Here is a 56248-nt window from a genome sequence, read left to right on the forward strand (position 1 = left end):
GTAGCTCCATATGTCCGTGCAGACGTTGTGTAGGATCCGGTTGAACCGGGCGACGTCGGCGTACAGCTCGGCCTGCCAGTCGTGGCTTTCGATCTGGGTGGTCAGCGGGTTCCAGGCCAGGCCCAGGCTCTCGACGAAGGACTTGGCGACGTGCTGCCAGTCGGCGCCCGGGACGGAGGCGACGTGGGCGGCGTACGTGCCGGTGGCGCCGTTGATCTTGCCCAGGTATTCGGTCTTGGCGATCCGGTCCAGCTGGCGGGTCAGGCGGTGCGCGATGACGGCCAGTTCCTTGCCCAGCGTGGTGGGGGTGGCGGGCTGGCCGTGGGTGCGGGACAGCATGGGAACCGCGCGGTTGTCCTCGGCCATCTTGCTGATCTGGGCCACCAGGGCGCGGGCGGCGGGCAGCCACACGTCCTCCACAGCACCCTTGACACCGAGGGCATAGGAGAGGTTGTTGATGTCCTCGGACGTGCAGCCGAAGTGGACCATGGCGGTCAGGTGTCCGATGCCGATGGCGGGGAGGCGGCGGCCGATGTAGTACTCCACGGCCTTGACGTCGTGGACCGTGACGGCTTCGATTTCGGCCAGTTCAGAGACGGACGCGGCGTTGAATTCCGTGACGATGGCGCGGAGCTGGTCCTGCTGCTCCTGGGTCAGCGGGCCGGCGCCCGGGAGGACGTTGTTGCTGGTCAGGTGGATGAGCCATTCGACTTCCACCGCCACGCGGTCACGGTTGAGCGCCGCCTCGGAGAGGTAGTCAACGAGGGGTCCGACGGCGGACTGGTAGCGGCCGTCCAGCGGGCCCAGGGCGATCGGCTCCGGTGACGCGGCGAGGGCCAGGCGTCCGGAGGGCGTGCGGGTATCAGCTGGGGCGGCAGTTTCAGGCATGTGCTGATTCTTTCACGAACTCCAGCCGCGGCTTAAGCGGCAGGTTCCGTGTGACTTATCCACATGGCCGACGGCGGCGCTTCCTTCGGGAGGACGGCTTTCCGTAGCGTCGGGGTCCAGTGGTGCTGCATCACGTGATGCAGCAGGCAGGACAAATGCACCGGGCAAGGGGGATGCATGAGCATTGATTCGATGGCGGCTGATCTGGCGGCGCAGATGCAGCGCGGCTATGAGCTTCAGAACCTGGCAGCGCGGGCTGCCGTGTGCTGTGGACGGGTGGAAAGGGTGATGGCCAGTTTTCGGGAGATTCAGCTGCTGGATTGGCAGTCGCCCGCCGGACGGGCGTACCGGAATTCAGTTGCCCTCCAAGAGGTAGCGCTAGGCAGGGCGCGCGCCGTTCTTGAGGATGCGGTGGCAGTGCTGAACCGCCACGCACAGGACGTTGCCTCCGCCCCGGCCACTGCGGCCACTCCGGCGGGACCGTTCCCATGGCTGAGGTGACGCCCTCTGGCAGCGGCGGACCCATAGAGCTGAGGGGCCCTGCTATGGATGGGGGCCTGGAAATACGGGGCGGCATCGGCGGCATCACGTGCCAGCTAGAGGAACTGGTGGGCGGCGCGGAGAAGCTGGATGCCCTGGCCGAGGAGCTGGTGGACGTGGAAGCTGAGCTGCAGCGTATCCAGAATGGCCTGGGGCCCTACCAGTTCAGTCAAACGCCCGCGTGGACAGAGGCCGTGTCCACCATGACTCGTTCCCGTACGGGCGTCCAGGTTGTCCGCACAGAACTGCAGGCAATCGGCAGTCAGGTTCTCGCGAGCAAACGGTATTACGAGAATGCGGAGGCTTGGGCGGGCATCGCGCGCGGTCTGGGCGGCGGCCTGACCAGCACCGAAACCATGATGCGGCAGGCTGGAGACTTGGGGCTGGGCTTCGTTCCCAACAGGGAAGTCACCGAGCTCGTCGCTGGCCCACTGGCGATGGCCGCCCTGTTGGCCGTCTCGCGGGAGCGCTTCTTCATCGCGCTTGGCGTGGACTTGGCGGCCGGGAGGCACATTGCAGCGGCCGTTCCCCTGCTCACCGGTGTGCTGGGCCGTTCCACCCGCAACCTCCAGCCGCGCCCTGTCACCGTCGATCAAAAGGAGTCACTGCCCATTGAATTCGATGGCTCGCCGGCCGCCCTCCTGGAACGGGCCCGCATCATCGGTCAGCGAGGCGAGGGCTACGTTGAGGTGATCGAAGTGGATAACGCGGGACAGAAGGCCTACGTGGTGGTCATTCCCGGCACGCAGGCCGGCGGTGACCTGGGCGGGGCCAACCCCTTCGATGAAGCGGGCATCACGGAAGGGTTGGGTCACCGTTCCGTTGAAGTAAACGCGGCCGTACTGGAGGCTCTGCGGGCCGCCGGCGCTGAGAAAGGGGCGCCCGTCGTGGCCGTCGGCTACAGCCAAGGTGGAATCCATGCCATGAACCTCGCCGCCGACGAACTGTTCCTCAACGATTACGACGTGAAGTATGTTCTGACGGCTGGCTCGCCGGTCGGCGGGATCGTTCCAGCCGCAGGCGTCTCGTCCCTACATCTGGAGCACAGGCAGGATTGGGTTCCCGGAACTGACGGAACACCGAACCCGGACGCCAGGCAACGGGTCACAGTGACGCTCACCGGCCCGGTCACCACACCCGGTGGCGGCGAATTCGGTATTGGCCCGGGGCATCGGCTCAGCAACTACACCGGCGGCGCCCGGCTCGTCGCAGAGAGCGATGATCCCTCCCTTGTGGCGTCAACTGCCGTCCTTGCCGGCGTGCTGGGAGCAGGCGGCACGGCAACGGCAACACGCTTCGCCCTGGCGCGGACCCCGGCCGAGACGGCGAGTGCGCCCGGGCCAAGGCTGCAGCCCACGCAGCGGCCTTTACCGCAAAAGCCTGAGGCGGACCGGCAGGTGACATCCGGGAAAATGCAGGGTTGAGCGGCTGCGCTGAGCAGCGGGCCGGGCTGGCCGGGGGGAGGGTGCGCTAAGCAGCGGGCCAGGTTGGCCGGGCTGGCGAGTTTGCCCAGCCGTTAACGCCTGCGGCCGCCCGGCACCCTGCCCGCCACGAGCGAGATGAGCGTGATGATGATCGCCGCGAGGACCGCTGTCCAGAAGAACGAATCGATGGTGAAATGCACCGGCGTGTAGCTGCTGAGCCAGGACGTCAGGTAAAGCATGGCGGCGTTGATGACGATCGTGAACAGGCCCAGCGTCAGGATGGTGATGGGCAAGGACAGGAAGCTGACCAGGGGGCGGACAAACGCGTTCACCACGCCGAAAATCACGCCGATGAACAGATAAGCCAGGATGATGCCGATGGTCTCCGTGCCCTGCGTTACGCCCGTGTTGGCCACAGCCTCGGTAGTGGCAGTTGTGGAGATATCGAGGCCCGGCAAAATCCAGCTGGCAATCCAGAGAGCCAGCCCGTTGATCAGGACCCGAACAATAAATGAGCGCATAGGTCCATGCTTTCACACCGCCCTGTGAGCTCCCCGGGCACGTCGTGGGGACGCAAGGCGCTTCGAGGAGGGCCCCAGCGCCGTCGTGAGTGCGCCAAGGCGGCCGGGGGTATCAGCCCGCTCCCGCCCTGCCCGGGAGAAAGTAGGCTAGTTTGCATGACGTCATCAGAAATCCTGTCTGGGGAAATCCGGCCACGCCCCGTGGTTGGCAGGCTTCCCCGCTATGCCGCAGGAAAGCCCCCGGCTACCGTGGACGGGCTGGCGAGCTACAAACTTTCCTCCAACGAGAACCCCCTGCCACCGCTCCCGGCCGTGCTGGACGCCATCGCCGGCCAGACGGACTTCAACCGTTACCCGGACCCGCTCAGCAGCAAGCTGCGTGTGGCGCTCGCCGAATTCCTGGACGTCCCGGCGGAGGACATTGTCACCGGCGCAGGAAGCCTCGGCGCCCTCAACCAGCTCCTGTCCACTTTTGCCGGCCAGAACGACGACGGCAAAGCCGACGAAGTGATCTATGCGTGGCGTTCGTTCGAGGCATACCCCATCAGCGTGGGCCTGGTTGGCGCGGAAAGCGTCCGGATCCCGCTCACGCCAGAAGGCCGCCACGACCTGGAGGCGATGGCTGCAGCCGTCACGGTCCGCACAAAGGTCGTCCTGCTCTGCACGCCGAACAACCCCACCGGCCCCGTCCTCACCACCGCGGAGACGGAGCGGTTCATCCAGGCCGTCCCGTCGGACGTGGTAGTGGTCATCGACGAGGCCTATCAGGAGTTCGTTCGCGCTGAGGACGCTGTGGACGGCATTGCCATGTACCGCAAATACCCCAACGTGGTGGTGCTCCGGACGTTCTCCAAGGCCCACGGACTCGCAGGCCTGCGGGTGGGCTACAGCGTCTCAAACCCCGGGCTGACCCAGTACCTGCGGGTGGCAGCCACACCTTTCGCCGTGTCACAGATCGCCGAACAGGCCGCGATTGTTTCGCTGCAGCATTACCCGCAGGTTGTAGAAAGGGTACAAAGCATCGTGGACGAACGTACCCGGGTAGCCTCCGGGCTGCGCGAGCTCGGCTGGTTTGTACCCGAGGCCCAGGGCAACTTTGTCTGGCTGGATCTTGGCGAAAACAGCGCGGAATTCGCCGAAATGGCAGGGGAGCAGGCGCTTTCGGTGCGGGCATTTGGCGGCGAGGGAGTCCGCGTCAGCATCGGTGAACCGGAAGCCAACAGCCGGTTCCTCCAGCTCTGTGCGAACTATACAAAGCCGCCGCGGCGTTCCTAGCGCTTAACATGCGCCAGAGGCGGCACCTACTGAAGATAAAGTAAGGACCAGTAAGCCAATATATATGCCAGCAGCGGAATGCATTCCTCAAGCGGCATATATCCCAGCGACATTGCAACGCATCCGCGTGCAGCAAGCAAGGAGACGGTATGGGCGCCACACATCTGCCCTCCACCGAGTTCGACGGAACAGCGGTAGACGACCAGCTCGAGGCCGAGGCTGAGGCCAGGCTGGGCGGCCCGGCCGAACCCATGGTGCAGTTGCTTGCACCCGACGGGACACTGGGCACAGACCCGGTCTTCTCGGCGTACGCGGATCGGCTGGACGCCGAGAAGCTCCGCGGCTTCTACGCCGACATGGCGAAGATCCGCCGGTTCGACGTGGAGGCAACCGCACTCCAGCGCCAGGGCCAGCTCGCGCTGTGGGTCCCGCTCACGGGCCAGGAAGGCGCGCAGATCGGCTCCGGCCGGGCCAGCCAGCCGCAGGACTACATCTTCCCCACCTACCGTGAACACGGTGTGGCGCTGACCCGCAACGTGGACCTCGCCGAACTCCTGCGCCAGTTCCGCGGCGTCTCCAACGGCGGCTGGAACCCCAAGGACACAAATTTCCACCTCTATACCCTGGTCCTTGCCGCGCAGACCCCGCACGCCGTCGGCTATGCGATGGGCATCCAGCGGGACCAGAAGCTCGCTGCCGCGGCCACTGCCGGAGCAGCTGACCGCCCGGCCGAGCCGAAGGCCGCAGTCATGGTTTACTTCGGTGACGGCGCCAGCTCCGAAGGCGACGTCCACGAATCCATGGTGTTCGCCTCCTCCTACAACGCGCCGGTGGTGTTCTTCTGCCAGAACAACCACTGGGCCATCTCCGTGCCCAGTTCCGTGCAGACGCGCATACCGCTGTCCAACCGTGCCAAAGGCTATGGCTTCCCAGGTATCCGTGTGGACGGCAACGATGTAATCGCCGTCCACGCCGTGACCGAGTGGGCCCTGGAACACGCCCGCGAGGGCAACGGGCCCGTGCTGATCGAGGCCTTCACCTACCGGGTCGGCGCACACACCACGGCCGATGACCCCACAAAGTACCGGGAATCATCCGAAGAAACACTCTGGCGGGCCAAAGATCCGCTCGACCGCCTGGAAAAGTACCTCCGTGCCCAGGGCCTGGCGGACGAGGCCTTCTTCGAGAAGGTCAAGGCCGACGGCGACGAACTGGCCGCCTACGTCCGCAAGACCACCCACGACCTCGAAACCCCGGACATCCGGACTGCCTTCGCCAATACGTATGTCGAGGCCCACCCCCTGGTGGCCGAGGAACTGGCCTGGTTCGAGGAGTACAGCGCGGGGTTCGTTGAGGAAGCGGAACCTGACAGCGCGGATAATGATGACGCAGCGACAGGAGCGGCCCGCTGATGACCACCATGACCATAGCCAAGGCCATTAACGAGGGCCTGCGTTCAACCCTGGGTAACAACCCCCGTTCCCTGCTGATGGGCGAGGACATTGGCGCCCTGGGCGGCGTCTACCGCGTCACCGACGGCCTCCTCGCGGAGTTCGGCGAAGACCGGGTGGTGGACACCCCCCTCGCAGAGTCCGGCATCATCGGCACGGCCATCGGCCTGGCCCTGCGCGGCTACCTGCCCATCTGCGAGATCCAGTTCGACGGCTTTGTCTTCCCCGGCTTCAACCAGATCACCACGCAACTCGCCAAGATGCACGCCCGCAGCAACGGCAACCTGACCGTTCCCGTAGTCATCCGCATCCCGTATGGCGGCGGAATCGGCTCGATCGAACACCACTCGGAATCACCGGAGGCACTGTTCGCCCACACCCCCGGCCTGCGAATCATCACGCCGTCGAACGCCCATGACGCCTACTGGATGATCCGCCAGGCGGTTGAGTGCCAGGATCCCGTGATCTTCTTCGAACCGAAGCGCCGCTACTGGCTCAAGGGCGAGGTCGACACCGAATCTCCCGGAGCATCGGCCGATCCGTTCAAGGCACACGTGTTGCGCGAAGGGACGGATGCCACGGTGGTGGCCTACGGACCGCTCGTGCCGGTGGCCCTTGCCGCGGCCGACGCCGCTGCCGAGGACGGCCGCAGCATCGAAGTCATCGACCTGCGCTCCATCTCCCCGATCGACTTCGACACGGTCACCGCTTCGGCCAAGAAAACCGGCCGCCTTGTGGTGGCCCATGAGGCGCCGACGTTCGGCGGTATCGGCGGCGAGATCGCAGCCCGGATCAGCGAACGCGCGTTCCTCTCACTGGAAGCTCCCGTGATCCGTGTTGGCGGCTTCCACATGCCGTACCCCGTGGCCAAGGTCGAGGAAGACTACCTTCCCGGCATCGACCGCATCCTTGAGGCGCTGGACCGCGCCTTGGCCTATTAGGCGCCCCGCCCCGCTGCGCCCGCCGCAAAACTCGTCGCAAAAGAGGACACCATGGCTCTGAACAAGTTCAACCTGCCCGACGTGGGCGAAGGCCTCACCGAGGCGGAAATCGTCGCCTGGAAGGTCAAGCCGGGCGATTCAGTCGCCGTCAACGACGTCCTGTGCGAAATCGAGACCGCAAAATCGCTCGTTGAGCTGCCGTCCCCTTTCGCCGGCACCGTCACCGAACTGCTGGTCCCTGAAGGTGTGACCATCGACGTCGGCACTGCCATTATCAGCGTCTCGGATGCCGTCTCCGGCGATCCGACTCCCGCCGATGTCCCGGCACCCGCCACTCCGGTCCAGCCTTTGTACGGCAAGCTTCCCGCGGACGACGGCGACACTTCAGGCGGTGCCCCGGCCGGCGGTCCGCTGGTGGGATCGGGTCCGAAGGCAGATGCCGTCAAGCGCCGTCCCCGGAAGGCGGCGCCAGCCACTCGTCCGGCGCCCTCCGCTTCCGTGTCGCGCAACGCCCCGGAAGTCGAGCCTGTGCAGCCGCACACCCTGGCTGAAGTCTCCGCAAAGCGGCAGGAGACTGCGGCAGGAACCGCCATGCCAAAGATTTCGACAGGCTCAGTCACCGAAGCCGTCGACAACCGGCCAACCCTCGGTGGAACCATCACGGGACTGGTGAACCGCGTCCTGGCCAAGCCGCCCGTCCGCAAAATCGCCCGGGACCTGGGCATCGACCTCGCCGACGTGGTGGCCACCGGCTTCCGCGGTGAAGTCACGCGTGAGGATCTGGTCAGCTACCAGGCCCAGCGTGACGCCGAACATGACAAAGCCGACGGTTTCTGGGGCACCGCCGGCAAGCCGCAGGACCAGCGGATCGAGCGGATTCCTGTCAAGGGTGTCCGCAAGGCGACTGCCAAAGCCATGGTGGAATCGGCTTTCTCGGCGCCGCACGTGAGCATCTTTGTCGACGTTGACGCCAGCCGCACCATGGAATTCGTCAAGCGGCTGAAGGCGTCACGCGATTTTGAGGGGGTCAGGGTTTCGCCGCTGCTGATCCTGGCCAAGGCCGTCATCTGGGCCGCAGCCCGGAACCCCAGTGTCAACGCCACGTGGGTGGACAACGTGGGCGGGACCGATGCCGCCGAAATCCAGGTCAAGCACTACATGAACCTGGGCATTGCCGCAGCCACCCCGCGCGGGCTGATGGTTCCGAACATCAAGGACGCGCAGGATCTCTCCCTCAAAGAGCTGGCGCTGGCGCTGAACAACCTGGCAACCACCGCCCGCGCGGGTAAAACCCAGCCGGCGGAGATGCAGGGCGGAACACTGACCATCACCAACATCGGTGCACTGGGGATCGATACTGGAACACCCATCATCAACCCGGGCGAAGTGGCCATCGTGGCCTTCGGAACCATCAAGCAGAAGCCCTGGGTCCTGGACGGCGAAGTCATCCCCCGCTGGATCACCACGCTCGGCGGTTCCTTCGACCACAGGGTGGTTGACGGTGACCTGTCCGCCCGGTTTATGGCCGACGTCGCGGCGATCCTGGAGGAGCCGGCGCTTCTTCTTGACTAGGACCACCACGGCGGCGAGCCCCGACGGGCTCCGCGCCAGGAACCGGACCGCCAAATGGCTGACCGAGGTTTTCCAGCCTCCTGTGGTGGTGACGCTGCAGTTGCTCATCAGCCCCGTGATAGAGGCGGGCTTCCCGGGGACCATTGTGTATGGGGCGCTGGCTGCCCTTTTTGTCTGTGTGCTGCCACTGTTCGTGCTGCTCGGCCTCGTGAGGCTGGGCAAGGTGACGGATCACCATGTCAGCAACCGCCATCAGCGTGCGCCGGTGCTGCTTATGGCGCTGGCGTCTGTCATCGCAGGGCTGGTGGTGCTGGAGGCGCTAGGGGCGCCGCGGAGTGTTGTGCTCATGGTGCTGGCCATCGTCGCCGGCATCGTGGTGCTGGCCGTTGTCAGCCCGTTCTGGAAGATCAGCGGGCACGCGGCCGCCGTGTCGTCGGCGGCCACGATTACCGTCCTGATGCTAGGACCGGCCTGGCTGCCCCTTCTCATGCTGATCCCCGCCGTCGGCTGGTCCCGCGTGGTGCTTCGCGCACACACACGGGCCCAGGTAGTCGCCGGCTCGCTGTTCGGCACGCTGGTGATGGCCGGCCTGTGGTGGCTCCTGCGCGGCTGGCTCCTCTAGCCGCCAGACAGCGAGCAGCGCAGAACTGCGTCGGAGCATGAGACCTTCAAACCGGTCACTGCCAGCACCAGGCTGTTATCAGTAGGCGTAGGCCGAGTAGGCCGTCAGCATCTCGACCATTTCTGGACTTCCGGCCTGCGTTCCGGCCAGGGCCGCGCATGTTCCGAACAGCAGGCCGCCGAAGATGATGGCGGCGGAGGAGATGGCGGAGAAGAACTTCCAGTCCTCGCGCAGGACGCTCTGGATGGTGTCCGGCAGGCGGAGACCCGGAGCAATGAGGTTGGGGGCGCTGTCCACGGAGCCGTCATCCAGGAGCGCGATGACCCGGCCGTTGCTGTGATCCACCCGCATGGAGCAGATGTGGTTGCCATGGCGGGCAAGGAGGATGTCGTGGCCGACAAGTTGGCGGCGCTGGAGAGTAAGCAAGGGGGCCCCTTTGGCTGAAGTGGAGAGTGATTGACCGCTCCGTTGGGGGCACCTCCATTTTATCGCCTGGGCACTGCAGAATCTGGCCTTATTGGGGGTGAGAACGGACACCATGCACCCGGCGCCGGGTGCATGGTGTCCGGTGATCAGTCAGTCGGCGTCGTAGGTGTTGGCGATGTAGACGTCGCAGTTAGCGTTGTGGGCCACGCTGTTGGCTACGCTGCCCAGCACCCGGCCAATGCCGCGCATCCGCCGGTTGCCCACCACGATCATCTGGGCGCCAAGGCGCTCGGCTTCGCTGATTAGTGCGTCGGCCGGCTTGCCGCGGGCCGCCGAGTAGGTGACCTTGATGGAACCGGCGAGGGAATCGGCAACGGTCTTGGCAACGTGCTCGGCGCCGTCGGCGTCGGAAACGATCCACTGGTCGCTGCCGGAGCCGAAGATCTCGGTGCGGTCGCTGTCGAAGGCAGAGACCACGTGCAGCGACGCGCCAACGGCTGCGGCGAGATCCCGGGCCGATTCGGCGGCCTTCTTGGCCGTCCCGCTGCCGTCAACGCCCACAACAATAATTCCGCTCATGCTTGGCACTCCTTGTTCGATATGAAATTGGCCATTCTCAGTCCCGCCAACGTTACAACGCAGCGAGGGATTCCCGCAGTACTCCGGCCAACCGGCGAACGCCTTCCTCAATGGCGGCAGGCGGAACGGCGCTGAACGCCAGCCGCAGCCTGTTGGAGGGCTCATCCGACGGCGTGAATGCAGCGCCCGGGATAAAGACGACGCCGGCGTCGATGGCCTTTTGGAGCAGGGGGTATGTATCCACGCCCTCCGGCAGCGTGACCCACACGAAAAAGCCGCCCTCGGGGCTGGTCCAGCTGGTACCAGCCGGCATGTGTTCGTCCAGTGCGGTGAGCATCGCCGCGCACCGTTCGGTGTACAGGCCGCGGTAGGTTTCGACCTGGCCCTTCCAGTCGTAGTCGCGGAGGTAGGCGGACACCAGCATCTGGTTCAACGTGGGCGGGCACAGCGTGACGGACTCCGACGCCAGGTAATAGCGCCGCTGGAGATGCTCCGGGACCAGTGCCCAGCCGATGCGCAGGCCAGGGGCGAAAATCTTGGAGAAGGAACCCAGATAGATGACATCGGCGGGGTTGGCCGCACGCAGCGGCTCCAAGGGCTCGCCGGTGTAGCGCAGCAGGCCGTAGGGGTTATCCTCCAGAACCAGAATATTCGCATTGCGGCATATATCGACGATCTTCTGCCGGCGCTCACTGGCCAGGGTGATCCCTGATGGGTTGTTGAAGTTGGGGATGGTGTAGAGGAACTTGATGCTTTTCCCGGCGGTCTGGAGTGCTGCGATCCTGGCCTCCAACAGCTCGGGCACCAGGCCGTCCTGGTCCATCTCCACGGTGGCTACCTCCACCTGGTAGGACTCGAATGTGTTGAGGGCCCCCACGTACGTGGGATTTTCAACCAGCACCACGTCTCCCGGGTTGCAGAAGACCTTGGTGGCCACGTCCTGGGCCGACTGGGAGCCGGCTGTGATCACCACGTTTTGCGGCAGGGCGTCCAGAATTCCTTCGGCCGCCATGACCTCGCAGATCTGGGTGCGGAGTTCCTCCGTGCCTTGGCCGCCGCCGTACTGCAGCGCGGTCAGCCCGTCGGTGGCAATAATGCCGGCTGCCGTCGCTGCCAGCCGCTCCAGTGGAAGTGACTGCAGGTAGGGGCTGCCGCCGGCGAGGGACACCAGCCCCGGACGAAGGGAGATGTCGAATACGTCCCGGACAGCGGATTGTTTGATGTTGGCTGCGCGCTCCGAAAACAGCGCCTCGTGCGGATGGGCCGAGCGGTGGGCGGACGTGGCCGCGCGCTCGATGGCGTCAATGGCTTCGGCTGGGAGCGGCGGCGCTGCTGCAGCGTCAAGTGTTTCGTGGGTCACATCCTCAGGATACAGCCGTCAGTTGCTAATAAGGCAACACCTGTTGTTCAAATGAGCAGAATGGGAAACTCCCTTTACGGGCGGGCCATGAGGGGCTGGAATGGACCAATGACAAATTCCGCCGCAGGCGCAGCCGGGTTCCACGCCCTCCATCAGCCCGGCCGTGCACCGCTCCTCCTGGTCAATGCGTGGGATGCGGCGTCGGCGAAGCTTGTTGAGGAAGCTGGAGCCACTGCGATCGCCACATCCAGTTCCGCGATTTCCTGGAGCCTGGGCTATCCGGACGGTAACCGCCTGCCCCGTGGACTGGCCTTGGACGCGCTCACGAGGATTGTTGCAGCCACCAGCCTTCCCGTGACGGCTGACATCGAGACCGGTTATGCCGGCGGGGGTGAAAACTACCATCACTCCCTCCTCGGGGACACCATCCGTGCGGTGCTGGACGCCGGCGCGGTAGGGGTCAACTTTGAGGACGCCGACGGCGGGGAGCTCACCAATGTCGAGGAACAATGCCGCCGCTTGGCGGTGATCCGGGAGACCGCCGCAACGGCCGGCGTCGACCTTTTTATCAACGCGCGCACGGACACCTACCTGTCCGGCACGTATGGGGAGGATGCCTTTGAGGAGACGGTCCGCCGTGCCGAGGCGTACTTGGCGGCAGGGGCCAGCGGCATCTTTGTGCCGGGCGTGACAGATCTCCATGTCCTGCATGAGCTCGCCCGCCGCCTGCCCGCACCACTGAACGCGCTCGCGGGGGTGGGAGCGCCGTCGGTGGGGGAACTGCACGACGCCGGTGTGCGGCGGATCAGCATTGGCGGCAACGCTGCCAAGGCGGCTTATGCGACGGTCTTCAGGGTGGCCGAAGAGATCCTCGGCGACGGCAACTGGTCCGAACTGGCCGGCGCGCGGAGCCATGCTGAAATGGACGCGCTTTTCGAGAACTGAGGCGGGGACTGAACTGCCTAGGGCGTTACTTGAGGCTCAGCGCTTCGGTCAGGCCCGCACCATTGACATAGATCTCGGCGCGGATGGCGCCGACGGACGCGACGGCGGTCTGCGTGAGTTGGGCCTCGATCCGGGGGATATCGCACACTCCGCCCGGGCGGAGTGTCCCGGACAGATAGACGGTGACGGTGGTGCCGTCGAAGCTACCGGACAGGAACGTCAGCGTTGAGGCCGCCAGGGCGTTGTACAGCCCGGGAGCAGGCTTTGCGGATCCGTCCAGCAGGGCGTTCATGGCGGCGGGCAACGGTTCGGCGGATCCGGCCACGGAGCGGCGGACGCTGGCCAGGCTGTCATTGCAGCCAAAGCGCACACCTCCGGCTCCGCCGTCGTCAAGCAGCACATAGTATGCCGTGACCAGCCTGGCCCCGGGATCCTGGCTGGGGGATCCGGTGGATGGCCGGGCCGGCGGCGGCGCCGAGGCCTCGGGTGTAGGGGACGGGCGGGGCGCCGCAGAGGGGATCGTGCCGGGCACGGACCCCGCACCGGGCACTGGGGCAGTGCCGCCGGTCTCCGGTGTTCCCGCGGAGACCGGAGGGGTGGGCGACTGTTGGGCGGGTGGCGCGGCAGCTTCAACCGGCGCGGTCAGGGGCGGGGGAGGAGCCTGCGGCCGGGGAGCCGGGGCCGGAACGGTGCCGGGTTCCGTGGGTTCAACGGCAGTGGCCCCCGCGGGGGTGCCGCTGCCGGCGGAAGGAACGGACCCGGGAGAGCAGGAACCGAGCCACAGCGGAAGCGTCAGCGCCGCCGCCGTCGCCGTCGCCAAGAGTCCCCCGGACCTCCAGATGCCTGCCATGCCCGCACCGCGTTCCAATCTCCGTGTGCTTCTCGTGCATTAACGGTACGGCGATGCCGGGGCCCTGAAAATGCCCGCGCGGTACCGGTTGGGGCAAGAGTTGGTCACGCCCGCTCCCGGTGACGCCCCGCGCGCTCACGGTGCGGTAACAAAATGCCCGGACAGACTGATGCCCCGGGCACCTCTCTGGTGGCCGGGGCATTCAGCTGGCGTGATCGCGGGATTCTGCCCGCGGCGGCCTTAAGCCGCGGGCTGTGCTGCAGTGAGGGCGTCGAAGACGCCCTTGATCTGCTCCACGACCTCGGCGTCGTCCTTCGGGTGCAGCTCGGCGAAGCGGACCATTGAACCCGGAACGGCCAGCTTGACGTCCTCCAGGACTTGGGCGCCGGCGATGCCGACGGCCTTGCGGGCCTCGTCTTGTGCCCATACGCCGCCGAACTGGCCAAAGGCGGTACCGACGACGGCGGTGGGCTTGCCTGCGAGGGCGCCGGCGCCGAAGGGGCGGGACAGCCAGTCGATGGCGTTCTTCAGCGAAGCCGGGACCGTACCGTTGTGCTCCGGGGTGACCAGGAGGAGGGTGTCGGCTTCGTTGGCGGCGGCGCGGAGGGCGGCGGCCGCAGCGGGGATCTGCCCCTCAACGTCAATGTCTTCGTTGTAGAACGGGATGTTGCCCAGGCTTTCGTGGATGACCACGTCAACCTGCTCGGGAGCGTTCAGCTGGATGGCCTCGGCGAGCTGCTGATTGGTGGATCCAGCGCGGAGGCTGCCAACAAGGGTAAGGACGGTGTTCTTTGACATACTGACTCCTGTGGTCGGGCTGCGGCGGGGACCGCTGGCCGGTGGAAGGGGGCATTGCTGCCTCTGAGGGATAAACGGACCATGGTCCGGTTAATATTCCCAGCAGCTAGAATATGGAGTGTGAGCTACATCCCACTGCTGCCCGGGCCGCACCCAGGCCCCGCTGCCGAGCGCAGGGACGCGGCGCGGAACCGGGAACGGCTTCTGACCGCGGCTCGGGAACTGATTGCTGAATGTGGCGTGGAAGCCCTCACCATGGACGGGCTGGCCGAGCGGGCCGGGGTAGGCAAGGGAACCGTCTTCCGCCGGTTCGGGAGCCGGACCGGGCTCATGATGACGCTGCTGAGCGACTCAGAGGCCGCCTTCCAGGCCGGCTTTATGTTCGGTGCGCCGCCCTTGGGGCCGGGGGCTACGGCTTTGGAGCGGCTAGTCGCTTTTGGTGCGGCGCGGATCGCCTATGTCCTCGAACACGGGGACCTGGTGCGCGCCGCGGAGAGCACAGACCAGGACCGCCACGAGGTACCCGCGGCCTTGCTGTCGCAACGCCATGTCGAGCTCCTGCTGCGGGCCGGGGGCATGGATGCGGACCCCGGCCTGATGGCCATGGCGCTGACGGCAACCCTTGACCCGGAGCGGCTGCTGCACGCTGTGCGTATTCGGGGTGTGGCACCCGAGCGGCTGACGGCCACGTGGCGCGAACTTGTCACACGGGTTATTGGCAGGCCGTAGGCTACGCGAAAATCCGGTCAATCGTCCAGTCAAATCAATTTTACTGAATTATTCATAACGATCTGATACGGTACGGGCGTTTCCGCTCGCTGGCGGGCTTTCCGGCCCGTTCTATGTGGTAGTTTCCTCTGGAATGTGACCCGCAACATAGTCCACTATCCGGGCATGCTGTGACGGTCGCGGGAGACCGGCGACGCGCTGGTAGACGCCTGGCAGCCGCGAGACCCGTAGGTTGCCGGAAATCGGAAGGATCTGGAACATGGATGTAATCACTGCAAGCAGTCCATTGACAGCCCAAGGCGATCCCTTGGGGCTTTCTTCCGCAGTCCAGGCGGCCCCGATCCTGGAATAGACGCCACATGCTCCGGTACCTCGCCAAACGCGGCATCACCTATGTTTTTATGATCTTCCTGACCACTTCGGCCGGGTACTTCCTGGCGGTCAGTTCGCTCAAACCCGCGCTCCTGGAACAGGAGCGGATTCCGCGCCCGACGCCCGAGCAGGTTGCCAGTTCCATGCGCCTGAAGGGACTGGACCCGGACCTCAGTCCGTGGGAGCGCTACGTCCAGTGGCTGACCGGGATCGTGACCCGCTGGGATTGGGGCCGCAGCCCCAACGGCGCTTTCATCAACGCTGAGTTCGGCGACCGCGTCTGGATCTCCACCCGGCTCTTCCTCGGCGCCATCATCCTCACGCTGGTGATCGGCGTTGCCCTCGGCGTGTACTCGGCGGCCCGCCAGTACAAGTTCCAGGACCGGGTCATCACCTCCTACAGCTACCTCGCGTACATCGTGCCCGCACCCATTGCGTACTTCCTGGTGCAGCTGGGTGCCATCAACATCAACGAGACTGTCGGGGAACGCATCTTCTTCGTGACGGGTATTTCCACACCCGGTATGGCGCCGGGATGGGCCCAGTTCGTGGACATGCTGGCGCACTACGCGGTGCCCACCATCGCCATCACCCTGGTGGGCTGGGGCTCGTACCAGATCGCCCAGCGGCAGTATTTGTTGGACAACGTCAACGCTGACTTTGTCCGCACGGCCCGCGCCAAGGGCCTGACCCGAAACCAGGCCATCTCCCGGCACGCTCTCCGGGTGTCCTTCATCCCCGTTGCCCAGAGCATCGCCTTCACCATCCCGGCCATTTTCGCGGGCGGCTTCTTCGCGGAGAAGATCTTCGCCTGGCCTGGCGTCGGTTCCTGGAGCATCGACGCGATCGCGCTGCAGGACGTGAATGCCGCAACGGCAACCCTGGCGTACGGCTCGGTCATCTTCGCCATCGGCGCCATCCTCGCCGACTTCGCAACCACGCTTGTTGACCCGAGAGTGCGGGTGCAGTAGCCATGACCAACCTCAATGCCGTCGATCCGGCAGCTGTCGCCCAGGACGCGCACCTGGAGGGCGCAGATGTGGTGCTGGCCAAATCCGCCATCATTTTCCGACGCTTCATGCGCAACAGAACTGCCGTCGCGGGGATGGCGATCTTCCTGGCGTTGACCCTCTTCTCGTTCGTCGGCGGCTTTTTCACCTCCTGGGACAAAGAAACCATCGACCCCTTCAACATCGGGATGCCTCCCTCCGGCGACCACTATCTCGGCACGTCGCAGGCGGGCATCGATCTCTACGCCTTGACCGTTGAAGGTACGCGCATTTCGATTCTGATCGGCCTGATTGTGGGCCTGGTGTCTGTCCTGATTGCCGCCGTGTACGGCTGCGCCATGGCCTATTTCGGCGGGAAAGTGGACAAGGTAATGCTCTTTGTCCTCGAGGCGCTCATCATGATGCCTGCCCTGCTGGTGGTGGCGGTAGCCACGAGCGGCGGCGGGGACGCCCTGAAGAAGAACCTCCCCAGCTGGCTCCTGCTGATTATCGTGCTCCTGGTGTTCAGCTGGATGGGCACCGCCAGGCTGATCCGCTCCCTGTCCATGTCGCTGATGCAGCGGGACTTCGTCAAGGCAGCCCAATACATGGGCGTTCCGCCAAGCAGGATCGTGTGGCGGCACCTGGTGCCCAACATCGGGTCGCTGCTTGTCCTGGACATTACGCGCGGCGTCACCGGCGCCATCCTGGCGGAGGTGGCCTTCTCCTTCATCGGCATCGGCATCAAGCTTCCCGATGTGAGCCTGGGTGTGCTGATCGGCGGAGCCACCTCGCAGGTCCAGACTTTCCCCTGGATGTTCTGGGTTCCCCTGACCGTGATGTTCCTGCTGACAGGGTCCCTGGCCATGATGAATGACGGCCTGCGGGACGCCTTCGACCCCAGCTCCAGTTCGGTTGGCCGGGCTAAAAAGGACAGCGGACTGAGGAAGGGCAAATGAGCAACGGAACGTTTATCGAGCCGGCTGACCAGGCCCCTGCAACAGCGGAACGGCTCCACGTGGCGGGCCTGCACTCGCCGTCGGACGCAGTGCTGTCTGTCCGGGACCTGAATGTCAGCTTCAATTCCGAGAACGGGTCAGTGCACGCCGTGCGTGGAGTCGACTTTGACCTCCTGCCCGGCAAGACACTGGGCATCGTGGGGGAGTCGGGGTCCGGCAAGTCGGTAACGTCGCTGGCCATCATGGGGCTGCTGCCGGCCACGGCGGAGGTCTCCGGCTCGGTGCGGCTCAAAGGCAAGGAACTGCTGGGCCTCAGCGACAAGGCCATGTGCGCCTATCGGGGCAACGACATCGCCATGGTGTTCCAGGACCCGCTGTCATCGCTCACCCCGGTGTACACGGTGGGGACCCAGATTACCGAAGCCCTTACCATCCACAACCCCGGCATGAGCAAACTGGCGAAGGAAGCCCGCGCCGTCGAACTTCTGGCGATGGTGGGCATCCCCAGCCCGAAGAACAGGCTCAAGGCCTTCCCGCACGAGTTCTCCGGCGGCATGCGCCAACGCGTCATGATCGCCATCGCCATCGCCAACAACCCGCGCGTGCTGATTGCGGATGAGCCGACGACGGCCCTGGACGTCACCATCCAGGCCCAGGTGCTTGAGGTGCTGCATACCGCACAGGAGGAGACGGGTGCCGCCGTCGTCATGATCACGCACGATCTGGGCGTGGTGGCGGGCATCGCTGACGACATCATGGTGATGTACGCCGGAAAACCGGTGGAAACCGGCACCGTGGACGACATCTACTACAACCCCCGCATGCCCTACACAATGGGCCTGCTGGGCGCGGTGCCCCGTGTGGACGTTGCGGAGAAGTCCTCGCTGGTCCCGATCGACGGTATCCCGCCGAATCTGTTGCATACTCCCACCGGCTGCTCCTTCGCCCCGCGGTGCCCGCTGGCGATCGAGGCCTGCCTCGACGGCGAGCCGCCGCTGCTGGCGGCCGAGGGAAGCGCCGGGCACCACGCCGCCTGCATCAGATCCGGTGAGCTCGGTGCGGATGTGGACGTCCTCGAGATCTTCTCGGCGCCGCCGGTGTCCGTGTCCCGGTTTGACGCTATCCCGCGCGGGGAACGCTCAACGGTGCTGGAACTCAAGGACGTCCGCAAGCATTTCCCGCTGACCAAGGGCGCCCTGCTCAAGCGGCGCATCGGCACTGTTAAAGCGGTGGATGGCCTGAGCTTCGACATCCGCGAAGGCGAGTGCTTCTCCATCGTGGGGGAGTCCGGTTCCGGTAAAACCACCACCCTCCTGGAAATCATGGAGTTCCATAAGGACCAGGACGGCGAGGTGATCATCGGCGGGATCAGCAACAAGCAGGCCGCCGATGCCAAGACGAAGGGGGCCATGCGCAGGGAAATGCAGATGGTTTTCCAGGATCCCACCGGAGCCCTGGACCCGCGTTTCACGGTGTATGAGGTGCTGGCCGAACCGCTCCAGAACGCCGGCATGGACAAGCGGGCCATCAAGAAGCGCATCATGGAGCTGATGAAGCTCGTGGGTCTGCAGCCCGACCACGTCAACCGTTTCCCCAACCAGTTCTCCGGCGGCCAGCGGCAGCGCGTCGGCATTGCCAGGGCGCTGGCCGTGAACCCGAAGCTTGTAGTCCTGGACGAACCGGTGTCCGCGCTGGACGTGTCCGTCCAGGCCGGCGTCATCAACCTCCTGGACAAGCTCCGCGCCGAACTGGGCCTCAGCTACCTGATGGTGGCACATGATCTTTCCGTGGTCCGGCACATCTCCAACAGGGTGGCCGTGATGTACCTCGGCAAGATCGTGGAAATCGGTGAGGTGGACCGGGTCTTTGACAACCCGCGCCACCCGTACACGCGCGCCCTGCTGTCCGCCATCCCCGTTCCGGATCCGCAGTTCGAGCGGACCCGGGAGCGGATCATCCTGAAAGGCGACCTGCCTTCGCCGCTGGATGCGCCCAAGGGCTGCAACTTTGCTACCCGCTGCCCCGTGTTCGCTGCCCTTCCTGCAGTCAAGCAGGAGCGCTGCCTCACCCTGGAGCCGCCACTCGAAGCTGTCCGGCAATCCCCGGCGGTGCAGGCCCTCGAAGCCGGCCCCCCGGCGTCCCTGGACCAGCAGTTCGCCTGCTTCTTCCCGGACGGTGAACTGGACGAGGACATGCTGGTGGTCCATGAAACGGCGGACCCCCATGCACCCTAGGTTTTACATACCCATCACAAGCACCACCCGCACCTATGAAGGGAAAACAATGACGAATCTGACCAAGATCGGCGGAGCCGCGGCCATTGCCGCAGCTTTGACGCTGACAGCCTGCGGCGGTGGGGGCACCCCCACCGGACCGGAAACGGCCCAGGGGCAGGGAGCGGGCAGCGATCTGTCCAAGCTCATCAGCATCCATGAGAAGCCGGCCGCGGATCTTGAGCAGGGCGGCAAGGTTACCTTGCCGCTGGGCAGCATCGGGCCGGACTTCAACGGATTCTCCAACAACGGCAACAGCTCGGATAACTCCGCGCTGATGGCGCCGATTAACCCGGTTGCGGTCACAGGCGGCGGCATCGGCGGCTGCTGGAAGGTTGACTTCGAGGGCAAGGCAACCCCCAACACGGACTTCTGCGAGTCCGTGAAGAGCGAAGTGGTTGACGGCAAGCAGACCGTCACCATCAAGGTTAACGACAAGGCGACATACAACGACGGCACGCCCATCGATATCAAAGCCTTCCAGAACACCTGGAACATCCTGAAAAGCCCGGACGCCGGCTACGACATTGTCACTTCCGGGTCCTATGCCTTTGTCGAGTCCGTCGAAGCCGGCAGCAGCGACAAGGAAGTCATCGTCAAGATGACCCAGCCCGTGTACCCGCTGGAGGACCTCTTCTTTGGCCTGATTCACCCGGCCGTGAACACCCCCAAAATCTTCAATGAGGGCTTCGTCGGCGAGATGCACCCCGAGTGGATGGCCGGACCGTTCAAGCTGGACCAGTACGACACCGCTGCCAAGACCGTAACCCTGGTTCCCAACGACAAATGGTGGGGCGCCAAGCCGGTCCTGGCAAGCGTGGTCTTCCGCCAGCTGGAAACCAGCGCGCAGATCGCAGCGTTCAAGAATGGTGAGATCGATGCCATGTCCGCGAACACCATCGCTCTGTACAAGCAGCTCGAGGGCACCAATAACTCCGAGGTCCGCCGCGGCCAGCGCCTCTTCGCCGGCGGCTTGAACATCAACGCCCAGCGGATCGCCGACGTCGCCGTCCGCGAAGCCATCTTCGCCGCAGTGGACCGCGAAGCGCTCCGCAAGGTCCGCTTCAACGGCCTGAACTGGGAAGAGCCCAGCTCCGGCTCCATGATGCTCCTGCCGTTCTCGGACTACTACCAGGACAACTACCCGGTTAAGGAAACCGGCCCGGACGCCGCCAAGAAGATTCTGACCGACGCCGGTTACACGGCAAACGCCGCCGGCGTCATGGAGAAGGACGGCAAGCCGGCAGCCTTCAAGATCAGCAACTTCGGTGACGATCCCACCACACTGGCCTTTACGCAGACTCTGCAGAAGCAGCTCCAGGCCGGCGGTATGGATGTTGGCATCGACCAGCGTGCATCCGCCGACTTCGGCAAGGTCATCGGTGGCCGCGAGTTCGACTTGAGCGTCTCGGGCTACACTGTGGGCCCGGACGCCACGTCCGCCGTCAAGCAGTACTACGACTCCAAGATCAATGAGAACGGTCTGGGCGACGCCGAGCTGGACAAGAAGATCGCCGAACTGACCTCCATTGAGGACAACGCGGAGCGCAACAAGGCAGCCATGGAAATTGAAAAGGAGCACATGGCGAAGTACTTCTCCATGGGTGTTGTGATGAACGGCCCGCAGATCTCCTTCGTCCGCACCGGCCTTGCCAACTATGGCCCGTCGCTGTTCCAGAGCCTGTCCCAGGTTCCGGACTGGACCACCCTCGGCTGGGAAAAGAAGTAGCGGCCCCCGCCTGAACGGCACCAGCTGAACTGACTCACCACGGCGAAGGCCGGCCCCTCCAGGAGTCCGGGAGGTGCCGGCCGTCGCCGTCTGCCGCCGCCCCGGGACGCTCTGTCCCATAATGCGGGTTTTTCCAGAATGCTCTCGTTACTCGTGAAAGAGCATTCTGCTGAAACATACGTTAAGTGAGAGAACGTCCGGGTACGGTTTTCCTTATGACCTCGACTGTACGCACCATCCGGACCGCCGTCGTCGGCTACGGCCTCTCCGGCAGCGTTTTCCACGCGCCGCTCATTGCCGCTGATAGCCGCTACTCGCTCGACGTCATCGCAACGTCCGACGCCGGCCGGCAGGCTGCGGCGACACAGCGGTACCCGGGCGTCAAAACGGTCCGCGACGGCGGTGCCGTCCTGGAGCTCGCCGGTGACCTTGACCTCGTGGTGCTGGGGACCCCGCCGGCCACCCATTACCCGCTGGCGAAGGCTGCCCTGGAGGCCGGACTGGATGTTGTGGTGGACAAGCCGTTCGCCGTCAGCAGCGCCGAGGGGCAGGAACTGATCACGCTGGCCGAGCAGTTGGGCCGAGTCCTCTCCGTCTTTCAGAACCGTCGCTGGGACGGGGATTTCCTGACCGTCCGAAAGCTGTTGGCGGGCGAAGTGTTGGGCAACGTGACACGCTTCGAGTCCAGTTTCGAGCGCTGGTCGCCGGAGATTTCCAAAGCGTGGAAGGCGAGTGCCACGGCGTCAGACGGCGGCGGTGTGCTGTACGACCTGGGCACGCACCTGATCGACCAGGCCCTGCAGCTGTTCGGACCGGCCACAGTGATCCATTCTGAACTGCGGATCCGGCGCCCCGAGGAGAAAGCCGACGACGACGCGTTTGTGGTCCTCCAGCACGAGTCGGGCGTCATCAGCCACCTGACCATGAACATGCTCTGCGCCCAGCAGGGCCCTCGTTTCCGTGTCCTGGGAACCAGTGGCGCCTTCACCAAGCACGGGATCGACCCGCAGGAACCCTACATCATTGCCGGCGGCAGCCCGCTGGACGCTGAATACGGCGTTGAGGCATCGGAATGGGCCGGAACGCTGGGCCGCGACGGACACCTGGATGCGCTGCCCACCGAACGAGGCGCCTACCCCGAGTTCTACCGGCTGCTTGGGGACAAGATTCTCGACGGCGGAACCACCTCCGCCCTGCCCGTACCGGTGGACCCTGCAGGCGCCGTCGAGACCCTGAAGCTTATTGAGCAGGCACGCGACCTGGCTTAAAGACAATCGACTGCTCCATAACCGCCGTTCTGGGGGTCCAAAAGGGCGGTTAAGGAGCAGTCGATGGGGGAAGCAGCTAAGCCGAGACGAGCTCGTGCCAGTCCGCGACGAGGGGCAGGTCGTGGGCCTCGGAGACAGAGTGGTGTGCCACGTGGCCGCCGGCGATGTTAAGGCCTGCGGCGAGGGCGGGATCGCGGTCGAAGGCGGCCCGGACACCTAGGTTGGCCAGGGCGACGGCGTAGCGCAGCGTGACGTTGGTCAGGGCGTAGGTGGAGGTGTTGGGGACGGCGCCGGGCATGTTGGCCACGCAGTAGAAGATGGTGTTGTGCACCTTGTACGTGGGCTCCTGGTGCGTCGTGGGGTGCGTGTCCTCGAAGCAGCCGCCCTGGTCCACGGCAATGTCCACCAGCACAGAGCCCGGCTTCATGCGCGCCACGAGTTCGTTGGTGACCAGCTTGGGGGCCTTGGCGCCGGGGATCAGGACGGAGCCGATCACGAGGTCCGCGTCCACCACTGACTTCTCGATCTCGTACTTGTTCGACGCTACGGTCTTGAGTCGGCCGGCGTACTGGGCGTCCAGTTCGCGGAGGCGGTTGATGTTGATGTCCAGGATGGTCACGTCAGCGCCGAGGCCCAGGGCCATTGCCGCGGCGTTGGTGCCGGCAACACCGGCGCCAAGGACAACTACCTTGGCCGGGCGGACGCCGGGAACGCCACCCAGGAGGACGCCCTTGCCGCCCGCGGGTGCCATCAGGGAGGTGGCGCCGACCTGGACGGACAGCCGGCCGGCAACCTCGGACATCGGGGCCAGCAGCGGCAAGGTCCGGCCTTCCTGCACGGTCTCGTAGGCGATGGCGGTGACGCCGGAGTTGATGAGCTCCTGCGTGAGTTCGGGCTCGGCGGCGAGGTGGAGGTAGGTGAAGAGGACCAGGCCCTTGCGGAAGCGGTGGTACTCCGCCTTGATGGGTTCCTTGACCTTCATGACCATGTCCGCGCGGGCCCACACGTCATCGGCCTCGGCCACGATCTCCGCACCGGCGATCGCGTATTCCTCATCCGTGATCCCTGAACCGAGGCCTGCCCCGCGTTCCACCAGGACGGCATGGCCGTTGCTGCGGAACTCGTGAACGCCGGCGGCCGTGATGGCGACGCGGAATTCGTTGTTCTTGATCTCTTTGGGGACACCGATGATCATTTGGGGCTCCATGTTCTCGGACCGGATACGTCCGAAATTGCGGGGAAGGTTGTGATTCCAGAATAAATCCGGCTGTGACCCATCTGACAGCGAGCCGGGATCCGGAACGCACTTGCACCCCGTGATTCCGGGGTTTTTCGTTTTCCATAATCGACAAATGTTCAGCCTGAGAGCGTCAGGTGTCGCCTCATGTCCGTTCGCCGGAAGAGCGTGCTGAGCAGTAGTGTTAGCCCATGCAGCAGGATGTGGAACAGCTGGTGGAGCAAGTGGCCCAGAAGCTCGGGCGCGGGCTCTCGCTGGAGGACCTGGACGGCCTGCTGCTCGCCTACAGCTCCAACCAGTCCCACGCCGACCGCGTCCGGGTGAACTTCCTGTTGAGCAAGAGGGTCCCTGCTGACGTCAGTGCCTGGCAGCTTTCCCATGGCATCGCCACCGCGGTCCGTCCGGTGGTGATCCCGGCCAATCCGGAGCTGGGAATGCTCGGCCGGGTGTGCGTCCCCCTGATGGTGCGGGGTTTCCGGGTGGGCTATCTCTGGGTGCAGCAGGAATCGGCGGAGGAAAATCCGACGGCGATCGTCTCCCAGCTGCCGGCGGTAACCCAGGAAATCGAGCTGCTTTCGGGCATGCTGCTGGACTCCAATACCGCAGAGTCCGAGTTCAGGCGCAGCCGCGAACGCGACTTCCTGGCAGCCTGCTCCGGCGAGGCGAACGCGGTGGCAGCCGTTTCCGGGTGGAAGGAAATCCAGGGCAAGGGGCCGTGGCAGATGGTCACAGTGCTCGACGCCGATGGCTGGGCCGGCGGTCCTGACCCCATCGCCTCGACACTGATCCACCGCTCAGCCGCCCTGCAGGCCACTATAGGCGTGGACATGGCGCTGTTCAGTGCGGGCACGGAAACCCACTCGGTGGTGCTTTTCAGTGAGTCCGTGGGCCGCGCCAACCATGCCCAGGTGCTGGTCCACTACCAGCTGGAGCTGGCCAAGCGTTCCGGCCGGCCGGTGCACCGGATCATCCTGGGCATCAGCGAGGGTTTCGCGAAGCCGCGCGAGCTGGCCGAGGCCTACCGGCAGTCGCGGTGGGCGGCGCAGGCAGCAGCGGTGGATCCCCAGCTGGGCGAACTGGTGGACTGCCGTGCCACCGGGGTCTACCAGCTGCTGGCATCGGCGGGCGGGGGAGCCGGCGCCTGGGCAGACTCCGGGTCCGTGTATGTCCGCATGCTGGAGGACCATGACCGGAATAACGAGCTCTTGCCGGTGCTGGAGCTCATCTATGACAACGACGGCTCGGTCCAGGACGTGGCCACCAAACTCCACCTGCACCGCAGCAGCATCTACAACCGCCTGGGCCGGATCCGCCAGCTCCTGGGCGTTGACCCGCTTAAAGGCATGCCCCGGCTGGAACTCCACGCGGCGCTGAAAATGCGGCGCTGGGCGGCACGACCACGGATCTAGCTGGTCCCGGCAGCCTTCTCGCTCTTCTTCTGCTCGTCCAGCCAGGCCATGATGGACGCCAGCCTGATCCGGCGGTGCGTGCCACGGTATTCCACCGGAATCTCGCCGCGATCGGTCATGTTGCGCAGGTACGTGTGGGAAATGCCGGCGAGTTCGGCCGCCTGCGAGGTGGTGAGCATTTCCTCCACGCTGCTGACGGTCACCGCTTCGCCGCGGCCGAACCGGCTGAGCAGATCGACGACGGCGTCCCTCGCCTGAGGCGTCAGCCGGTGAACCGTGCCGTCCACAAAAACAGTAATGTCGTGGCCGCCTTCCAGTGCCTGCCGCAGTTTCCCTGCGTCCTCGGCCGGCAGGCCGGCAGTCATCCGGGGAGCTATCAGTGCCATGCCAACAGCCTAACCGGCACCAGCAGGCGCTGGCGGTATGCTCGCCGGGTGAAACTCAATGGTGGCAGGGACATTAAATCCGGCGGCCTAACGGGCAGGCTCTACTCTTCCGTGGCGCCCGCCGGCGACGGTCCGCGCCGGACGTATGTCCTGCTGCACGGGATCGGCGTCTCCCACCGCTACCTCGCCCGGCTGCACCACGAGCTTTCTTTGGCGGCCGATGTCTACTCCTTTGACCTCCCGGGGTTCGGCGATGCGCCCAAGCCTCCGCGCCAGGTACCGGTTGGTGAATACGCGGCTTTTGTCCGTACTGCGCTCGCAGATGCGGGCGTGACGTCCTGTGTGGTGATCGGCCATTCCATGGGGACCCAGCATGCCGTTGAACTTGCCCTGCAGGAGCCTGGACTCGTGGGCGGTGTTGTGCTTATGGGACCGGTGGTGGACCCCCGCCACAAGTCTGTTGCCCGGCAGGCGCTCGCGTTAACCCGCGATGCCTTGTTCAGCGAAAGCCTGTCCGCGAATGCCGTGGTCTTCTCGGACTATTTTCGGGCGGGCCCGCGCTGGTACCTCACCGAGCTGCCCGTGATGATGCAGTATCCGATGGAAGCCAGGATCAGCGGAATCGGCCAGCCACTGCTGGTGCTGCGCGGCGGCAAGGACCCGATCGCCGGCCGCGATTGGTGCCACCGGCTCGCGGCCCGTGCACCCCACGGCAGCGCAGCCGAGATCCCCGGCCACGGCCACGTTTTCCAGCACACCGCCACAGGGCCGGCTGCCGCCGCGATCAGCAGTTGGGCCCGGGCAGTGGACGGCTTCGGCGTAACGGCCTAACCCGCGTCACCGCGCGAATGGTCACCCACCCGCACCCACCCACTGGGGTGAGTGCCGGCGTCGTGCGCCTATTCGGCGTCGAGGTCCGTTTCCAGGAGCTTAACCAGCGAATCCAGCGCCGCGTCGGCGCCGTCACCGTCGGCCCTCAGCACCACCACATCGCCCTTGGCGGCCCCGAGCGTCATGAGGGACAGGATGCTGGAAGCGTCCAGCGCTTCATCCTCCGGGTCGCCCTGCATGGCGATGGTGACGTCCACTCCCACATCGCCGGCGGCCTCGGCGAAGAGTGCGGCGGGGCGTGCGTGCAGGCCGGAGCGGCTGGCGATGGTGGCGATGCGTTCGGGCATGGTTCCTCCTGGTAGGTGTACGTGGTGGTTGGCAGGGCGCGGGTGCCGGAGTTGGCTGCTCAGAGCCCGAGCTCTTCGAGCACGGGCAGCTTTTCGCGTACCCAGGCGCGGGCCTCGGTAGCGCTGGGCGCGGACAGTGCCAGCTTGGCCAGCTGCTGGGCCTCACCGAGGGTGACCGTCTTCAGGACGGCCGCCACGGCGGCAAGGGAGCGGGCGGTCATGGACAGGGTGGTGACTCCCAGTCCGGTGAGTACAACGGCGAGGGCCGGGTCCGCGGCGGCTTCACCGCAGACCCCCACGGGCTTGTTGTTGCCTTCCGCCCGGGAGCCTTCCACGGTGAGCCCCACCAGGCGGAGCACCGCGGGCTGCCACGGAGTGTTCAGGTTGGCGAGCGGGCCCAGCTGGCGGTCGGCGGCCATGGCGTACTGGGTCAGGTCGTTGGTGCCCAGGCTCGCGAAGCCCACCTCGCGCAAGATGGCCTCGGCTGTCAGGGCAGCGGACGGAACCTCCACCATCACGCCGGGCGTTTTGATGCCGGCATCGGAGCACATGGAGGCGAACCGGGCCGCCTCTTCGGCGGTCGAAATCATCGGAGCCATGACCCACACGTCCGCTTCGGACTGCGCCTCGGCCAAAGCGATGGCTTCCAGCTGGCGGTCCAGGACGCCGGGCGTGGTGAAGTCCGTCCGGTAACCGCGGACGCCCAGGGCCGGGTTGGGCTCCGTGGAGTCGGTCAGGAACGGAAGCGGCTTATCGGCGCCAGCGTCGAGCGTGCGCAGAACCACCTTCTTTCCCGGGAAGGCATCAAATACGCTCTTGTAGGCCGCGGCCTGTTCCTCCACGGAGGGCTCGGAGTCCCGTTCCAGGAAGCAGAATTCAGTGCGGAACAGGCCCACGCCCTGGGCACCCAGCTTGGCCGCCGCCTCGGCGTCCTTGCCGCCGCCTACGTTGGCGAGCAGCGGCACCAGGTGGCCGTCCGCCGTCGTGCCCGTGCCGCTGAACTCCGCCAGAAGGGACGCCGTGGCCGCCCAGGCATCTGCTGTGGCACGCAGCGAATCGTCGGGGTCGGAGGTGATGGCGCCCGCGGCGCCGTCAACATAGACTTCCGTGCCGTCCGGCAGCTCGTCCACTCCCACGGCAGCCACGACGGCCGGCAGGCCCAGCGAACGGGCGATGATGGCCGTGTGGGACTGCGGACCGCCGCCCGCTGTCACCAGAGCCAGGACCTTGTTCGGATCCAGGGTTGCGGTGTCGGCCGGAGCCAGGTCCTCGGCCACCAGCACAAACGGCGTGCTCGAGGTGGGGATGCCGGGCGCAGGGACGCCGCGCAGTTCAGCCACGATACGGGCACGGACATCCAGGACGTCGGTGGCGCGTTCGGCCATGTAGCCGCCCAGGTTATGCAGCATTTCGGAGACGGAGGAACCGGATTCCCAGATGGCGCGCTCGCTCGATAGTCCGCGGGCAATGAGCTTGGCCGCGCCCTTGATCAGCATGGTGTCCTTGGCCATCAGCGCCGTGGCTTCCAGGACGGCTTTGCCGTCTCCGGTGGCGTGCGCGGCCCGGGCCTTCAGTTCGTCGTGGACGGCCTGTGAGGCTGTCTTGAGACCGGCGGTGGCCTCTTCGGCGGAGGTGCCCGCCGCCAGCTGCTCGCCTGCTGGGGGTTCGCTGATCGGTTTGGGCATCTGGCGGATGGTTCCGATGATGCGGCCGGGGCTGACGCCTACTCCTGGGAAGGTCTGCACTGAAGGTCCTCATTCTCTGCCGGTAGCCAGGCCCGCCCTAGGTGGTCCCGGCGCCATGCCGGGGCCGCCGCGACAACTATGTGCGACGGCGGTAACGTGCCTGAAAAAATTGTATGTGATTCAGTTCATATAGCAATGCTATAGGTGATAGGGTAGCGGCTATGAGTTTGGATGGCCAGCTTCCCCCCAAAATGCGACTGCTCAAAGCAGCGGCAGAGTTGCTGGCAAAATCCGCGGGGGCATCCGTCTCCACCCGCCAGATCACGCAGCTGGCGGGTGTTACGGCACCCACGCTGTACCACCACTTCGGTGACAAGGAAGGTCTTTTCGACGCCGTCGTCGCCGCAGGTTTTGAGGAGTACGTTGCGGGCGAGAGGGATTTCGCCCCGTCCGGACAGCCCTTGGAGGACATCCGGCGGATGTGGGACAACCACGTCCAGTTCGGGCTCAAGCAGCCGGAACTCTACCTGGTCATGTTCGGCAATATCCGCCCGGAAAGCCGCCCCGCCATCGTTGCCGATGCCGAGGCACTGCTGGAGGAAATGCTGACCAAAGCAGCGGCTGCGGGCCAGCTGAATGTCCAGCCACGGGAAGCTGCCAGGTCCATCCTGGCCGCCAACGTGGGGGTGACGCTCATGCTGATCGCGGAGCCCGCCGCTGAACGGAACCTGGAACTGTCCATCATGACCCGGGACGCCATGATCTTCGCGGTGTCCACGGAGCAGGCCGCGGGAGCCTCCCCGGAAGACTCCGGGAAGTCCTCGGTGGTGGTGGCAGCGATCGCCTTGAATGCCGCACTCCAGGCATCGCACTCGGACCAGCTCTCCAGCTCGGAACTCAAGCTGTTCCTCGAATGGCTTCACCGGATCTCCACCAGCACGTCGTCGTAAATATCGGACCCATCCTGCGCTGCAGCAGGAATGACGGTTAGGAAATCACATGGCAACAGAGACAGTTGCAAAACCCCGCACCAGCGTGCGGGTCGGCGTCCAGAAGTTCGGGACGTTCCTGTCCGGAATGATCATGCCCAACATCGGGGCATTCATCGCCTGGGGCCTCATTACCGCCCTCTTTATTGAGAAGGGCTGGATCCCGGTCCCCGGGTTGGGAGGCTTCGGCACCAACGCCGAGGGCGATCCCAACGTGGGCCTGGTTGGTCCCATGATCACCTACCTGCTGCCCCTGCTGATCGCCTACACCGGCGGCCGGATGGTCTACGACGTACGCGGCGGCGTGGTGGGGGCCATCGGCACTATGGGCGTCATTGTGGGCGCCGGCATCCCGATGTTCATCGGTGCCATGATCATGGGCCCGCTTGGCGGCTGGACCATGAAGAAGATCGACTCCCTCTGGGACGGCAAGATCCGGCCCGGCTTCGAGATGCTGGTGAACAACTTCGCTGCAGGCATCTGGGGCGCGCTGCTGGCCATGCTTGGCTTTTACGGCATCTCCCCACTGGTGCAGGCGTTCAGCACGGGCGCCGGAAACGTGGTCCAGTTCCTGGTCAACAACGGCCTGCTGCCGCTCACCAGCATCTTCATCGAGCCGGCCAAGGTCCTGTTCCTGAACAACGCCATCAACCACGGCGTACTGACCCCGCTGGGAATCCAGCAGTCGCTGGAGCAGGGCAAGTCCATCCTGTTCCTGCTTGAAGCCAACCCCGGCCCCGGCCTCGGCATCCTGCTGGCGTACATGTTCTTCGGCAAGGGCGTGGCCAAGGCGTCTGCCTCCGGTGCAGCGGTCATCCACTTCCTCGGCGGCATCCACGAAATCTACTTCCCGTACGTCCTGATGCGCCCGCTGCTGATCCTGGCCGCGATCGCCGGCGGCATGACGGGTATTGCCACCCTGGCCATCACCGGCTCCGGGCTGGTTGCGCCGGCAGCACCTGGTTCGATCATTGCGGTGCTCGCCCAGACCTCCCGTGACAGCTACCTCGGGGTGATCCTCGCGGTGGTGCTCGCCACCACGGTTTCGTTCCTGGTGGCCTCCGTGATCCTGAAAACCACCAAGCACAGCGATGAGGTGGACCTTAACGACGCCACGTCCAAGATGGAGGCCATGAAGGGCAAGAAGAGCTCGGTCTCCTCAGTCCTGACGGGCGCGGGCGCGGGCGCAGGTGCCGGCGTTGGCACGGCCGTCCTCGCCGGTCCCATCAAGAACATCGTTTTTGCGTGCGACGCCGGAATGGGGTCCAGTGCCATGGGCGCCTCGGTGCTCCGCAACAAGATCAAGGCGGCCGGGTTCCCGGACGTCAAGGTCACCAATTCGGCCATTGCCAACCTCAGCGACACGTACGACGTTGTGATCACGCACCAGGACCTGACCGAGCGGGCCAAGCCGGTTACCTCGAGCGCGGCGCACTTCTCGGTGGACAACTTCATGAACAGCCCGCGGTACGACGAGATCGTGGAACTGGTCAAGGAGCACAACACCGAGGGTGCAACGCCCGACGCCGTTGCTGGCGCCGGTGCTGCGACCGCCACCGCGGCCGCTGCAGGCGCTGCAGCGGCAGGCCATGGCGCGCACGTTGCCAACGCTCCCGTGGACGCGGAACCTGCCGCAGCCGCACCGCCGTCGGACATCCTGGTGGCCGACAGCGTCATCCTCAACGGCACCGCCACCACCCGTGATGCGGCGATCGACGAAGCCGGCCGGCTCCTGCTGGACCGCGGCGCCGTGGACGAGGGCTACATCGCAGCGATGCACGAGCGCGAAGAGTCCGTGTCCACGTACATGGGCAGCTTCCTGGCCATCCCGCACGGCACGAACGCGGCCAAGGACCACATCATGAAGTCCGCGGTTTCCGTGATCCGCTACCCGGACGGCATCGACTGGAACGGCAAGCAGGTCAAGTTCGTGGTGGGTGTTGCCGGCATCAACAACGAGCACCTCCATATCCTGTCCTCGATCGCCAAGGTCTTCACCAACAAGGCCCAGGTGGCCCAGCTGGAGGCCGCGACATCCGTCGACGAAGTCCTGGAGCTGTTCGGAAAGGTCAACGCATAGTGAAGGCAGTACATTTTGGCGCCGGGAACATCGGCCGCGGGTTTGTCGGGCTGCTGCTGCACCAGGCCGGGTATGAGGTGGTGTTCGCCGACGTCGCGGACGCCCTCATCACCCAGCTGGCGGCAGCGGACAGCTACAACGTCAACGAGGTGGGGGAGAACCCCACCGTCCGGACAGTGGACAATTTCCGGGCGCTGAATTCAGGCGCCCAGGAAGCGGAGCTGGTGCGGGAAATCGCGACGGCGGACATGGTCACCACCGCGGTGGGGCCGCACATCCTGAAGTTCGTGGCGCCGGCCATCACCAAGGGCATCGCGGCGCGGGACACCGGGCTGGCGCCGCTGCAGGTCATGGCCTGCGAGAACGCCATCAACGCCACGGATATCCTGCGGGCCGAAGTGGCTGCGCTGTGGGACGACGCCGCGGGTTCACTGGACTCCCTGGCAGTGTTCGCGAACACCGCCGTGGACCGGATCGTGCCCAACCAGGAGCCCGGGCAGGGCCTGGATGTCACCGTGGAGACGTTCTACGAGTGGGTCATCGACAGGACCGCGTTTGGCGATGCGGCGCCCGTCATCCCGGGCGCCACCTTTGTGGACGAGCTCTCGCCCTATATCGAGCGGAAGCTCTTCACCGTGAACACCGGGCACGCCTCCGCGGCGTACTTCGGGTTCGAAGCCGGGTTGGAGAAACTCTCCGACGCCATGGCGGACCAGGACGTGGCAGAGGACGTCCGCGCCGTCCTGGAAGAGACCAAGCAGCTGCTGGTGGCCAAGCACGGCTTCAACAACGATGAGCAGGAAGCCTACGTCCAGAAGATCCTGGCCCGGTTCTCCAACCCGCACCTGCCGGACTCGGTGAACCGCGTTGGCCGCGCCCCGATGCGCAAGCTCAGCCGGCACGAACGGTTCATCGGCCCGGCGGCTGAGCTGGCAGAGCGTGGGATTGTGCCCGAGGCCCTGCTGGGTGCCATCGCCGCGGCACTGCGCTTCAACGATCCCGCCGACGCCGAGGCCACGGAACTCGCGCAGATCCTGGCGTCGTCTTCGCCCGCGGACGCCACCGAACGGATCACCGGACTGGCTCCCGGCCACCCGCTGTTCAGCGCCGTATCCATGCTCGTGGAGGAGCGCCAGGCGGAAGGGGCCAAAGCCCCGGCCTAAACGCTCTCCCACTAGTGCGGGTTTTTGAGCAACCCTCTCGCACCAGACCACGACGCCGGCACTCACCCGAGTGCCGGCGTCGTGCGTTGTGATCCCACTCACGATTAGTCCAATAAGTGGCGTTACGTTTTGAAGTTAGCCTGACCTTACTAATAAGGTGCTAGGACATTAGGCAACAAACGTGTGACGTTATTAGCGGACTGGAGAACGATCGTGAAGAAGAAGCTTTCGAGCTACCTGGGGGCACTGGCAGCGGGAGCGGCGCTTCTGACCATGACGGCGTGCGGCGGCAGCGCCACCGCCACGCCGGCATCCGGGGCAGCCTCCAGTATCACCGTTGAGCATGCCCAGGGCAGCACCGCCAACGTCCCGGTCAACCCGGAAAAGGTCTTCACGTTCGACCTCGGCGTCCTGGACACCCTCGATGCGTTGGGTGTTGAGCCCGCAGGCGTTCCGGAGGCCAGCTACCCCGAATCGCTCTCAAAGTACGCGGATGCGAAGTACGAAAAGATCGGTTCCCTCAAGGAACCCAATTTTGAAGCGGTCAGCGCCGGCGCTCCGGACCTCATCATCATCTCGGGCCGCACCGCCGGAGCCTACGAGGAACTGAGTAAGATCGCCCCCACCATCGACCTGTCGATCGATGCCAAGAACCCGATGGAAAGCTTCAAGGACCAGACCAAGAAGCTGGGCACCATCTTCAACAAGGCGGCCGACGTGGACGCGAAGCTGGCAGCCGTTGACGCCACCATCGCCGAGACCAAAACGAAGGCAACTGACGCCGGCAAGGGCCTCATTGTCCTGACCTCCGGCGGCGAAGTGACGGCCTACGGCGCCGGCTCCCGCTTCGGTATCATCCACGATGTCCTGGGCGTGCCCACCGCGGCTGACGTCAAGTCCGAAGGAAGCCACGGCGAGTCCGTGTCCTTCGAATACATCAAGCAGGTCAACCCTGACCTCCTGTATGTGATCAACCGCGACACCGCCATCGGCGCCGAAGCCGCTGCAGCCAACCCGGTCCTGGACAACGAGCTGATCCAGTCCACCAACGCCGCCAAGAACAACAAGGTCATCAGCCTCGACCCCGCGGCCTGGTACATCGTTGGCTACGGCCTGAACAACGTCCAGGCAATGGTTAAGGCCGTTGCCGATTCGGTGGCCTGAGCCTTCCCTGACTGACCTTCGATCATGACAACGACGGCGGTGCGGACCACCGCGCCGGTAAGCCGCAGCCGGTCCCGCGAGTACGCGGGACTGGCTGCGGCTGCCGCCATTGTGCTGGCACTCGCCACAGCGAGCATGTTCGTGGGCGTCAGCGACGTGTCGTTGCCGGCGCTGCTCGCGGGCGATCCCGCCGCCGTCGAAATCTTTTGGGTCTCCCGCGTCCCGCGCACGCTGGCCGTAGTCCTCGCCGGCATGGCGGTGGCCGTGGCCGGACTGATCATGCAGCTGATGGCCCGCAACCGTTTTGTGGAGCCGTCCACCGTGGGAACGGTCGAATCCGCCACGCTGGGAATCCTGGTGGTCACCGTGGCTGTCCCGACGGCGCCGATCCTCCTTCGAATGGGCGTCGCCAGCGTTTTTGCCGTCCTCGGTACCGCGCTGTTTTTGGCCGTACTGCGGCGGCTGCCCACCCGCAACACCCTCCTCATCCCGCTGGTTGGCATCATGCTGGGCGGGGTCATCGGAGCCATCACCACGTTCTTCGCCTACCGGTACGACCTGCTCCAGACGCTGAGCAACTGGATGATCGGCGACTTCTCCGGGGTGCTCCGAGGGCGGTATGAGCTGCTGTGGATCGTTGCGGCCCTGATGCTGGTGGGGCTGGTGGCCGCCGACCGGTTCACCGTGGCAGGCATGGGGGAGGACTTCACCACCAACCTTGGCCTGAACTACAACGTGACCATGCGCTTGGGGCTCATCATCGTCTCACTGATCTCGGCTGTGGTGGTGGCCACCGTGGGTGCCGTGCCGTTCCTTGGCCTGGTGGTGCCCAACATCGTCTCCCTGCTGTTCGGCGACAATTTGCGCCGCGCCGTACCCTGGACGGCCCTGTTCGGGGCAGGGTTTGTGCTGGTCTGCGACATCATTGGCCGGACCATCCGCTATCCCTACGAGGTGCCCGTGGGCATGGTGATGGCCGTGGTGGGAGCCATCCTGTTCCTCATCCTGATCCTGAGGAAACGCAATGCCTGAAATTGCCACGCCCAACCCCTCCACGGTCGGCACGCCCATCCCAAAACCCGCCGAGCTCAAGCCCCTTGCACGCGTTCGAAACCGTATCCGGAACGCTCCGCCGCAGCTGGTGATCGGCATCCTGCTCGCCGCCACCGTCGTCGCCGTCGCCTTTTTCCTGTTCAGCGACCTCAAAGGCAACGTGGGCTATGTGCTTCCGCGGCGCGCCCTGAAGGTGGCCGCGATGCTGCTGGTGGCCGTCGCGGTGGGCGTTTCAACCCTGTTGTTCCAGACCGTCACCGCCAACAGGATCCTCACGCCCTCCATCATGGGCTTCGACTCGCTGTACATCCTGGTGCAGACAGCGCTTGTCTTCACCGTGAGTGCCGCTGCGGTCACCGCCGCGCCGCCCACGCTGCAGTTCGGCGTCGAAGTTGTGCTGATGGTGGCGTTCAGCGCCCTGCTGTACCGCTGGATGTTCACCGGCGCCACCCGGTCGCTGCACCTGTTGCTGCTGGTGGGCATCATCCTGGGCAGCCTGTTCCGCGGCTTCTCCTCGCTCCTGCAGCGCCTGATGGAGCCCAGCGAATTCATCATCCTGCAGGACCTCTTCTTCGCCAGCTTCAACAACGTGGACCCCGCGCTGCTGGGCGTCTCCGCGGTGATCATCGGCGCCGTCTGTGTGGCCGTGTGGCGCGCCCGTCACACGCTGGATGTCCTGGCCCTGGGCCGCGAGCTGGCCATCAACGTGGGAGTGGACCACCGCCGGGCGGTCATGCGGATCCTGCTGGCCTGTTCCCTGCTGGTGGCAGTCTCCACCGCGTTGGTGGGGCCCGTGACGTTCTTTGGACTTCTCGTGGTTAGCCTCGGCTACCAGTTCTGCCGCGGTTTCAACCACGCCCGGCTCATCCCGATTGTGGTGCTGATCGGAGCCGTCGCGCTGGTGGGCGGGCAGCTGATCCTTGAACGGGTCTTCGGCTTCGCCACCGCGCTGAGCGTGGTCATCGAGTTTGCCGGCGGCATCCTCTTCCTCTACCTCCTGCTGAAAGGCTCGCTGAAATGATTGACGTCCGGAACGTCTCCAAGAGCTACGGCGGCCAGCAGGTCCTCGACGACGTCACCTGCATGATTCCCCGCGGCGGCATCACCTCCATCATCGGGCCCAACGGCGCGGGGAAATCCACGCTGCTGTCGCTGATCAGCCGGCTCCAGCCGCTGGAAACCGGCGCCGTGACGGTTGCGGGGCTGGACATTGCGGCTACTCCCAGCCGCGACCTGGCCCGCACCATGGCCATCCTCCGCCAGGAAAACCACCTGACCAAGCGCCTGACCGTCCGCGACCTGGTGGCGTTCGGCCGGTTCCCGCACTCGGGCGGCCGCCCCACAGTGGAGGACCTGGCCAAGGTGGAGGAGGCCATCGCGCACCTGGACCTGAGTGCCATGGCGGACAAGTTCGTGGACGAGCTCTCCGGCGGCCAGCGGCAGCGCGCCTACATCGCCATGGTCCTGGCGCAGGACACCGAATACCTGCTTCTGGACGAGCCGCTGAACAACCTGGACATGAAGCACTCCGTGGAAATGATGCGCCTGCTCCGCCGGCTCGCCGACGAACTGGGCAAAACCATCGTCCTGGTGGTCCACGACATCAACTTTGCGTCCTGCTACTCGGACACCATCCTCGCCATGAAGAAGGGCCGCCTGGTGCACCAGGGCACGCCGGCGCAGATCATGCAGGCCGCCATGCTGTACGACGTCTACGACATCGACATCCGGATCGAAGAGATCGACGGCAACCGCATCGGTGTTTATTTCGCCTGACCCATCCCTCTCTCACTTGATGCACGTTTTACGGAAACGCCCTCGCACTTAACGCACGACGCCGCCACTTACCTTGAGTGCCGGCGTCGGGCTTCTTCCGTGGCTGAAGCGGCCGCCTACTCCGTTGGCGGCGGAGCGTCGATTGGTGCGTGCGTACGCGGCGCGAGTGCCGTATCAAGATGGCGCATGACCAGGGAAGCGGCAATCAGGGCGGCGGAAAACGGCAGGAAGAACAGGGTGACGAGCTGAAAGAGCACCTGGAGGATTGCACCCAGTGCCTGAGAATAGCTGGGTCCAAACACCAAAAGCTGCATAATCTGTGGAGCAAGAATGACCGCGAACGCGCCGATGGCACCCACGATAATTCCCGCGCGCAGAGTTTTTCTTGGCAATCCAGAAACCGTGCTTTGATCCATAACAGGCTCTCCCCAATTGACTGTAGGTATCAGCGTACATTTCACCGGCCCGGAAACCGCGGTGGCTGTGTGGAATGCTGGTGGGGTGAACCCCGGTGCCCTTGCCCCCTTGCTGATTGCCGACGTCGACGGCGGGACGTTCCGTCTCCGGCACGCTGTGCTTGCGGACCTCCCGGCCATCGTGGCGTTGCTGGCCGACGATTCACTGGGCGCCGGCCGCGAACAGAGCCAGGACATGGCGCCCTACGAGAAGGCCTTCCAATCGATCGATGCCGACCCGGCCCATCTGCTGGTGGTGGGGGAGCTCGTTGCTCGTGGGGCTGTATCAGGTCCCGTGATGGCTACTTTCCAGCTGAGCTTCCTGCCCGGGATCTCGCGGCAGGGTGCATGGCGTTCCCAGCTCGAGGCGGTGCGGGTGGCGGCGAGCCTCCGCGGCCAGGGCATCGGCAACCTGATGGTGCAGTGGGCCATCGACGAGTCGCGGCGCCGCGACTGCACGCTGATGCAGCTGACCACGCACAAGACCCGGACGGCCGCCCACCGCTTCTACGAACGCCTCGGCTTTGACGCCAGCCATGAGGGCATGAAGCTCTCGCTCTGACGACGTCGGGCTATGCCTTCTTGGAACCCTTGGCCACGAAGAGGGTCTCGGCCTGCTCCAGGGACATGCCGTTGGTCTCCGGTACCTTGTACATCACAAAGAAGAACGACGCCGCCGCAAACAGCGCGTACATGGCGTACGTCAGCGGAAGAGAACCGGCCGCCATGACGGGGAAACTGAGCGTGATGGCAAAGTTGGCCACCCACTGCGCAGCGGCGGCCAGGCCCAAAGCGCGGGCTCGGATCCGGGACGGGAAGATCTCGCCAAGGAGCACCCAGACCAGTGGCCCCCAGGACGCGCCGAAGCTGACCACGAACACGTTGGCCGCCACGAGCGCAACCGGACCCCAGGCGCCCGGCAGGGAGATCTCGGAGCCCGAACCCACGGCGGAGGAGAACGCCAGCGCCATAGTGCCCAGTGATACAGCCATACCGATTGAACCGGCCAAAAGGATGGGGCGGCGGCCGATCCGATCCACGAGCGCTATGGCCACGAGGGTCACCAGGATGTTGGTGACGGAGGTAGCCACGGAGATGGTGAGCGAGTCCTTCTCCTGGAAGCCGACAGCCTTCCACAGCGTGGTGGAGTAGTAGAAAATCACGTTGATGCCCACGAACTGCTGCAGCACGGAGAGGATGATGCCCACCCAGACCACTGCCTGCAGGCCGAACGTCTTGCCCCGGAGCGAGCCTTTCTGGCCGGCCAGCTTGTCCTCTTCGATGGCGTCCTGGATCTCGCGGATATGGCGGTCAGTGTCCTCGGACGGGGCGATGGAGTCGAACACCGTGCGGGCTTCGTCTTCCTTGCCCTGGAACACCAGGAACCGCGGGGATTCCGGGAGCGTATAGGCGATCCAGCCGTAGACCACGGCCGGAACCGCTGCGGCGAGGAACATCCACCGCCACGCTTCGATGCCCAGCCAGAACGCCTGGTCCGCGCCGCCGGCGCTGGTGGCGAAGAGGGCGTCGGACAGGAGAGCGGCGAAGATACCGGTGGTGATGGCCAGTTGCTGCAGCGAGGCCAGCCGGCCACGGACGTGCCGCGGGGAAATCTCGGAAATGTAGGCCGGCGCAATCACTGATGCGAGGCCGATGCCCAGGCCGCCTACCAGGCGCCAGAAAATCAGGTCCCAGACGCCGAAAGCGAAGCCGGTTCCGATGGCGCTGACCAGGAACAGCAGTGCGCCGAGCTTCATGGCGGGGATCCGGCCGTAGCGGTCGGCGACTTTTCCGGCGAGGAAGGCGCCGGCAGCGCAACCCAGCAGGGCGATGGCCACGGCGAAGCCGGTGACGGCCTCTGAGAGCGCGAACTCGTCCTTGATCGCATCCACTGCGCCGTTCACCACGGAGGAGTCGAAGCCGAACAGGAAGCCGCCTACCGCGCCTGCGAGTGCCAGCCAGATCACCCGCTGCGGAATTTTGGCGGTTGTCTGCTCCTTGGCGGTGGGCATGGTGCTCCCTGGGTTTGGGGGGGTGGGTGGCTGCGGTGCGGACGTCGTCGGCTGCTGTACCGGCCCAGACGGCCGGCGCACACGCGCTAAACAGTGTGGCACGTCACCGCCCGCCGTTCCACTTGGCGGCGTCCCGCCCGGGAGGGAAGGACGACGACGGCGGGAGGCCACCGTCGTCGTGGTTACGGCTTCCCGCCGTAGCGGCGGAGGGCTAGATAGGCGGCACTCCCGGCCAGCAGTCCCCAGAACGGCGAGACGATACCCGCCGGTGAAACGCCGGACGCGGTGACCGCCAGCGTGATCAGGGCGGCCTCGGTGGCAATCGGGTTCGCTTTGAAGTCCGAGAGGGTGTCGATGAGTGAGCCTTGGAGTGCCCCGAGGAGCGCCACTCCGGCGAGGGCTGCCATCATGGCGGCCGGAACCGAGGAAAAGAGTGTCACGGCGGCGCTGCTGACGAGGCCGAACAGAATGTAAAAAACCCCGCAGAAAATGCCGGCCATGTAGCGGCGGTCCTTGTCCGGATGGGCTTCCGGGCCGGCGCAGATACCCGCGGTGATGGCTGCCAGGTTGATGCCGTGCGAGCCCAGTGGCGCCGAAACGAGCCAGGCCAGGGACGCGCCGCCGAGGACCAGGTTGTCGTTGACCTTGTAGCCGAGGGTGTCCATCATGGCCAGGCCCGGACCGTTTTGCCCGGCCACGGTCACAATCACCAGCGGAACGGCGATGCCCATGATTGCCTGGAGGTCAAAAGTGGGCGTGGTCCACAGCGGTCCGGACAGGTCCAGGGTCAGTACGGGCGCCTCGGTCTGGCCTGTCAGGGCGCTCAGCGCGACTCCCACGGCCATGGCCACGAGGACTGCGTACCGTGGCGTGATGCGGCGTCCGATCAGGAAGGCCACCACCAGCCCGCCAGCCACGATGGGCGAGGTGGCCACCGCCTCGACAGCTTTCAGGACAAAGGGCAGCAGGACTCCGGCCAGGACGGCGGCCATCACGGGCTTCGGGACGATGGCCAGGAGGCGGCCGAACCAGCCGGTCGCTCCGACGATGAGTGCCAGCACGGCCGCCACGACGTAGGCCCCGATGGCGTCGCTGTAGTCATAATTTCCCAGTGCCGTCAGTAGGAGCGCCGCCCCCGGAACTGACCAGGCCACCACAATGGGCTGCCGCGTCAGGAGGCTAAGCAGCACGCAGGTCACACCGCTCGCCACCGCCAGGGACCAGACCCAGCTGGTGGTGCGCTCCGCGCTGAGACCCGCGCTTTGGGCGGCCTGCAGGACCACCAGCATGGGTCCGGCGTACGAAATGGCCACCGCCACGAATCCCGCCGTCACCGCGGAGAGCGAGAACGACTTCCGCAGCGGGCGGCGGCCAGGCCGATGCTCTGTCAGGGCGCTGGTCACTCGGGCTCCTCGTCTCGGCATTGAGTGGCTGAGTATAGCCGCTGAGCGCGAACGCCCGGTGTCACGTGACGGTTAGTGGGCAGCCACCGCAGCCCCAGCCTCCTGCGGAGCGGCCTTCGGGTCCGTCAGCTTCTTATTCGGCAGTGCGAAGCTGATGAGGAACGCGATGCCGGTGAGCACGGCTGCGGTGAGCATGACGGCGTCGATCGCGTAGGCGAAACCCTCAGTGATGGGCCGGGTAAGCACGCTGTTTGCCGAGTGCAGCCAGCTGGTGTCGTTGAGCGAATCGTCGGACGCCCCGTGCTGGAAGAACTCGTAGAGCTTGGCGTTGGCGGGGTCCGCTGCCACGGCTGGATCCTTGAGGACTGCCTGGTAGTCGGCGCTGGCCATGGCTGATTTCATGGTGTCCGCGATCCGGCTGGCGGCCAGGCTGAACAGCATGGAGATGAACACCGCCGTGCCCACGGCGCCGCCCATGGACCGGAAGAAGGCGGCGGAGGACGTGCCCACGCCCATGTCCTTCGGCGGAACCGAGACCTGCATGGCCAAAGTAAGCGGCTGCATGCAGAAACCCAGGCCCATGCCGAAGAACACTGCAATCAGTCCGGGAACCCACAGGCCGGTATCCACGCCCAGGACCAAGCCCATGGTCACAGCTGCCACGGTAAGGATTCCGGTTCCCAGGATGGGGAAGATCCGGTACGTGCCCGACGCCGAGATGGTGCGCCCGGCGGTGATGGAACCTGTCAGAATGCCCACGGTGAAGGTGATCATCATGAGGCCGGCTTCAGTGGGCGTCAGTCCCTTGACCAGCTGCAGGTACATGGGCAGCATGGCGATGGCCCCGAACATGCCGATGCCGATGATGAAATTCAGCAGCGAGGACAGGCCGAAGGTCATGTTCCGGAAGAGCCGCAGCGGGATCAGGGCGTAGTCGCCGGCGCGCTTTTCGGCGAGCAGGAACGAGATGATGCCCACGATGCCCAGGCCGTAGCAGAGGAAGGCGTTCGTGGACGCAAAGCCCCAGCTGCGGCCCTGCTCGGCCACCAGCAGCAGCGGGACGATGGCGAGCGTGATGGCTGCGGCACCCCAGTAATCGATCTTCTGCTTCACGTGCTTGGCCGGCAGGTGCAGGAACATAAACACCACGGCCAGCGCGGCCAGGCCGATGGGCAGGTTGATAAAGAAAACCCAGCGCCAGCCGTCGAAGCCCAGGATGTTGGCGGAACCGGCGAACGCGCCGCCCACTACCGGGCCGAGGACGGAGGAGATGCCAAATACAGACATGAAGTAGCCCTGGTATTTGGACCGCTCCTTCAGGGACACGATGTCGCCGATGATGGTCAGCGCCAGTGCCAGCAGGCCGCCGGCGCCCAGGCCCTGCACGCCGCGGGCGAGGGCCAGTTCCGTCATCGAGTTCACGGAGCCGGCGTAGAGCGAACCGGCCAGGAAAATGGCGATCGCGGTCAGGTACAGCGGCCGGCGGCCGAAAATGTCGCTGAGCTTGCCGTACAGCGGGGTGCTGACGGTGGAGGTGATGAGGTACGCGGTGGTGGCCCACGCCTGCAGGGAGAGCCCGTCGAGGTCGTTGGCGATGGTGTAGATGGAGGTGGACACGATGGTCTGGTCCAGTGAAGCCAGGAACATGCCCAGCATGAGTCCCACCATCACGGTGATCATCTGACGCCGGGTCAGGGTTTGGCCGGTGGCACGCGCGGCAGAGGTTTTGGACATGGCTTCTCCAGGCAGAAAAAAGGAATCACGCTCGATAGTTGCTTTCAGTAACTATGTTAGGTGCCGTTTCATTCCCGCGGTATCTCCGGATTGCTGCGGAGCGGAATCGAGCGGCGAGATCGCGGCGCTAAGCAGGGGCCGGAGCGCCGCGATCTCGCTACTGGATGCAGGCGCGCTCAGCGCTCCACGAGGATGCCGTCCGGATCGCACCAGACGGTGACCCCGGGACGGAAGGTCACGCCGTCGAGCACTACATCCACGTCAACTTCGCCGGCACTGGCCTTGGCGCTCTTGCGCGGATTGCTCCCCAACGCCTTGACGCCGAGGTCCAGTGCGGCGATCGCTTCGCGGTCGCGGATGGCGCCGTTGATGACGACGCCGGCCCACCCGTTTGCGACGGCGCTCTCGGCAATCATGTCCCCCATCAGGGCGGTGCCCAACGAGCCGCCGCCATCCACCACCAGGACCGCGCCGTTGCCCGGGGTGGCCAGTGTCGACTTCACGAGCCCGTTGTCCTGGAAGCAGCGGATGGTCCGGACCGGACCGCTGAAGTGCGAACGCCCGCCCAGGGACTGGAACTGGAGTGACACGGAGGCCAGATCCTCGCCGCGCTCGTCGTAGAGATCGGCGGTATTGACGGTGTCGGCGGGGCGTTGGGCAGGTGCGTTCATTGCATCTCCAGGTGTCCGGTGTCGTGGAATACAGCGAGCCCGCGGCCGGCGTGCGCCGTGTGACAAGCGGGACGTTGACCCCCACGATAGTCTGATTTCCAGAATCACTAACCGTTCCAGGGGGAACCAGCCATGAGCCTGCCCGACACACCCGCAGCAGCGGATCCCAGCCGTGCGTCGGATCCCGGCTCTTCGTTAAATCCCACCGCAGGAGCGGAGCATACGACGGCGGCGCTCGCCGAGCCGACGCAGAAGGTCACCGCACGCTGGGTGACCGGGCTGGTGCTGGTCAATGTTGGCATCAACGCCGCGTTCTTCGGACCCATCAACATCTTCATCGCCCAGCAGGCCATTGGCATCGACGAAACAAACAAGGAAGCCATCGCTTCCCTCGTACTTGGGTGCGGCGCCGCCGTATCCCTGGTGGCCAATCCGCTCTTCGGGGCGCTGTCCGACCGGACGGTCTCCGGTTTCGGCCGTCGTTCCCCCTGGGTCCTGGCCGGCGCCGTCCTGGCCACCGCCGCCTTGCTGGCGATGTCCGGAGCCACGGCTGTTGCCCTGATGGTCCTGTTCTGGTGCCTGGTCCAGCTGGGCGCCAACGCCGCCTATGCGGCCATCACCGCCGCCATCCCGGACCGGGTGCCGGTGCTGCAGCGCGGCGGCGTGGGGGGACTGGCGGCCCTGGGCCAAACGGCGGGCATCCTCCTCGGCGCAGTCTTCGGGGCGGTGGTGTCGGGAAACTTCATGGTGGGGTACACCATGTGTGCGGCCGCCCTGCTGTTCTCCGTGGTGCCGTACCTGTTCCACCGGAATGACCCGCCGCTGCCCAGGGAGCTCCGGCCGCCGTTCTCGTGGGGCAGTTTCCTCCGCGGCTTCTGGATCAGCCCGGCCCGCCACCCTGACTTCGCCTGGGCGTGGCTCACCCGCTTCCTGGTCAACGTCTGCAACCAGCTGACCATTGTGTACCTGATCTTTTTCCTCGGAGACGTCCTCAAGCATGAGAACCCGGCGCTGGGAGTCCTGACCCTGACCGGGATCTATGCGGCGCTGGTCATGGTTACTGCCGTGATTGCGGGGCCGTGGAGCGACAGGGTGGGCAAGCGCAAGCCCTTCGTGATCGCCTCCTCCGTCATGATCGCGATGGCAGGCCTCACCATGGCGTTCTTCCCCGTGTGGACCGGCGCCCTGGTTGGGGCCGCCATCCTGGGCATCGGCTACGGCGCCTACCAAGCCGTTGACTTTGCGCTGCTGACGCAGGTATTGCCGCAGGCCGCGGACCGCGGCAAGGATATGGGGGTCATTAACGTGGCCGCCTCGCTGCCTCAGGTGTTCGCGACAGGCCTCGCTTTCCTCGCGGTGACGCAGTTCGGCGGGTACGTCACGCTGTTCACCACGGCGGCCGTCATTGGGCTGCTCGGCGCCGTGTTCGTGGTCAAGATCAAGGGCGTGGACTGAGCCGGTAAGTTACCGTGCCGTATAGTTGAGGCGGACTGCAGGGCAACCGGAATGGGGACCCGACTGCCGCTGCACCGTAAATTCACTACCCCGGAATGCTGATGCCCGAGACCCTTCCCGACCATCCGCCCATGGCCGCACGGCCCTCCACCCCACGCCAGAGGCTGCGTTATACACGCGTCCTCGAATCCGCCGGAGGGTTTGCCCGCAAGGGGCTGGAATCCGTGGATCTGGCGGAAATTTCGGAAAAATCAGGCGTCCCGCTGGGTACCGTCTACCGGTATTTCCCCTCGCCGACCCACCTGATGCTCTCGCTCTACCGGCAGCAGCTGGACGAGCTCCAGGCCCGGGCCCGGACATCAGCTGCCAGCTTCGGCGGCCGTGCCCTCACCGGGGTGGTCATGGAGATCTTCCACATGCGGGTGATGCAGCCCGCAGTAGAGCAGTGCCTGGCCCGCAGCGTCTACCTCAAGGGCAAGGACACCACTGCGCTCCTGGCGGAAATCGACACCCTCAGTGAAAAGGCAGTAACTACAGCCTCCGACGACGCCGTGGCGGCCCGCGTGCTCCTGCTGACGGTCACTGGTCTGGTCCAGTCAGTCCGCAACCGCCGGTTGTCGCTCTTTGAAGCCGAAGAGGACCTCAAAAAGGCCTGCACCCTGCTTGCGCCGGTGGTCCCGAGCGCCCGTGCGGCGCACCGATCGGCGTAACTGGTCTAGACCAATCGGCGATTAAATACGCCTTTATGCCGTGATGTGGATCACAAATTGTCCTGGTTAATCGATTTGGCACCGGTTCGGCACTCCACCACGAACGTTTTCGCCTCAAACCGCTGTTTATCATTGCAGGACCGGAGAGGTTGGGAACCCGCCTCTGCAAAGGACTTCACTCCGGGCCCGCCACCACTGGGCCCACGAAGCGCCGAATTAGACCACCTTGAGCCTCCCTGCGCTTGAGCCATTCTGCGCCGTGCGCCCACGGCTAGCACCAGGAGACAACGACGTGTCCATTGACGCAATCGCACCCACTGACAACTCCGCAGCAACGGCCCTGACCGAAGCTGAGATTTTCGAAGCCCACCAGGGCGGCAAGCTCTCGGTCACCAGCACTGTCCCGCTGTCCAACAAACGCGACCTGTCCATCGCCTACACCCCCGGTGTGGCCGAGGTCAGCCGCGCCATCCACACCAACCCGGAGCTCGCCAAGACCCTCACCTGGGCGCAGCGCCTGGTGGTAGTGGTCAGCGACGGCACTGCCGTGCTCGGCCTGGGCAACATCGGCGCCAGCGCCTCCCTGCCCGTGATGGAGGGCAAGTCCGCCCTCTTCAAGACGTTCGGCGAACTGGATTCCATTCCCCTGGTCCTGAACACCACGGATGTTGACGAGATTGTCGAAACCCTCGTCCGGCTCCGCCCCAGCTTCGGCGCCGTCAACCTCGAAGACATCTCCGCCCCGCGCTGCTTCGAGCTCGAAGAGAAGCTCATCGAGGCCCTGGACTGCCCTGTCATGCACGATGACCAGCACGGCACCGCCGTGGTGGCCCTCGCCGCCCTGACGAACGCCGCCAAGGTCACGGGCCGCGAACTCGCCGGCCTCCGCGTTGTCGTTTCCGGCGCGGGTGCTGCCGGTATCGCGGTCGCCGAGATCCTGCTGACCGCCGGCATCGAGGACGTTGTCCTGCTCGACTCCAAGGGAGTCATCAACCGCGACCGGGCCGACATTGCAGCTGACCCGCAGAGCAAGAAGTCCCAGATGGCCCAGCGCAGCAACCCGCGCGGCGTCACCGGCGGCCCCGGCGAAGCACTGCTCGGCGCGGACGTGTTCATCGGGGTTTCCTCCTCGAAGCTGGATGAAGCGCACCTGAAGCTGATGAACGCCAACTCCATCGTGTTCGCCCTCTCCAACCCGGACCCCGAAGTCCTGCCCGAAGTTGCCGCCAAGTACGCCGCCGTGGTGGCCACCGGACGCAGCGACTTCCCCAACCAGATCAACAACGTGCTGGCCTTCCCCGGAATCTTCCGCGGCGCGCTGGATGCCGGCGCACGCCGGATCACGCCCGCCATGAAGCTTGCCGCGGCACGCGCCATTGCGGAACTGGCCGAGGAGGACCTGTCCGCTGACTACATCGTGCCCAGCCCGCTGGACCCGCGCGTTGCCCCGGCAGTGACGGCCGCCGTGGCCGCCGCTGTGGAAGCTGAGTAACCTCCGCAGCCACACACTGCCTTAACGCCCGACGGCGGTGCCTCCCCTTTGAAAGGTGGGGCACCGCCGTCGGGCGTTAAGGTCGGTCGTTAAGCGGGAGTGCCATCCCCAGTACCGTCCGGGAGACGAGGGCCGCCCTAAACTGGGGCTCATGAACTCCGAAACCGTTGTAAGCATCCTCTGTGGCGTTGCCATCCTGGTGGGAGTCGCAGGCACTATCATCCCGGTCCTGCCGGGCAGCTTCCTGATCGGCCTCAGCCTGCTGGCGTGGGCCATCTGGGGTGGCGCCGGCGTGCTGGGCTGGGTGGTCTTCGCGGTGGGAATGGTGTTTGTGGTGGCCGGCATGTCGGCCAGCGCCGTGCTGACCGGCCGTAAGCTGAAGCAGCACGGCATTCCCAGCCGGAGCGTCGTGGTTGGCCTGGTTGCAGGCGTGATCGGGATGTTCATCATCCCCTTTGTAGGACTCTTTGTGGGTTTCGCCGCCGGCCTGCTGCTCAGCGAGCTGCGCCGGACGCGGAAGATCCACACCGCAACCACCACCAGCTGGGCAGCGCTGAAGGCCACGGGACTGGGCATGCTCGCGGAGTTCGGGCTGGCCTGCCTGGCCGCCAGCACCTGGGTGATCGGGCTCTGGGTGGCCGCTGTTACGTAGGTCGGTCACCCGCTCCCGCCGTAGCATGGAGAGATGACCGTGGGGGATGCCAGAGGACCGATTTACCGGGACACCCGGGACCTGACGCCGTTCGGGAACGTCCAATTCCAGACGCCCGTCCGGGAGCTCGCCGGCAGTGTGGGCGGGCTGATTCACGGTGTGCTTGGCGGCCGCGATGCGGCGCTGATCGCCGTGGACGGCGAAGTCCCCAGGCTGGGGCTCATGCCTGGCCGGACGGTCAAGGCAGTCCATCACGCCATCTTCACCAGCAGGGAACCGGAACGGCTCATTGCTGTAGGCCGCACGTACCCCGGTTGGGCAGGCCTGTGCTCCGTCATGGCTGGCCTCCTGGCGTACCAGCACGGCGGCTACCTCCGCGCCTCAGAGCTCCTCCAGCGCGGCCTGTCCATCAGGAACGACGACGACGCCAACCAGTATGCGGCCACGTACCTGACGCGGGTGGTCACCCGGGTGGAGGTTGCCGAGCGCGTCGAAGTCCCTGTTTTATTCGGGCAGGAGTCGGTCTTCCTGGCACTGTCGCACTCCTTGCGGGAGACGGGCCAGCTGGAGGCCGCGCTGCAGACGGTGGTGGGGTTGCCGCCGTCGTTGCCCTCAGCGCTTGCGCGGTGTGCTCTGGCATTCGCGCTGGGACGGGACAAGGAAGTGGTGATCTGGACCGAGGGGCTCCTGAATTCCGATGACCTCTCGGCCGCGCTGCTGCTGCTCCGGGGCCGCGCGCTGCGGCGGCTCGGCGCCCACACGAAGGCGCACGAGGCACTGAAGGAGGTGCTCCGCCGTCGGAAGACTGACGCTGTGCTCCGCAACGACGCCCTGACAGACCGCGCGCTGCTGGTGCTGGACAACGGGCGCAAATCGCTCAACCCGCGGGACTGGCTCCGGGGCCGGCCGGCGGAGCTGGAAACGTTCGAGGTGATCCGCAAGGACGTGGACGAGCGCAGGCTGTGGGAGCAGGAATGGGAGAACCTGGACGGCAAATGACCTTGTGGAGCCACCCGCCCCGGAGTACAACGGAGGGATGAGCGACGCAGTCCGGTCCTGGATGGAAAAGTACACCGCGGCGTGGACCACCAACGAGCCCGACGACATCCGCGCGCTGTTCACCGAGGAAGCCGTCTATGCCACCCGGCCGCACGACCAGGATCCGTGGCGGGGCCGCGAGCAAATCGTGGACCGCTGGCTGGTTGAGCGGGACGAACCCGACGAATGGACCTTCGACTGGACGCTGCTGGGGAACGACGGCGGCCTGGCCTTCGTTCAGGGCTTCACGCACTATCTGGGCGACCGGCCAAGCTATGACAACCTGTGGGTGATCCGGTTGGAGCCCGACGGGCGCGCGTCCGAGTTCACCGAATGATTCATGGAGCGCAAGGTCTAGGAGCGGGGCCTAGGCGTGCTGGGCGAGCCCGGCAACCAGCGGGACCATTTGCTCGGCCAGAAGCACTGAACCCAAACCGATCATGATGATGCCGCTGGCCAGCGTGACCGCGCGGGCGGCGCCGGGGCGGGACTGCAGGAGTTTGCGCGCCAGCAGGGCAACGCAGGTGTAAACGGTTCCGGCCAGCAGGACAAACGTCAGCCCCAGCAGCCCGGACTGGACCGGCAGCGGGAGGGAGGCTTCAGGGCTGACGAACTGCGGCACCAGCGCTACGTAGAAGAGCAGCCCTTTGGGGTTGATGCCGCTGGTACCCATGCCCTGCAGGAAGGTCCGGAGCTGGTTGGCGGGCTTCCCGACGGCGTCTGCCGTACCGAAGGAGGCCCCGCGCCAGGAGCGGAGGGTGCTGATGCCCAGCCACAGGAGATACCCCGCCCCGGCAACGGTGAGCCAGCCGAGGAGCCCTGGCATCCCGGACAGCAGGGCCGCCAGGCCCACCACCATCAGCAGCGTGTGCAGGATGTAGCCGCCACACAGTCCGGCCACTGCCGGGACAAAGCTGCGCTGCCGCAGCCCGGCGGTGATCGAGTACGCCCAGTCCACGCCAGGCGTGCAGGCGAGGGCCGCGGCAACCAGCACAAAGGCGAAAAACAGCTGGGGGTTCATGATGGGCTCCTGTCCGATGGCTACAGCACAAACCCTATGAATTTTGCGGCCATAAGTGCTTACCTTTTTCGCCCTGTTGGCCGCAGAATTGGTAAGCTTTTTGCGTGATTGACCATATTGATAGAAGTATTTTGCGCTACCTCAAAGAGGATGGCCGGATAACTGCCACGGCGCTCGCCGCCAAAGTGGGTTTGACGGTGGCGCCATGCCACCGGAGGCTCCGGGACCTCGAAGCGTCCGGGGTGATCCGCGGCTACAAGGCGGACATCGATCCCGCCGCCGTCGGGCTGGGTTTTGAAGCGATTGTGTTCGTCACCCTGCGCCAGGTGGACCGCTCCACGATGGAGATCTTCGAGAATCGTGTGTCGGATACGCCCAACATTGTGGAGGCGCAGCGGCTCTTTGGCTCACCGGACTACCTGCTGAAGGTCATCGCCGAGGACCTGCCGGCCTATCAGCGTTTCTACGACGCCGAGCTCACGTCACTGCCCGGCGTCGAGCGGCTGACGTCCACGTTGGTGATGAAGAACCTCAAGTCGAACGCGGGCCCGCCGGTCTAGTGCGGGTGCGCTTGAGATGCGTCCGTCGGGCGGTGTTTCAGTCCAAGGGCCAGACGTGGACGATGATCACCTGGATGTCCTTGGTGCCGTCGTACCTGAGGTCGTAGTTCACTTCCAGCCCTGTCGAGGTCCCGGACGTGACGGAATAATCGCTTTTGTCCTCCGGGTCTCTTTCCATCGACGAAATCCACCGTTCGGCCACCACGCTGTCGATTCCATAACGCTCCACGCCGTCCCGGATCAGGCTGGCGAATTCGTCCAGCGAGCTGGCTGTGAGGAAGTAGGTGACCTCGCTGAAGTCTTCTCGCTTGTCCGTGGTGTTGAAACGGATGCGGTCCGTTTCCCCGCGGATTTCGCCGCTGGGGGCAACGATGGTGAGACTGATCTTTCCCGAGTTCCGGGTGTTGATCTCTGGCCCGTAGCTGGCCTGGGCGACCCCCACCGCGGCCTTCTCCAGCCGGCCGGAGCTCATGTCCAGCCGGGCAATCTTGGTCTGGCGGATTTGGTCCACGCCGGCGGCGTCGAGGGTGGAGAAGCGGCCGGGTTCCAGCGGTTTGGCTGTTTGAGCATCGTCCGGGGCTCCAGCGCAGCCAGTGAGGATCACGGCGAGCGACAGCAGGAGGACGGCGGTCCTGATGCGAAGCCTGGCCCGGAACGCGCTCACATCTTGCCTGTCGACGCGATGCTGCCTTCGGCCCCGGGCATGTAGTACTTGTCTGCGAGGTGGACGGAGTAGATGAAAGTCATCCGGCCGGTTGTGCGGTTGGGTTGGCTCTCGGTGGAGAACACTGTTCCGGTCTTGTTGCACATGCCGGGGTACCACTGCTCCTTGCCCGAGCCGTCTTTGAAATCTGGACCGGTCTCTTCTGCTTCTTCGAGGGCAACGAAGCCTAGTTGGTTCGCCGCGCGCCGGATTTCAGGATTGGCATGGTGGCCATCCGGGGAAACCACCCTTGGTGCCCAACGTGCCTGGTTCCCTGCCATGTTTCCCCCTGAATGGATTCCCGTGCCAGCCTAGCGGCGTGCGGCACCGGCGGGCGATGGGCAGAGCTCCCCAGCGGTCCGTCGGGCCGCTGGGTCAGTCTTGCAGCAGCCCGGTTGTCCGGTAGGGGATCACCTCGCGCAGGAACATGCTCGTGGAGGTGCGTACGATTCCGGGGCAGAGCCGGATTTCCTCCGAAACGCGGTAGAGATCGTCCGGGCTCGTGGCCACTACCCTGATCACCAGGTCGGTGTCCCCGGCGGGGGCGTGGCATTCCAAAACTTCGGGGATCTTACGGAGCGCAGCGATGGCTTCGTTGAGGTGGCTTTGGTCCAGCTCGGCGCTCACCGCGGCCGCCACGCCACGGCCGAGAGCGGACGGGAGCACGCGGCTGCTGTTGGGCCGGAGCGCGCCCGACGCCGTCATCCGCTCCAGGCGCGACTGTACGGTCCCACGCGCGAGACCCAGCCGTTGGGCCAGGACCATGATCGGAACCCGGGGATCCTCATCGAGGGCGTTGAGGATGCGCTTGTCCGTGGCGTCCAATTCCTGCAATGTGATCATTCTCCGTCGGTCTTTGCCATGCGTATTGATCAGTCTGACCAATGATTCCTGTGCCGGTTGTGCCAACTGTATGGTGTCTGCTCAAATGGTGGCAACACGCAGGCAACAGGCTACCGCCGATCCCGCTGGCTCACAGGCTCTCCGGCACACCACCCGGAAACTGGACACCGCTTCCCGCAAGGAGGCCGCCGCTGATGACACTTGTTCACACCACGGTCATTCTGCAAACACGGCAAGAGCCCCTGAACTCCCGGGCGTCGAATCTTCGGCGTCATCGGTAGCTGAGGGGCTCTTGTGTTGTCCGGATTAGGGTTGGTTTATGACTCCAGCCGGGCGCTTCGCCCCCAGCCCTTCCGGTGAACTCCATGTAGGCAACCTCCGCACCGCCATCCTTGCGTGGCTGTTTGCCCGTTCCACAGGCCGGGACTTCCTGCTTCGCGTCGAGGATCTGGACCGCGCGCGTGCCGGCGCCGAGGCGGAGCAGCTCCGCGATCTGGCAGCCATCGGCGTGACCTGGGACGGCGCCGTCGTCCGCCAGACAGACCGCCGGGAGATGTACGACGAGGCGATCGGCCGGCTCCGTGACGCAGGCCTGACGTATGAATGTTTCTGCACGCGGCGGGAGATCCAGGAAGCGCCATCGGCTCCACACGCACCGCAGGGCGCCTACCCGGGAACGTGCCGCAACCTTGGTCCCGCCGAGCTGGAGTTCAAACGCTCTGCGCGGCCTGCGGCCATCAGGCTGCGCGCGGAGGCCACGGAGTACACGGTGCAGGATGTGCTGCACGGTGAGTTCACGGGTGTGGTGGATGATTTCGTCCTGCGCCGCAACGACGGGGTGACAGCATACAACCTGGCTGTGGTGGTAGATGATGCTGCGCAAGGCGTCGATCAGGTGGTCCGCGGCGACGATCTGTTGCCTTCCACGCCCCGCCAGGCCTATCTTGCGGCACTCTTGCATATTCCGGTTCCGGAATATGCGCACGTACAGCTGGTGGTTAATTCCGACGGCGCCCGTCTGGCCAAGCGTGATGGCGCTGTTACGCTGGCTGACCTCGCGCTGGCCGGCGCTTCGGTGATGGAGGTCCGGGATCACATCCTGCAGTCCGTGGGGCTGCCGTCCGGGAGCCTGGAGCAGGCACTCGCCGCGTTCGTGCCGGGCAAGCTCCCGAGGGAACCGTGGGTGTGGACCGGCATGGGCTCGGCGGGGTCGGCCGCTGGATAGGACCGGCCCGGCGCGTAGGCTGGAACCATGTCGGAACCTGAATTCACTGAAGCGCAATTCCCCCAACCGGGATTCACTGTCGAGACCGCCAAGATTTTGGCGGAAGTGGCGCACAACCGGCAGAAGGACAAGCTCAAGCGGCCCTATCGGGACCACGTGATCGCCGTCGGGGATGCCCTGGCGGATTTCGACGACGACATCCGCATTGCCGGCTACCTCCACGACATCGCCGAGGACACTCCGATCACCCGGCAGGCGCTGTTGGCGATGGGCGTCTCAGAGCGGGCCGTGGACATCATCGAGCGGGTCACCAACCGGCTCCACGACAACCCCGATGACTACCAGGCCGGCATCCGCTTCATCGCCGAGGATCACGACGCCGCGCTGGTCAAGATTGCGGACAACGCCCACAACTCCCTGCCCGAGCGTGTGAAGGCACTCGCCGAGAAATGGCCGGACAAGCCACCCGTCACGAAGTACCGGGACGCCCGGCCGGTGCTTTATGCAGCTGTGGAGACGCAGGAAATCCGCAATATCCTTGCCCGCGTCAACCCGTGGCTGCTGGAAGAACTTGATAACCGGCTGGATGAGGAAGACGACACCGACTACGAGAACCTCTCCTACGATCAGCCCACGCCGGACACGGCTGAAGTGGCGGACACGGCTACGGACCCGGAGCGGTAGTCCCTGCCTCGAGTTTTTCGAGAGCCCGGCGGAGCCGTTCAGAGCCCCGGCGCTCATCGATGACGATCGAAACGCCGAGCGCCAGCACAATCACCAACAAGCAGACAGGCACCGACGCTCCGGCCGCCGCGAGGCCAATCGCGCCGGCCAACACCGCCAGCACACAGGCGGCGACAGTGATGATGGTGCGGTCGGCGCCGACCATTAGGCTGTAGAGCCACGTCAGCGAAAGCTTGAACAGGGCGACCGGCACCGCGATGCTTGCCACCGCCGCTGCGGCGCTGATGTGCGCCTCATGGTCGATGTAGTAGGCGGCCACATGCAGGCCAGCCCCCGTGGCTGCGATCGCCGCGAAGATGGGGATGTGGCCATAGCCGAACAGGTACGACCGCTGACGGCGCAAGTGCAGCGCCCGGCCCGCGGGAAGCATGAAGTAGATCCACCACATGGCAAATGCCAGGGCGGTTCCGCCGAAGCCGACAAGGGCCGCGTCGACGCTCCAGCCATGATTGGCCACGATGGCACGGAGGGTCTCAATGGCCCCGATGAGGCATTCACCCAAAGCGATGATGGCGAGAAGTCCGTATCGTTCGGCAATGTGGTGCGCGTGCCAGGGCGTCTTAGCCTTGCGTTCGGCGGCGTAGGGTGTGGCCATCTCCAGCACGATAAGCGGCACTGTCATGGCGAACGTGGTGGCGATGTCCGCTTCGATGATGAGCACAGCGATCCAGCCAAGCTGGACCACCGCCAGGTACTTTGCGTAGCGCAGGCAGGTCTCGCGGCGGGCGGGATCCTGTTTCGAGGCCCGCACCCACTGCGTCACCAGGGCAAGGCGCATCAGCACATAGCCGCCAACAATGACCCTGTTGTCCACGTGGTCGCCTTCGACGAGGGAGTGGAACATGGGCTCGATGCCCATCGTCAGGATCAGGACGCCAACTATCTGGACCATGGTGATCACCCGGAACACCCAGTCGTCGGTGTCGTAGGCGCTCGCGAACCAGGTGAAGTTGATCCAGGCCCAGATCACCGCGAACATTGCAAAAGAGAATCCCAGTAGTCCTGCGCCGAAATGGGCCTCAGCGATTTCATGGGCAAACTGGCTGCCTGCCACCCCGAAAGCAATGACAAAGGTCAGATCGAAGAAGAGTTCCAGCGGCGTGGCGGCGCGGTGTTTTTCATGCGGATCCCGGCCGCCCATGCGGGCTAGGGCGTGCCGGAGGGGATTCGAGGGCATGGCTAAAAGATTACCGTCGGCGAAACGGCCTGCTCTACAGTTCGCGGCTGCGTGACACGAATCAGCCAGTGCTACCGCGGAGGCCTCGATGTGTCGCAGTGTCCCTCGGTTGTTCAATCAGCCAGAGAAAGTCGGGCACGGAAGGGTAAGGTACCGGCTCCGGTTCCTGGAGGCGCCGCAGCCAATTCCACTCCGGCACTGGATCTGGATCTGCCGGTAGTTGGCTCTTGGGCAAGGCGGGGTCGGGTTGGTTAAGGATTTGGTCTGGCCAGGTTGGTGGTTCCCAGTCGGGGTATTCGCTGGTGTAGTGGCGGCCTGTGGGTGATGTCCAGGCGGGTGGTTCGGTGGGGCTGGCCGTGGTGGGTGTCCAGGCTGTGGTGTGTTTGAGCCTGTGATGTTTCGGGCAGAGTTTGGCCAGATTTGAGATCCCGGTGGTCCCGCCGTTGGCCCAGGCCATCAAATGGTCCGCTTCGTTGTCCAGGGACTGGTTCGAGCAGCCGGGGAACTGGCATTTGCCGTCCCTGAGCCTCAGCCACTGGCGGAGTGCCTTGGGGATGCGGTAGCTGTCCCGGCCGATTTCCAGCGGTGCCCCGTTGCGGGGGTCGGTCAGGACGCGGTGGAACGACTCGGCACCACCGGCCACGAGGGTGCGGGCCATGGATGGCGGGATAGGCCCGTACCCGTCGAGGATGGCGGCTTCATCGGTGAGGCCCATAAGCGCGAACACGGGCACGGTCACCAGGACCTGCGCCGTCGGCGTGGGGATGTTATCGGCGTTGTCCCCGCCCAGCAGCCACGCCGCGACAGCGTCCGCGCGAATCTGGGTGAGGGTCCTGCCCTCGGCGGGGCCTTGGAGGGCACGGGCTGCGGCGGTGCTGCGGTTCCAGATCCCCGATGCCTGATCTGCGGGCAGGTATGCCGAGAGCCAGGCCATCCCGTCCCGGTCCGGGGAATACTCGACCCGCCGGTCCGCGGCGGACCGCGTGTGGCGTTGTTCGATGCTGTCCGGGTGGTGGCGTTCCCGCCACATCCGGGCCTTGGCTCGAAAGCGGGCCGGCACCATTTCACCGGCGGGGCCCCGGGCCGGGTTGGGCGCGTCCGGGTCCAGGAAATGCGCCTCCAGCGCGCGGGCGGCGGCGGGGTCCAGGTTGACCGTTTCGTCGACCATGATCCGGGCGTGCTGCCACAATAAGGTCCCCTCCTGAAGGGCGGCCAGGGTCAAGGGCAGTGCAGTGGTCAAACGGTGGGCCTCACCCAGCAGCCCGCCTGCCGTGCGTTCGCTGACGGTCAGGGCGCACGCAACCTCGGCTTGGATGCCCAACTCCTGGGCGGTCTGCTCCTGCGGGGACATGATGGGCCCCGCGATCAATTGGGCGGCCTCATCGTAACCGCTGGCCGCATGGACCTTCACCGCAGCAAGCATCGCCTCCATCCCGGCCGCTCCGGATAGGACCGTCAGGCACGCCTCAGCCTGCCAACGCACCAGGTCCGCGCGCGGATCCACCGCCGAAGATCCAGTCACAGCAGGGCCACCGAACGACGGGAAATCAGCCGGGTCGCCGGGCCGGCCGTCGCCCGAACCTACAGCCGTCCCACGGAGCACCCCGGCCAGCTGCACAGCAGAGGCCGCAATGGCCTCCAGAATCTCCGCAGCAGCCGTGTTGTCCATACCTCCAGCATGGCAAGGGGGTACGACATTTAAGGCTGGCAGCGTGACCACCC

Annotated in this window: 56 protein-coding genes (1 of these 56 only partly in view); 34 read left to right on the top strand and 22 right to left on the bottom strand. The window is 65.4% G+C overall.

The features are described from left to right. A protein-coding gene (purB, locus tag J2808_RS17385) for an adenylosuccinate lyase (RefSeq protein ID WP_309819101.1) crosses the window boundary here: on the bottom strand, window positions 1–888 show its 5' portion. It extends 555 nt beyond the left edge of the window; the window shows 888 of its 1443 coding nt (coding positions 1–888); its start codon is at window positions 886–888; its stop codon lies beyond the left edge, outside the window. A gap of 177 nt (window positions 889–1065) precedes the next feature. On the opposite strand from purB, the gene J2808_RS17390 reads away from it, so the two are divergent. Next, window positions 1066–1389 carry a hypothetical protein gene (locus J2808_RS17390; RefSeq protein WP_309819102.1) on the top strand — a complete coding sequence of 108 codons (324 nt, stop codon included), beginning with the start codon at window positions 1066–1068 and terminating at the stop codon, window positions 1387–1389. 44 nt (window positions 1390–1433) lie between these two features. After that, the gene (locus J2808_RS17395; protein ID WP_309819104.1) at window positions 1434–2852 is read left to right on the top strand and encodes a hypothetical protein; all 1419 of its coding nucleotides are present in this window, start codon (window positions 1434–1436) and stop codon (window positions 2850–2852) included. A 92-nt stretch (window positions 2853–2944) separates the two neighbouring features. Here the strand turns inward: J2808_RS17395 and J2808_RS17400 are convergent, their stop codons facing one another. Further along, window positions 2945–3373 (bottom strand): phage holin family protein, encoded by a 429-nt coding sequence (locus J2808_RS17400; RefSeq protein ID WP_309819106.1) that lies wholly within the window; start codon window positions 3371–3373, stop codon window positions 2945–2947. Between the two features lie 156 nt (window positions 3374–3529). Between J2808_RS17400 and J2808_RS17405 the strand changes: the two genes are divergently transcribed. The 5 genes from J2808_RS17405 (at window position 3530) to J2808_RS17425 (ending at window position 9234) form a co-directional block, all read left to right on the top strand. Further along, on the top strand, window positions 3530–4648 hold the full coding sequence (locus J2808_RS17405; RefSeq protein WP_309819107.1) for a histidinol-phosphate transaminase: 1119 nt from the start codon (window positions 3530–3532) through the stop codon (window positions 4646–4648). Between the two features lie 149 nt (window positions 4649–4797). Continuing rightward, window positions 4798–6060 (top strand): thiamine pyrophosphate-dependent dehydrogenase E1 component subunit alpha, encoded by a 1263-nt coding sequence (locus J2808_RS17410; RefSeq protein WP_309819109.1) that lies wholly within the window; start codon window positions 4798–4800, stop codon window positions 6058–6060. After that, window positions 6060–7040, top strand: a complete 981-nt coding sequence (locus J2808_RS17415) for an alpha-ketoacid dehydrogenase subunit beta (RefSeq protein WP_309819111.1) — start codon at window positions 6060–6062, stop codon at window positions 7038–7040. The genes J2808_RS17410 and J2808_RS17415 overlap by 1 nt, the downstream gene beginning before the upstream one ends. 51 nt (window positions 7041–7091) lie before the next feature. Beyond that, window positions 7092–8612 (top strand): 2-oxo acid dehydrogenase subunit E2, encoded by a 1521-nt coding sequence (locus tag J2808_RS17420; protein ID WP_309819113.1) that lies wholly within the window; start codon window positions 7092–7094, stop codon window positions 8610–8612. After that, on the top strand, window positions 8605–9234 hold the full coding sequence (locus J2808_RS17425) for a phosphatase PAP2 family protein (protein ID WP_309819114.1): 630 nt from the start codon (window positions 8605–8607) through the stop codon (window positions 9232–9234). The genes J2808_RS17420 and J2808_RS17425 overlap by 8 nt, the downstream gene beginning before the upstream one ends. A 78-nt stretch (window positions 9235–9312) precedes the next feature. Here the strand turns inward: J2808_RS17425 and J2808_RS17430 are convergent, their stop codons facing one another. From J2808_RS17430 to J2808_RS17440, 3 genes are all read right to left on the bottom strand, one after another. Beyond that, a complete protein-coding gene (locus J2808_RS17430; RefSeq protein ID WP_309819116.1) occupies window positions 9313–9660 on the bottom strand; it encodes a hypothetical protein in 348 nt (115 codons plus the stop codon). Between the two features lie 150 nt (window positions 9661–9810). Beyond that, a complete protein-coding gene (locus J2808_RS17435) occupies window positions 9811–10239 on the bottom strand; it encodes a universal stress protein (protein WP_309819119.1) in 429 nt (142 codons plus the stop codon). 52 nt (window positions 10240–10291) lie between these two features. Continuing rightward, window positions 10292–11599: an aminotransferase-like domain-containing protein gene (locus tag J2808_RS17440; protein ID WP_309819121.1), complete on the bottom strand. Its 1308-nt coding sequence runs from the start codon at window positions 11597–11599 to the stop codon at window positions 10292–10294. Between the two features lie 108 nt (window positions 11600–11707). Here J2808_RS17440 and J2808_RS17445 point away from each other — a divergent pair, with 108 nt between their 5' ends. After that, the gene (locus J2808_RS17445; RefSeq protein WP_309819123.1) at window positions 11708–12544 is read left to right on the top strand and encodes an isocitrate lyase/PEP mutase family protein; all 837 of its coding nucleotides are present in this window, start codon (window positions 11708–11710) and stop codon (window positions 12542–12544) included. A 25-nt stretch (window positions 12545–12569) separates the two neighbouring features. On the opposite strand, the gene J2808_RS17450 is transcribed toward J2808_RS17445, so the two are convergent. Beyond that, entirely contained in the window at window positions 12570–12944 is a 375-nt protein-coding gene (locus J2808_RS17450; protein ID WP_309819125.1) for a GerMN domain-containing protein, read from the bottom strand. A 10-nt stretch (window positions 12945–12954) separates the two neighbouring features. Between J2808_RS17450 and J2808_RS17455 the strand changes: the two genes are divergently transcribed. Further along, the gene (locus J2808_RS17455) at window positions 12955–13437 is read left to right on the top strand and encodes a hypothetical protein (protein WP_309819127.1); all 483 of its coding nucleotides are present in this window, start codon (window positions 12955–12957) and stop codon (window positions 13435–13437) included. 197 nt (window positions 13438–13634) lie between these two features. Here the strand turns inward: J2808_RS17455 and J2808_RS17460 are convergent, their stop codons facing one another. After that, on the bottom strand, window positions 13635–14192 hold the full coding sequence (locus J2808_RS17460) for an NAD(P)H-dependent oxidoreductase (protein WP_309819129.1): 558 nt from the start codon (window positions 14190–14192) through the stop codon (window positions 13635–13637). Between the two features lie 120 nt (window positions 14193–14312). On the opposite strand from J2808_RS17460, the gene J2808_RS17465 reads away from it, so the two are divergent. From J2808_RS17465 to J2808_RS17490, 6 genes are all read left to right on the top strand, one after another. Then, entirely contained in the window at window positions 14313–14921 is a 609-nt protein-coding gene (locus J2808_RS17465) for a TetR/AcrR family transcriptional regulator (protein ID WP_309819131.1), read from the top strand. A 359-nt stretch (window positions 14922–15280) separates the two neighbouring features. Further along, window positions 15281–16264 carry an ABC transporter permease gene (locus J2808_RS17470; protein WP_309819133.1) on the top strand — a complete coding sequence of 328 codons (984 nt, stop codon included), beginning with the start codon at window positions 15281–15283 and terminating at the stop codon, window positions 16262–16264. A gap of 2 nt (window positions 16265–16266) precedes the next feature. Beyond that, window positions 16267–17241, top strand: a complete 975-nt coding sequence (locus tag J2808_RS17475; RefSeq protein WP_309819135.1) for an ABC transporter permease — start codon at window positions 16267–16269, stop codon at window positions 17239–17241. Beyond that, complete coding sequence (locus tag J2808_RS17480; RefSeq protein WP_309819137.1) at window positions 17238–19475, top strand: ABC transporter ATP-binding protein; 2238 nt, start codon at window positions 17238–17240, stop codon at window positions 19473–19475. The genes J2808_RS17475 and J2808_RS17480 overlap by 4 nt, the downstream gene beginning before the upstream one ends. A 49-nt stretch (window positions 19476–19524) precedes the next feature. Then, on the top strand, window positions 19525–21243 hold the full coding sequence (locus J2808_RS17485) for an ABC transporter family substrate-binding protein (protein ID WP_309819139.1): 1719 nt from the start codon (window positions 19525–19527) through the stop codon (window positions 21241–21243). A 215-nt stretch (window positions 21244–21458) separates the two neighbouring features. Next, window positions 21459–22511 carry a Gfo/Idh/MocA family protein gene (locus J2808_RS17490; protein WP_309819141.1) on the top strand — a complete coding sequence of 351 codons (1053 nt, stop codon included), beginning with the start codon at window positions 21459–21461 and terminating at the stop codon, window positions 22509–22511. 76 nt (window positions 22512–22587) lie between these two features. Here J2808_RS17490 and ald read toward each other — a convergent pair whose 3' ends face one another. Beyond that, the gene (gene ald, locus J2808_RS17495; protein WP_309819143.1) at window positions 22588–23706 is read right to left on the bottom strand and encodes an alanine dehydrogenase; all 1119 of its coding nucleotides are present in this window, start codon (window positions 23704–23706) and stop codon (window positions 22588–22590) included. 233 nt (window positions 23707–23939) lie between these two features. On the opposite strand from ald, the gene J2808_RS17500 reads away from it, so the two are divergent. After that, entirely contained in the window at window positions 23940–25157 is a 1218-nt protein-coding gene (locus J2808_RS17500) for a PucR family transcriptional regulator (RefSeq protein WP_309819145.1), read from the top strand. Here the strand turns inward: J2808_RS17500 and J2808_RS17505 are convergent. Further along, on the bottom strand, window positions 25154–25543 hold the full coding sequence (locus J2808_RS17505) for a helix-turn-helix domain-containing protein (RefSeq protein WP_309819148.1): 390 nt from the start codon (window positions 25541–25543) through the stop codon (window positions 25154–25156). The genes J2808_RS17500 and J2808_RS17505 overlap by 4 nt on opposite strands. Window positions 25544–25591: 48 nt before the next feature. On the opposite strand from J2808_RS17505, the gene J2808_RS17510 reads away from it, so the two are divergent. Then, on the top strand, window positions 25592–26374 hold the full coding sequence (locus J2808_RS17510) for an alpha/beta fold hydrolase (protein WP_309819150.1): 783 nt from the start codon (window positions 25592–25594) through the stop codon (window positions 26372–26374). Between the two features lie 68 nt (window positions 26375–26442). On the opposite strand, the gene J2808_RS17515 is transcribed toward J2808_RS17510, so the two are convergent. Beyond that, on the bottom strand, window positions 26443–26721 hold the full coding sequence (locus tag J2808_RS17515; protein ID WP_309819152.1) for an HPr family phosphocarrier protein: 279 nt from the start codon (window positions 26719–26721) through the stop codon (window positions 26443–26445). Between the two features lie 59 nt (window positions 26722–26780). Continuing rightward, window positions 26781–28466: a phosphoenolpyruvate--protein phosphotransferase gene (ptsP, locus tag J2808_RS17520; RefSeq protein WP_309819153.1), complete on the bottom strand. Its 1686-nt coding sequence runs from the start codon at window positions 28464–28466 to the stop codon at window positions 26781–26783. 161 nt (window positions 28467–28627) lie between these two features. On the opposite strand from ptsP, the gene J2808_RS17525 reads away from it, so the two are divergent. From J2808_RS17525 to J2808_RS17555, 7 genes are all read left to right on the top strand, one after another. After that, entirely contained in the window at window positions 28628–29356 is a 729-nt protein-coding gene (locus J2808_RS17525; protein WP_309819155.1) for a TetR/AcrR family transcriptional regulator, read from the top strand. Between the two features lie 49 nt (window positions 29357–29405). Continuing rightward, window positions 29406–31475, top strand: a complete 2070-nt coding sequence (locus J2808_RS17530; protein ID WP_309819157.1) for a PTS mannitol transporter subunit IICBA — start codon at window positions 29406–29408, stop codon at window positions 31473–31475. Then, entirely contained in the window at window positions 31475–32638 is a 1164-nt protein-coding gene (locus J2808_RS17535) for a mannitol-1-phosphate 5-dehydrogenase (protein ID WP_309819159.1), read from the top strand. The genes J2808_RS17530 and J2808_RS17535 overlap by 1 nt, the downstream gene beginning before the upstream one ends. A gap of 213 nt (window positions 32639–32851) precedes the next feature. Further along, entirely contained in the window at window positions 32852–33802 is a 951-nt protein-coding gene (locus J2808_RS17540; RefSeq protein ID WP_309819160.1) for a siderophore ABC transporter substrate-binding protein, read from the top strand. A 24-nt stretch (window positions 33803–33826) separates the two neighbouring features. After that, the gene (locus J2808_RS17545) at window positions 33827–34834 is read left to right on the top strand and encodes an ABC transporter permease (protein WP_309819162.1); all 1008 of its coding nucleotides are present in this window, start codon (window positions 33827–33829) and stop codon (window positions 34832–34834) included. After that, a complete protein-coding gene (locus J2808_RS17550; RefSeq protein WP_309819165.1) occupies window positions 34827–35876 on the top strand; it encodes an iron chelate uptake ABC transporter family permease subunit in 1050 nt (349 codons plus the stop codon). The genes J2808_RS17545 and J2808_RS17550 overlap by 8 nt, the downstream gene beginning before the upstream one ends. Continuing rightward, the gene (locus J2808_RS17555) at window positions 35873–36631 is read left to right on the top strand and encodes an iron ABC transporter ATP-binding protein (RefSeq protein ID WP_309819166.1); all 759 of its coding nucleotides are present in this window, start codon (window positions 35873–35875) and stop codon (window positions 36629–36631) included. Before J2808_RS17550 ends, J2808_RS17555 begins: the two co-directional genes overlap by 4 nt. 116 nt (window positions 36632–36747) lie before the next feature. Here J2808_RS17555 and J2808_RS17560 read toward each other — a convergent pair whose 3' ends face one another. Then, complete coding sequence (locus J2808_RS17560; protein WP_309819168.1) at window positions 36748–37047, bottom strand: hypothetical protein; 300 nt, start codon at window positions 37045–37047, stop codon at window positions 36748–36750. 85 nt (window positions 37048–37132) lie between these two features. Here J2808_RS17560 and J2808_RS17565 point away from each other — a divergent pair, with 85 nt between their 5' ends. Next, complete coding sequence (locus J2808_RS17565) at window positions 37133–37648, top strand: GNAT family N-acetyltransferase (RefSeq protein WP_397428081.1); 516 nt, start codon at window positions 37133–37135, stop codon at window positions 37646–37648. A gap of 10 nt (window positions 37649–37658) precedes the next feature. On the opposite strand, the gene J2808_RS17570 is transcribed toward J2808_RS17565, so the two are convergent. The 4 genes from J2808_RS17570 to rraA all read right to left on the bottom strand — a co-directional run bounded on the left by J2808_RS17570 (window position 37659) and on the right by rraA (window position 42906). Then, the gene (locus J2808_RS17570) at window positions 37659–39098 is read right to left on the bottom strand and encodes a sugar porter family MFS transporter (protein WP_309819170.1); all 1440 of its coding nucleotides are present in this window, start codon (window positions 39096–39098) and stop codon (window positions 37659–37661) included. 182 nt (window positions 39099–39280) lie between these two features. Continuing rightward, a complete protein-coding gene (locus tag J2808_RS17575; protein WP_309819172.1) occupies window positions 39281–40501 on the bottom strand; it encodes a benzoate/H(+) symporter BenE family transporter in 1221 nt (406 codons plus the stop codon). Between the two features lie 72 nt (window positions 40502–40573). After that, window positions 40574–42235: an MDR family MFS transporter gene (locus tag J2808_RS17580; protein WP_309819174.1), complete on the bottom strand. Its 1662-nt coding sequence runs from the start codon at window positions 42233–42235 to the stop codon at window positions 40574–40576. A gap of 176 nt (window positions 42236–42411) precedes the next feature. Beyond that, on the bottom strand, window positions 42412–42906 hold the full coding sequence (gene rraA / locus J2808_RS17585; protein WP_309819175.1) for a ribonuclease E activity regulator RraA: 495 nt from the start codon (window positions 42904–42906) through the stop codon (window positions 42412–42414). 132 nt (window positions 42907–43038) lie between these two features. Here rraA and J2808_RS17590 point away from each other — a divergent pair, with 132 nt between their 5' ends. The 6 genes from J2808_RS17590 (at window position 43039) to J2808_RS17615 (ending at window position 48590) form a co-directional block, all read left to right on the top strand. Further along, complete coding sequence (locus tag J2808_RS17590; protein WP_309819176.1) at window positions 43039–44361, top strand: MFS transporter; 1323 nt, start codon at window positions 43039–43041, stop codon at window positions 44359–44361. 101 nt (window positions 44362–44462) lie between these two features. Then, on the top strand, window positions 44463–45071 hold the full coding sequence (locus J2808_RS17595) for a TetR/AcrR family transcriptional regulator (RefSeq protein WP_309819178.1): 609 nt from the start codon (window positions 44463–44465) through the stop codon (window positions 45069–45071). A gap of 292 nt (window positions 45072–45363) precedes the next feature. Then, a complete protein-coding gene (locus tag J2808_RS17600; RefSeq protein ID WP_309819180.1) occupies window positions 45364–46563 on the top strand; it encodes an NAD(P)-dependent malic enzyme in 1200 nt (399 codons plus the stop codon). A gap of 151 nt (window positions 46564–46714) precedes the next feature. Further along, window positions 46715–47215 (top strand): DUF456 domain-containing protein, encoded by a 501-nt coding sequence (locus tag J2808_RS17605; protein WP_309819182.1) that lies wholly within the window; start codon window positions 46715–46717, stop codon window positions 47213–47215. Window positions 47216–47248: 33 nt separating this feature from the next. Beyond that, window positions 47249–48214 (top strand): hypothetical protein, encoded by a 966-nt coding sequence (locus tag J2808_RS17610; RefSeq protein ID WP_309819185.1) that lies wholly within the window; start codon window positions 47249–47251, stop codon window positions 48212–48214. Window positions 48215–48251: 37 nt separating this feature from the next. Continuing rightward, on the top strand, window positions 48252–48590 hold the full coding sequence (locus J2808_RS17615) for a nuclear transport factor 2 family protein (RefSeq protein ID WP_309819187.1): 339 nt from the start codon (window positions 48252–48254) through the stop codon (window positions 48588–48590). 30 nt (window positions 48591–48620) lie between these two features. Here J2808_RS17615 and J2808_RS17620 read toward each other — a convergent pair whose 3' ends face one another. Beyond that, window positions 48621–49274, bottom strand: a complete 654-nt coding sequence (locus J2808_RS17620) for a LysE family translocator (RefSeq protein ID WP_309819189.1) — start codon at window positions 49272–49274, stop codon at window positions 48621–48623. Between the two features lie 104 nt (window positions 49275–49378). On the opposite strand from J2808_RS17620, the gene J2808_RS17625 reads away from it, so the two are divergent. Beyond that, complete coding sequence (locus J2808_RS17625; protein ID WP_309819191.1) at window positions 49379–49834, top strand: Lrp/AsnC family transcriptional regulator; 456 nt, start codon at window positions 49379–49381, stop codon at window positions 49832–49834. 37 nt (window positions 49835–49871) lie between these two features. On the opposite strand, the gene J2808_RS17630 is transcribed toward J2808_RS17625, so the two are convergent. From J2808_RS17630 to J2808_RS17640, 3 genes are all read right to left on the bottom strand, one after another. Further along, the gene (locus J2808_RS17630) at window positions 49872–50498 is read right to left on the bottom strand and encodes a hypothetical protein (RefSeq protein WP_309819193.1); all 627 of its coding nucleotides are present in this window, start codon (window positions 50496–50498) and stop codon (window positions 49872–49874) included. Next, window positions 50495–50818: a hypothetical protein gene (locus J2808_RS17635; RefSeq protein WP_309819196.1), complete on the bottom strand. Its 324-nt coding sequence runs from the start codon at window positions 50816–50818 to the stop codon at window positions 50495–50497. The genes J2808_RS17630 and J2808_RS17635 overlap by 4 nt, the downstream gene beginning before the upstream one ends. A gap of 94 nt (window positions 50819–50912) precedes the next feature. Next, on the bottom strand, window positions 50913–51380 hold the full coding sequence (locus tag J2808_RS17640; RefSeq protein ID WP_309819197.1) for an Lrp/AsnC family transcriptional regulator: 468 nt from the start codon (window positions 51378–51380) through the stop codon (window positions 50913–50915). A 319-nt stretch (window positions 51381–51699) separates the two neighbouring features. On the opposite strand from J2808_RS17640, the gene gluQRS reads away from it, so the two are divergent. Together gluQRS and J2808_RS17650 are read left to right on the top strand one after the other, a co-directional pair. Continuing rightward, on the top strand, window positions 51700–52605 hold the full coding sequence (gene gluQRS / locus J2808_RS17645) for a tRNA glutamyl-Q(34) synthetase GluQRS (protein ID WP_309819199.1): 906 nt from the start codon (window positions 51700–51702) through the stop codon (window positions 52603–52605). 27 nt (window positions 52606–52632) lie between these two features. Continuing rightward, window positions 52633–53289 carry a phosphohydrolase gene (locus tag J2808_RS17650; RefSeq protein ID WP_309819202.1) on the top strand — a complete coding sequence of 219 codons (657 nt, stop codon included), beginning with the start codon at window positions 52633–52635 and terminating at the stop codon, window positions 53287–53289. On the opposite strand, the gene J2808_RS17655 is transcribed toward J2808_RS17650, so the two are convergent. Both J2808_RS17655 and J2808_RS17660 read right to left on the bottom strand, forming a co-directional pair. Beyond that, window positions 53270–54526 carry a low temperature requirement protein A gene (locus J2808_RS17655; protein ID WP_309819204.1) on the bottom strand — a complete coding sequence of 419 codons (1257 nt, stop codon included), beginning with the start codon at window positions 54524–54526 and terminating at the stop codon, window positions 53270–53272. The genes J2808_RS17650 and J2808_RS17655 overlap by 20 nt on opposite strands. Window positions 54527–54587: 61 nt before the next feature. Then, on the bottom strand, window positions 54588–56195 hold the full coding sequence (locus tag J2808_RS17660; RefSeq protein WP_309819206.1) for an HNH endonuclease signature motif containing protein: 1608 nt from the start codon (window positions 56193–56195) through the stop codon (window positions 54588–54590). Between the last annotated feature and the right edge of the window lie 53 nt (window positions 56196–56248).

The sequence above is a fragment of the Pseudarthrobacter sulfonivorans genome, assembly GCF_031454915.1.
In the GTDB taxonomy this organism is placed as follows: Bacteria; Actinomycetota; Actinomycetes; order Actinomycetales; family Micrococcaceae; genus Arthrobacter; species Arthrobacter sulfonivorans_C.

What these genes read in the sequence shown, in the direction of transcription:
- J2808_RS17555 (WP_309819166.1), top strand. Translation starts at nt 35,873, where the DNA reads ATGATTGACGTCCGGAACGTCTCCAAGAGCTACGGCGGCCAGCAGGTC.
- J2808_RS17655 (WP_309819204.1), bottom strand. Translation starts at nt 54,526, where the DNA reads ATGCCCTCGAATCCCCTCCGGCACGCCCTAGCCCGCATGGGCGGCCGG.
- J2808_RS17610 (WP_309819185.1), top strand. Translation starts at nt 47,249, where the DNA reads ATGACCGTGGGGGATGCCAGAGGACCGATTTACCGGGACACCCGGGAC.
- J2808_RS17620 (WP_309819189.1), bottom strand. Translation starts at nt 49,274, where the DNA reads ATGAACCCCCAGCTGTTTTTCGCCTTTGTGCTGGTTGCCGCGGCCCTC.
- gluQRS (WP_309819199.1), top strand. Translation starts at nt 51,700, where the DNA reads ATGACTCCAGCCGGGCGCTTCGCCCCCAGCCCTTCCGGTGAACTCCAT.
- J2808_RS17435 (WP_309819119.1), bottom strand. Translation starts at nt 10,239, where the DNA reads ATGAGCGGAATTATTGTTGTGGGCGTTGACGGCAGCGGGACGGCCAAG.
- J2808_RS17590 (WP_309819176.1), top strand. Translation starts at nt 43,039, where the DNA reads ATGAGCCTGCCCGACACACCCGCAGCAGCGGATCCCAGCCGTGCGTCG.
- J2808_RS17505 (WP_309819148.1), bottom strand. Translation starts at nt 25,543, where the DNA reads ATGGCACTGATAGCTCCCCGGATGACTGCCGGCCTGCCGGCCGAGGAC.
- J2808_RS17595 (WP_309819178.1), top strand. Translation starts at nt 44,463, where the DNA reads ATGCCCGAGACCCTTCCCGACCATCCGCCCATGGCCGCACGGCCCTCC.
- J2808_RS17460 (WP_309819129.1), bottom strand. Translation starts at nt 14,192, where the DNA reads ATGTCAAAGAACACCGTCCTTACCCTTGTTGGCAGCCTCCGCGCTGGA.
- J2808_RS17550 (WP_309819165.1), top strand. Translation starts at nt 34,827, where the DNA reads ATGCCTGAAATTGCCACGCCCAACCCCTCCACGGTCGGCACGCCCATC.
- J2808_RS17420 (WP_309819113.1), top strand. Translation starts at nt 7,092, where the DNA reads ATGGCTCTGAACAAGTTCAACCTGCCCGACGTGGGCGAAGGCCTCACC.
- J2808_RS17650 (WP_309819202.1), top strand. Translation starts at nt 52,633, where the DNA reads ATGTCGGAACCTGAATTCACTGAAGCGCAATTCCCCCAACCGGGATTC.
- J2808_RS17415 (WP_309819111.1), top strand. Translation starts at nt 6,060, where the DNA reads ATGACCACCATGACCATAGCCAAGGCCATTAACGAGGGCCTGCGTTCA.
- J2808_RS17400 (WP_309819106.1), bottom strand. Translation starts at nt 3,373, where the DNA reads ATGCGCTCATTTATTGTTCGGGTCCTGATCAACGGGCTGGCTCTCTGG.
- rraA (WP_309819175.1), bottom strand. Translation starts at nt 42,906, where the DNA reads ATGAACGCACCTGCCCAACGCCCCGCCGACACCGTCAATACCGCCGAT.
- J2808_RS17525 (WP_309819155.1), top strand. Translation starts at nt 28,628, where the DNA reads ATGAGTTTGGATGGCCAGCTTCCCCCCAAAATGCGACTGCTCAAAGCA.
- J2808_RS17410 (WP_309819109.1), top strand. Translation starts at nt 4,798, where the DNA reads ATGGGCGCCACACATCTGCCCTCCACCGAGTTCGACGGAACAGCGGTA.
- J2808_RS17635 (WP_309819196.1), bottom strand. Translation starts at nt 50,818, where the DNA reads ATGGCAGGGAACCAGGCACGTTGGGCACCAAGGGTGGTTTCCCCGGAT.
- J2808_RS17500 (WP_309819145.1), top strand. Translation starts at nt 23,940, where the DNA reads ATGCAGCAGGATGTGGAACAGCTGGTGGAGCAAGTGGCCCAGAAGCTC.
- J2808_RS17445 (WP_309819123.1), top strand. Translation starts at nt 11,708, where the DNA reads ATGACAAATTCCGCCGCAGGCGCAGCCGGGTTCCACGCCCTCCATCAG.
- J2808_RS17560 (WP_309819168.1), bottom strand. Translation starts at nt 37,047, where the DNA reads ATGGATCAAAGCACGGTTTCTGGATTGCCAAGAAAAACTCTGCGCGCG.
- J2808_RS17530 (WP_309819157.1), top strand. Translation starts at nt 29,406, where the DNA reads ATGGCAACAGAGACAGTTGCAAAACCCCGCACCAGCGTGCGGGTCGGC.
- J2808_RS17485 (WP_309819139.1), top strand. Translation starts at nt 19,525, where the DNA reads ATGACGAATCTGACCAAGATCGGCGGAGCCGCGGCCATTGCCGCAGCT.
- J2808_RS17470 (WP_309819133.1), top strand. Translation starts at nt 15,281, where the DNA reads ATGCTCCGGTACCTCGCCAAACGCGGCATCACCTATGTTTTTATGATC.
- J2808_RS17480 (WP_309819137.1), top strand. Translation starts at nt 17,238, where the DNA reads ATGAGCAACGGAACGTTTATCGAGCCGGCTGACCAGGCCCCTGCAACA.
- ald (WP_309819143.1), bottom strand. Translation starts at nt 23,706, where the DNA reads ATGATCATCGGTGTCCCCAAAGAGATCAAGAACAACGAATTCCGCGTC.
- J2808_RS17395 (WP_309819104.1), top strand. Translation starts at nt 1,434, where the DNA reads ATGGATGGGGGCCTGGAAATACGGGGCGGCATCGGCGGCATCACGTGC.
- J2808_RS17580 (WP_309819174.1), bottom strand. Translation starts at nt 42,235, where the DNA reads ATGTCCAAAACCTCTGCCGCGCGTGCCACCGGCCAAACCCTGACCCGG.
- J2808_RS17570 (WP_309819170.1), bottom strand. Translation starts at nt 39,098, where the DNA reads ATGCCCACCGCCAAGGAGCAGACAACCGCCAAAATTCCGCAGCGGGTG.
- J2808_RS17640 (WP_309819197.1), bottom strand. Translation starts at nt 51,380, where the DNA reads ATGATCACATTGCAGGAATTGGACGCCACGGACAAGCGCATCCTCAAC.
- J2808_RS17605 (WP_309819182.1), top strand. Translation starts at nt 46,715, where the DNA reads ATGAACTCCGAAACCGTTGTAAGCATCCTCTGTGGCGTTGCCATCCTG.
- J2808_RS17475 (WP_309819135.1), top strand. Translation starts at nt 16,267, where the DNA reads ATGACCAACCTCAATGCCGTCGATCCGGCAGCTGTCGCCCAGGACGCG.
- J2808_RS17390 (WP_309819102.1), top strand. Translation starts at nt 1,066, where the DNA reads ATGAGCATTGATTCGATGGCGGCTGATCTGGCGGCGCAGATGCAGCGC.
- J2808_RS17515 (WP_309819152.1), bottom strand. Translation starts at nt 26,721, where the DNA reads ATGCCCGAACGCATCGCCACCATCGCCAGCCGCTCCGGCCTGCACGCA.
- J2808_RS17660 (WP_309819206.1), bottom strand. Translation starts at nt 56,195, where the DNA reads ATGGACAACACGGCTGCTGCGGAGATTCTGGAGGCCATTGCGGCCTCT.
- J2808_RS17545 (WP_309819162.1), top strand. Translation starts at nt 33,827, where the DNA reads ATGACAACGACGGCGGTGCGGACCACCGCGCCGGTAAGCCGCAGCCGG.
- J2808_RS17490 (WP_309819141.1), top strand. Translation starts at nt 21,459, where the DNA reads ATGACCTCGACTGTACGCACCATCCGGACCGCCGTCGTCGGCTACGGC.
- J2808_RS17405 (WP_309819107.1), top strand. Translation starts at nt 3,530, where the DNA reads ATGACGTCATCAGAAATCCTGTCTGGGGAAATCCGGCCACGCCCCGTG.
- J2808_RS17615 (WP_309819187.1), top strand. Translation starts at nt 48,252, where the DNA reads ATGAGCGACGCAGTCCGGTCCTGGATGGAAAAGTACACCGCGGCGTGG.